General features: G+C 63.2%; 39 protein-coding genes, 1 tRNA gene and 1 pseudogene. 8 read left to right on the forward strand and 33 right to left on the reverse strand.

All coding sequences use genetic code 11. From position 1 onward, the window contains the following. The 4 genes and pseudogenes from NN5_RS13375 to NN5_RS13390 form a co-directional block, all read right to left on the reverse strand. The coding region (locus NN5_RS13375) for an AMP-binding protein (protein WP_169800989.1) at positions 1–625 on the reverse strand (625 nt) is incomplete at its 3' end. Positions 626–853: 228 nt separating this feature from the next. Further along, positions 854–3234: pseudogene (locus tag NN5_RS13380) on the reverse strand (TonB-dependent receptor). Positions 3235–3329: 95 nt separating this feature from the next. Continuing rightward, complete coding sequence (locus NN5_RS13385; protein WP_174523897.1) at positions 3330–4559, reverse strand: styrene monooxygenase/indole monooxygenase family protein; 1230 nt, start codon at positions 4557–4559, stop codon at positions 3330–3332. Positions 4560–4677: 118 nt separating this feature from the next. Continuing rightward, positions 4678–5706: an AraC family transcriptional regulator gene (locus NN5_RS13390; protein WP_067734606.1), complete on the reverse strand. Its 1029-nt coding sequence runs from the start codon at positions 5704–5706 to the stop codon at positions 4678–4680. Between the two features lie 192 nt (positions 5707–5898). Here NN5_RS13390 and NN5_RS13395 point away from each other — a divergent pair, with 192 nt between their 5' ends. Further along, positions 5899–6384, forward strand: a complete 486-nt coding sequence (locus NN5_RS13395) for a flavin reductase family protein (RefSeq protein WP_157081135.1) — start codon at positions 5899–5901, stop codon at positions 6382–6384. Positions 6385–6435: 51 nt separating this feature from the next. Here the strand turns inward: NN5_RS13395 and NN5_RS13400 are convergent, their stop codons facing one another. The 6 genes from NN5_RS13400 to NN5_RS13425 form a co-directional block, all read right to left on the reverse strand. After that, a complete protein-coding gene (locus tag NN5_RS13400) occupies positions 6436–7827 on the reverse strand; it encodes an amidase (RefSeq protein WP_067734607.1) in 1392 nt (463 codons plus the stop codon). A 2-nt stretch (positions 7828–7829) separates the two neighbouring features. Then, positions 7830–8369 (reverse strand): cupin domain-containing protein, encoded by a 540-nt coding sequence (locus NN5_RS13405; RefSeq protein WP_067734608.1) that lies wholly within the window; start codon positions 8367–8369, stop codon positions 7830–7832. Between the two features lies 1 nt (position 8370). After that, the gene (locus tag NN5_RS13410; RefSeq protein WP_067734638.1) at positions 8371–9480 is read right to left on the reverse strand and encodes an alcohol dehydrogenase catalytic domain-containing protein; all 1110 of its coding nucleotides are present in this window, start codon (positions 9478–9480) and stop codon (positions 8371–8373) included. Positions 9481–9854: 374 nt separating this feature from the next. Further along, positions 9855–10844: an MBL fold metallo-hydrolase gene (locus tag NN5_RS13415; RefSeq protein ID WP_067734609.1), complete on the reverse strand. Its 990-nt coding sequence runs from the start codon at positions 10842–10844 to the stop codon at positions 9855–9857. A gap of 163 nt (positions 10845–11007) precedes the next feature. Beyond that, positions 11008–11934: a helix-turn-helix domain-containing protein gene (locus NN5_RS13420; RefSeq protein WP_084384921.1), complete on the reverse strand. Its 927-nt coding sequence runs from the start codon at positions 11932–11934 to the stop codon at positions 11008–11010. Positions 11935–12186: 252 nt separating this feature from the next. Further along, on the reverse strand, positions 12187–14565 hold the full coding sequence (locus NN5_RS13425) for a TonB-dependent receptor (RefSeq protein ID WP_067734611.1): 2379 nt from the start codon (positions 14563–14565) through the stop codon (positions 12187–12189). Positions 14566–14732: 167 nt separating this feature from the next. On the opposite strand from NN5_RS13425, the gene NN5_RS13430 reads away from it, so the two are divergent. After that, positions 14733–15527, forward strand: coding sequence for a GDSL-type esterase/lipase family protein (locus tag NN5_RS13430; protein ID WP_084384922.1), 795 nt, complete (start codon positions 14733–14735; stop codon positions 15525–15527). Here the strand turns inward: NN5_RS13430 and gluP are convergent. From gluP to NN5_RS25185, 8 genes are all read right to left on the reverse strand, one after another. Then, positions 15498–16775, reverse strand: coding sequence for a glucose/galactose MFS transporter (gene gluP / locus NN5_RS13435; protein WP_067734613.1), 1278 nt, complete (start codon positions 16773–16775; stop codon positions 15498–15500). The two genes, NN5_RS13430 and gluP, sit on opposite strands and share 30 nt — an antisense overlap. After that, positions 16772–18196, reverse strand: coding sequence for a glycoside hydrolase family 30 protein (locus tag NN5_RS13440; RefSeq protein WP_067734614.1), 1425 nt, complete (start codon positions 18194–18196; stop codon positions 16772–16774). The genes gluP and NN5_RS13440 overlap by 4 nt, the downstream gene beginning before the upstream one ends. Positions 18197–18221: 25 nt before the next feature. Further along, positions 18222–19733 carry a tryptophan halogenase family protein gene (locus NN5_RS13445; RefSeq protein WP_067734615.1) on the reverse strand — a complete coding sequence of 504 codons (1512 nt, stop codon included), beginning with the start codon at positions 19731–19733 and terminating at the stop codon, positions 18222–18224. 38 nt (positions 19734–19771) lie between these two features. Then, complete coding sequence (locus NN5_RS13450) at positions 19772–21748, reverse strand: glycoside hydrolase family 3 protein (RefSeq protein ID WP_217998651.1); 1977 nt, start codon at positions 21746–21748, stop codon at positions 19772–19774. 165 nt (positions 21749–21913) lie between these two features. Beyond that, positions 21914–24703 carry a TonB-dependent receptor gene (locus NN5_RS13455; protein ID WP_217998653.1) on the reverse strand — a complete coding sequence of 930 codons (2790 nt, stop codon included), beginning with the start codon at positions 24701–24703 and terminating at the stop codon, positions 21914–21916. Positions 24704–24859: 156 nt separating this feature from the next. Beyond that, positions 24860–25894, reverse strand: a complete 1035-nt coding sequence (locus tag NN5_RS13460; RefSeq protein ID WP_067734617.1) for a LacI family DNA-binding transcriptional regulator — start codon at positions 25892–25894, stop codon at positions 24860–24862. Positions 25895–26198: 304 nt separating this feature from the next. Beyond that, complete coding sequence (locus NN5_RS13465) at positions 26199–28592, reverse strand: TonB-dependent receptor (protein ID WP_067734618.1); 2394 nt, start codon at positions 28590–28592, stop codon at positions 26199–26201. A gap of 82 nt (positions 28593–28674) precedes the next feature. After that, complete coding sequence (locus tag NN5_RS25185) at positions 28675–28848, reverse strand: YezD family protein (RefSeq protein WP_084384925.1); 174 nt, start codon at positions 28846–28848, stop codon at positions 28675–28677. Between the two features lie 294 nt (positions 28849–29142). Between NN5_RS25185 and NN5_RS13475 the strand changes: the two genes are divergently transcribed. Next, complete coding sequence (locus NN5_RS13475; RefSeq protein ID WP_084384926.1) at positions 29143–30228, forward strand: cytochrome-c peroxidase; 1086 nt, start codon at positions 29143–29145, stop codon at positions 30226–30228. Between the two features lie 252 nt (positions 30229–30480). Here NN5_RS13475 and NN5_RS13480 read toward each other — a convergent pair. From NN5_RS13480 to NN5_RS13490, 3 genes are all read right to left on the reverse strand, one after another. Then, positions 30481–30556, reverse strand: a tRNA-Val gene (locus NN5_RS13480). 192 nt (positions 30557–30748) lie between these two features. After that, positions 30749–31591, reverse strand: a complete 843-nt coding sequence (locus tag NN5_RS13485; RefSeq protein ID WP_067734620.1) for an arginyltransferase — start codon at positions 31589–31591, stop codon at positions 30749–30751. Between the two features lie 298 nt (positions 31592–31889). Then, positions 31890–33143, reverse strand: a complete 1254-nt coding sequence (locus NN5_RS13490) for a threonine ammonia-lyase (protein ID WP_067734621.1) — start codon at positions 33141–33143, stop codon at positions 31890–31892. Between the two features lie 116 nt (positions 33144–33259). Here NN5_RS13490 and NN5_RS13495 point away from each other — a divergent pair, with 116 nt between their 5' ends. Continuing rightward, positions 33260–34168 carry an NAD(P)-dependent oxidoreductase gene (locus tag NN5_RS13495; RefSeq protein ID WP_067734622.1) on the forward strand — a complete coding sequence of 303 codons (909 nt, stop codon included), beginning with the start codon at positions 33260–33262 and terminating at the stop codon, positions 34166–34168. A gap of 62 nt (positions 34169–34230) precedes the next feature. Next, the gene (locus tag NN5_RS13500; protein WP_067734641.1) at positions 34231–35907 is read left to right on the forward strand and encodes an amidohydrolase; all 1677 of its coding nucleotides are present in this window, start codon (positions 34231–34233) and stop codon (positions 35905–35907) included. Between the two features lie 177 nt (positions 35908–36084). Here NN5_RS13500 and tatC read toward each other — a convergent pair whose 3' ends face one another. From tatC to NN5_RS13555, 11 genes are all read right to left on the reverse strand, one after another. Next, a complete protein-coding gene (gene tatC, locus NN5_RS13505) occupies positions 36085–36891 on the reverse strand; it encodes a twin-arginine translocase subunit TatC (protein ID WP_067734623.1) in 807 nt (268 codons plus the stop codon). 10 nt (positions 36892–36901) lie between these two features. Next, complete coding sequence (gene tatB, locus NN5_RS13510) at positions 36902–37297, reverse strand: Sec-independent protein translocase protein TatB (protein ID WP_067734624.1); 396 nt, start codon at positions 37295–37297, stop codon at positions 36902–36904. Between the two features lie 36 nt (positions 37298–37333). Beyond that, a complete protein-coding gene (locus NN5_RS13515) occupies positions 37334–37576 on the reverse strand; it encodes a twin-arginine translocase TatA/TatE family subunit (RefSeq protein WP_067734625.1) in 243 nt (80 codons plus the stop codon). 70 nt (positions 37577–37646) lie between these two features. Continuing rightward, positions 37647–38378, reverse strand: coding sequence for an SMC-Scp complex subunit ScpB (scpB, locus tag NN5_RS13520; RefSeq protein WP_245656480.1), 732 nt, complete (start codon positions 38376–38378; stop codon positions 37647–37649). After that, on the reverse strand, positions 38375–39190 hold the full coding sequence (locus tag NN5_RS13525; RefSeq protein ID WP_067734626.1) for a segregation and condensation protein A: 816 nt from the start codon (positions 39188–39190) through the stop codon (positions 38375–38377). The genes scpB and NN5_RS13525 overlap by 4 nt, the downstream gene beginning before the upstream one ends. A 3-nt stretch (positions 39191–39193) precedes the next feature. Continuing rightward, positions 39194–40207 (reverse strand): beta-N-acetylhexosaminidase, encoded by a 1014-nt coding sequence (gene nagZ / locus NN5_RS13530; protein ID WP_067734627.1) that lies wholly within the window; start codon positions 40205–40207, stop codon positions 39194–39196. A gap of 100 nt (positions 40208–40307) precedes the next feature. Further along, complete coding sequence (locus tag NN5_RS13535; protein WP_084384927.1) at positions 40308–41303, reverse strand: SPOR domain-containing protein; 996 nt, start codon at positions 41301–41303, stop codon at positions 40308–40310. 2 nt (positions 41304–41305) lie between these two features. Then, the gene (gene argS / locus NN5_RS13540) at positions 41306–43051 is read right to left on the reverse strand and encodes an arginine--tRNA ligase (protein WP_067734628.1); all 1746 of its coding nucleotides are present in this window, start codon (positions 43049–43051) and stop codon (positions 41306–41308) included. A 49-nt stretch (positions 43052–43100) separates the two neighbouring features. Beyond that, positions 43101–43484 (reverse strand): c-type cytochrome, encoded by a 384-nt coding sequence (locus NN5_RS13545; RefSeq protein WP_067734629.1) that lies wholly within the window; start codon positions 43482–43484, stop codon positions 43101–43103. Then, positions 43469–44794 carry a hypothetical protein gene (locus NN5_RS13550; RefSeq protein ID WP_067734630.1) on the reverse strand — a complete coding sequence of 442 codons (1326 nt, stop codon included), beginning with the start codon at positions 44792–44794 and terminating at the stop codon, positions 43469–43471. Before NN5_RS13550 ends, NN5_RS13545 begins: the two co-directional genes overlap by 16 nt. Before the next feature lie 250 nt (positions 44795–45044). After that, positions 45045–46472, reverse strand: a complete 1428-nt coding sequence (locus NN5_RS13555; protein WP_067734631.1) for a methyl-accepting chemotaxis protein — start codon at positions 46470–46472, stop codon at positions 45045–45047. A 179-nt stretch (positions 46473–46651) separates the two neighbouring features. Between NN5_RS13555 and miaB the strand changes: the two genes are divergently transcribed. The 3 genes from miaB to NN5_RS13570 all read left to right on the forward strand — a co-directional run bounded on the left by miaB (position 46652) and on the right by NN5_RS13570 (position 49541). Continuing rightward, on the forward strand, positions 46652–47998 hold the full coding sequence (gene miaB / locus NN5_RS13560) for a tRNA (N6-isopentenyl adenosine(37)-C2)-methylthiotransferase MiaB (protein WP_067734632.1): 1347 nt from the start codon (positions 46652–46654) through the stop codon (positions 47996–47998). A gap of 160 nt (positions 47999–48158) precedes the next feature. Beyond that, complete coding sequence (locus tag NN5_RS13565) at positions 48159–49178, forward strand: PhoH family protein (protein ID WP_067734633.1); 1020 nt, start codon at positions 48159–48161, stop codon at positions 49176–49178. A gap of 102 nt (positions 49179–49280) precedes the next feature. Continuing rightward, positions 49281–49541: a hypothetical protein gene (locus NN5_RS13570; RefSeq protein WP_067734634.1), complete on the forward strand. Its 261-nt coding sequence runs from the start codon at positions 49281–49283 to the stop codon at positions 49539–49541. Between the two features lie 87 nt (positions 49542–49628). Here the strand turns inward: NN5_RS13570 and NN5_RS27310 are convergent. Next, on the reverse strand, positions 49629–50083 hold a 455-nt coding region (locus NN5_RS27310; protein WP_373280340.1), incomplete at its 5' end, for a GIY-YIG nuclease family protein.

Below are 50083 nucleotides of genomic sequence, written 5' to 3' on the forward strand. Positions count from 1 at the left end.
GCCCATGCGCGTGGAACAGCGGCAGCGTATGCAGGATCGTGTCGGCGTCCGAGAACTGCCAGGTATCGAAGAGCGCCGCGACATTGCTGGACAAGTTGCCATGCGTCAGCATCGCCCCTTTGGGCCGCCCCGTCGTGCCGGAAGTGAACAGGATCGCGGCAAGATCACTCGAACTCACTGGTTCGACCGTTAGATCGGGGGCGAGGCTCGCCGCCAGATCCGGCAGCGAGCCGCTGCCGTCACCTTCCAGCGTGACGCGCGCGACCGGTGCCTCGGCTTCGCCGGGGACGGCCGTCGCGGCGGCATGGACCAGCAGGGCCGGTTCGGCGTCCTCGATCAGCAACGCCACTTCAGCGGCGGTATAAGCGGCATTCATCGGCACGAAGATCGCACCCGAAGCCAGCACGGCTAGATAAGTGAAGACGAATGCAGGTGAGTTTTCGGTCTTCACCATCACCCGGTCGCCGCGTTTCACGCCCAGCTGCTCTAGCGCCGCACGGTAGCGGCCGACGATGGCGGGCAATTCGCCAAAAGTGCAAACCGGCTCGCCACGCCAGAACAAGGCCACCTTGTCTTCATGGCCGGCATGGCGCGCATAGAAAATGTCGATCAGGTTTTCAGACATGTGCCTCTCGCCTCGAAGCGTGAAAAAGGGAGCCGCCAGTGCGGCGATCATTGCGATCCTGGCATAATCAGCGGCGCGTGCAGGGGCAAAATCCGCCTCTCACATTATGCGAGTCCGCTGCGGGATCTCCGGCTTCGTCCCGCCATGCGCCGGGACAGGCCAATCTTCAAAAAAGGAGGCTGCCCCGATGGGACAGCCTCGTCAGGTGAGGGTAAACTTTCGTGTTTCTCAGAACTTGACCGAGGCCGTCACCGACCATTCGCGGCCACGATTGTACACGCCCTCGAAAGCCTGCAGCGCATCGACCAGAATACCGGAAAGCAGGTAGCGCTTGTCCCCGATGTTCTTGATGTTACCGCTCAGCCCGAATTTCTCGTCCGCGCTGCTCCACCCCAGACTGGCGTTGAACAGCGAATAGCCGTTCTGCGCGATTTCCGGCGTGTTGAACGTGTTGTTGTAGAACTTGCTGCGATAGGACCAGTCGACATGCGGGCGCAGAACCGATCCGCCCGGCAGCTCCCACTCATAAGTCGCTCCCGCCGAAGCCGTCCACTTCGACACGCGCTCGAACATATTGTCGGGATTGATGTAGGTCGTGGCCTGATCGATCTGCTTGTAGTGCGCAGAAATCAGGCCAAGGGTTCCCTCGATCAGCAGCCCATGGGCCGGGCGAAGCTGTCCCTCAAGCTCGAAACCCTTGATCGAGGCACTGCCCGCATTGCGGAATACCGGGGCCACGCTGGTGAAGACTTGCACCTGCATGTCCTTGTAATCGGTATAATACGCCGCTGCATTCAGCGTCAGCAGGCGATCGGGGGTCTGGAACTTCACACCGCCTTGTAGACATCGACCTTTTCCGGGGCGAAGCTGGGAATGGCAGCGACAGGATCGGTGATGTCCGTGGTCACGCCCGGAATGATCGGCGGGAACACCCGCTGGCTGAAACCGCCCGACTTGAAGCCCCGCGACCAGGTGACATAGGTCATCAGCGACGGACTGGCCTGCCAGGCCAGGTTCACCATCGGCGTCGGCTCACTGAAACGGACCTTTGCGGTGACATCGGGCAGGATCCGGGTGCCCGGATCGAAAATCGGCGAATTGAACGGCGCCCCCAGGAACGAGGCGAGATTCTCGATAATGTACTGGTCCGGATGGAACCACTTGGTGTCGCGTGTGTAACGCAGGCCGGCCGTCAGCTTCAGCGTATCGGTCAGCTTGAACGTGCCCTGCCCGAAAACCGCCAGGCTTTCGTTCTTGAAGTAGCCGCCCGACAGGAAATTCGAGATGGTGAACGTCAGCTCGTTGTTGTCGACGCCGCTTTCCCGGAAATAGTAGGCCCCCAGAATCCAGTCGAGCCGGTCGTCGAACGCCTTGCCGAGCAGTTGCAATTCCTGGCTGAATTGCTTCTGTTCGATGTGATCGTAGAACTGGGCGATTGCGGCCGGGCTGTCGTCGCCATCGCGCGCAAAGTCCCCCTTCATCCGGCGATAGGCAGTGATGCTTTTCACCGTCAGCGACGGACTGACCTCCACCGTGTGGGTCATCGCCACGCCCCAGATATCCGAATTGGAATAGGACGGCGCCGTGCCCGCATTGGTATCGCGGCCCAGCACGTAACGGTTGTCGTAACAGCCCGCCACGGCAAGGTTCAGCGGAGCGGCCGCGGTGGCGCAGGGCACCGGCCCGCCACCTGCCTGCACATTGGCGATGATATTCCAGATATCGGCCATCGGCGGCGTCGCGGGATCGGTGGTCTTGCCATAGTTGATACCAATGAGGCTCATCGCCGGACCATTCTCGCGCGCGGTGGTGCCGTCGGCGGAAAGGTCGATCGTCCATGCGCTCGAAGGCTTGATCCGTGCCGCGATCCGGCCGGCGAAGTGGTTCTGGTTGCCCAGCATCTGCCCGTCGCTGACACGTTTCACGTAACCGTCCTGCCCGGTGTAGGAAACCGACATGCGGACCGCGAAGGAATCGGAAAACGGTAGGTTGGCCGTGCCCTTGAAGACCGCGAGATTGTCCGTGCCGTAAGTGGCCGACCCGCTGGCGGAAACCTGCGTGAAGTCCGGCGCCTTGCTGGTTACCGAGATCGCGCCGCCGATCGTGTTGCGGCCGAACAGCGTGCCCTGCGGACCGCGCAGGACCTCGATCCGCTCCATGTCGACAAGATCGAGGATGGCGCCCACCGAACGCGCCACATAGACGCCGTCGACATAGACACCCACGCCCGGCTCGACGGTCGGGACGAAATCCTGCTGGCCGATACCGCGGATATAGATCGAGGCGCTGTTGCTGGCGCCCGAATAGGAGGGATTGTTCTGCAGCGTCAGGTTCGGCGTCAGGTCGGCCAGCCCCTCGGTGCTGCGGATGCCGCGCGCTTCCATCGAGCGCTCGGAAAAGGCGGTGATGGCAATCGGCGTTTCCTGCAGGGTTTCGACCCGCTTACGGGCCGTGACCGTGATCGTGCCGTCAAAGGCGGAATCGGCCTCGTCAGCCGACTGGGCTTCCTGGGCACAGGCGAGGCCGCCATGCGCCAGCGCCGTAAGCGAAACGAGGCTGGCAAAGAGCTTGCGCGTTCGGCGCACGCGCGAATCCTTGATTGAATGCATTGAACATACTCCCCGGGTGCAATGATATTGGGGCGCCCGCTGTCCGGGCCGCCGGATCGGGAAGCGGCCGTCCGCTTCCCGTGAAACAGACTGGTTCAGGCCGCCGCCGCGTGTGTCAGCAGGAAGGCCTCCGCCTCGGCGGGATCGTAGTACCAGGGCGAAATGGCCTTGGGATCGTTGAAGCTGTTGGCCATGAGCTGGGCGATCTCGCGATTGCCCTCGGCCGCCTTGAGAATGCGCAGCATATGCGGCGGCGGCGGTGTCAGCGTCATGTTGGTGTAGTCTACGACGTACCGCGCATAGTCCCAGTAAGTCTCGAACGTCGCGTTCATCCACGCCGCGTCGAAGGGACCGTCATGGGCCAGGATCGCGTCGAGATAGACTTTGGCGCACTTCGCCGCGTTGTTGGAGCCCTGCCCCGTGATCGGGTCGTTGACGCAGACCGTATCCGCAATGCCGAATGCCAGCTTCCCGCTGGGCAGCGCGGCAATGGGATGGCGCACCGTCGGCGTGATCCGCCCGCGCAGCACGGCCTTCTCGTCGGTCAGTTCCAGATGGCCTTCGATCCGCTCGGCTTCGATCGGGAAGTAGGCGCGAAGAAGTTCCTCACTCAGCTTCAGGTGCTCGGCCGGCGTGGTGACATCACCCCAGACATCCATCGGCCCGCCGGGAACCGCCTCGATCGTGAAAATCTCGCACGGGCCGTCGAGCGTAAGCCCGGGAAAGGAGACGAATTCGCCGATACCGGGATTGATGTTGATGCAGATCGCCGGGTTGCCGGGACGCGGGCTGAACCGATGGGCATAAGTCAGCGCCAGCATGCGCTGCGGCTGGGAAAAGGGCGAACGCGCCGGGTTGCGCTCGAACAGGCGGCCGATCTCTCCCTTGCCCGAGGCGACAACCAGCAGGTCGTGCGCGGCAGCCAGCCGTTCGAGCGTCTCGATGCCCGCATCCTCGATCAGGAGAGTGCCGCCGAGCTCCTCGAAGCGGTCCATCCAGCGCGGCATCTTGATGCGCTGGTCGACCGACTGGCCGGGCTCGTCCATATCGCCCTGCCAGAACAGGCCGACATTGCCGTCGCTGTCCGCCAGCCGCATCTGCGCGGCGCAGTACTGCGGAGCGGTGTCCTGCCAGTAGTCGATGCCCAGTTCGCGCTCGAACCCGAGCGCCATGCCGTACATGGACTGGCTCGACGTCACGAAGCCTGCGCCGATTTCGGCCCCCGTGCGGTTGGACACCAACGTCACGTCGTGACCGCCCATCAACAGGCCGATACCGAGATGAAGACCAGCCTGACCGGCGCCGATAATTGCGATGCTTGCCATTTCCCCCCTCGCTTTCTTGCGAATAGGGGCAGGATATGGAGTCAGATTTCCGTCACAATCCGATCACCGCAAGCACCATCCATTCTCGGCAAGGTGCGACGGTTCCAGCGCCCGTTTTCTAACGATGACGGCGCAGAGTTTCGCGCGGAGTCTCCCCGAACCGCTTGCGATAGGCGAGCGCGAAGCGGCCGAGATGTTCGAATCCCCAGTTCATGGCGACATCGGTGACACTGGTCAGATCGTTCGGCACCTGCAGTTCCTTGCGCACCAGGTCCAGCCGGATGTCGCGCAGCAACTGCATCGGCGACAGGCCAAGGGCCTGCCGGAACTGATGGTGCAAAGTCCGCAAGGGTATTCCGGCGACTTCCGCCAGACGCGTCATGTCGATCGGCTCATGCGCATGGGCCTGAAGGAATTCGCGCACGCGCCGGACCGGCACCGGATCGCTGGCAGAGACTCCGCGCGTAAGTTCCGCAGTCAGGTTGTGCGGCTGGAGAAACAGCAGTGCCGCCATGGCCGTGTTTTCGAAATGGCGCTCCAGCAGCGGATAGGCTCCGTCCGGGCTGCTGCCGGACGCCTGCGGCAATATGCCGATCATGGAGCGGACCTGCTGGACCAGCATTTCGCCAAGCGGCGAAGTCAGATCGAACCAGGAGGCAAGCTGCAAAGGACCAGCGAGAGGTCGCCCGATATGGGCTTCGGCAAAGCGCTCGAAAATGGCGCGTTCGAACCGCAATACGATCTTGCGGCAATCGCCGCTCCAGAACATTTCCAGGGGAATCAACGGATCCTGCACGGACCCCCGGCCCGGCTTGTATTCGCCCTGAACGCCGCCAAGCGTCAGGCCTGATTTACCCGCGACAGGAATCTGAATGAGATAGAAGTTCTCCAGCCGCCCGGCATCGATCATCACGTCGGCGCCATAGCTCATCTCGGTCAACGAAACGCCGCCGCAGCGCATTTCGGCAATCCGCGTGTCGAGCTTGCCCCGTGCGTTCACCAGGTCCAGCGAATGCTCGCAATACATGCGGCCAACGTAGCTGCGCACCTCATCGCGTTCGGTGGAAACGAAATGGCGGTTTGCAGCACCGGCAAGCGGTGGCGGCAGACTTACATGATAGGCCTGTTGTACCTCAAACATCGGCATGACCTCGCCGGGGGCTGGGCAGAGCGGCTGAGCGGTTTCCCAGCAGTAACCCTGTTTTTGCCTCCCTCGTCAACGCCCGGCCGGGCTTGCCGGATCGGGATACTCCCTGCCGTGAGCGGATTTCGTCCCGAGAATCTCACATCGTAGGAATGAGCCTCGAAAAGAGGCCCGCAAGAACCAGGGGAGAAACCCGTGATCGACGAATTCAAGCTCAGCATGCGCTCCCTTGCCGGAGCCGTGAACATCATCACTGCCGGCAGCGGAAGCGACGCCGCCGGCCTCACCGCCACTGCCGTCTGCTCGCTGTCGATGACGCCGCCACGGCTGCTCGTGGGCATCAACCGGGCGGGATCAACATTCACCGCACTGGCCGCGACGGACGAATTCTGCGTGAACCTGCTGGACACCGAAGCACGCGGCCTTGCGGAAATCTTCGCTGGCCGGACGGGACTGGCCGGGGAAAACAAGTTCGCGGACGCCGGGTGGATCTGCGAAGATGATCATCCTCCCCGCCTGGCCAGCGCGATGGCGGCGATCCGCTGCACCGTCCATTCCATGCAGATCGTCGGCACCCATGCCATCGTCGTGGGCGACGTCCAGTCAGTCTGGAACCGGGCGGAAGCCCGCCCGCTGATCTATCACAACCAGTGTTTCCAGACCCTTCAGGATCTGGCCTGACATTCAGCCAGCGGCGGCGGGGCCGCAAGGCATTTCACCCGCCGCTTCGCCTCACATTTGCGGATGGGCCCGGTGCCAGCCCGTCACCCGCTGGAAAGCGATACCGGCGCCCAGCAGCAAAGCCTCCCGCCCTCGCGCGGCCACCAGCTGCACACCGACCGGCGCCCCGCCGTCCGCCGGCTGGGCAGGCAAGCAGAGCGCGGGTTGCCCGCCCAGATTGAAAGGTGCGGTAAAGGCGATGAGCCGGGCATTCGCTTCAGGATCGGCCGCCAGTTCGCCCAGCCGCTCCAGTGTCGGGGCGGCATAGGGCTGCACCGGCATCAACAGGCAGTCGATCCCGGCCAGAACGCTATCGAGCGCGCCTGTCAGCGCCATCCGGTCGAGCAAGGCGCGCTGGTGATCCATGGCCGAGGTCGAACGCCCGATATCGAGCAGGCGGCTCAGGGCCGGACCATATTCGGCAGCCCGCGCGGGATAAGTCCTCTCGTGCGCTACCGCTGCTTCGGTTCCGGCAAGCAATTCCCAGTGCCGCGATGCCGCGCTCAGATCGGGCAGATCGATCTCGCAGACCTCGGCACCGAGGGCCCGCAGTGTCTCTGCCGCACCGTTTACCGCGCGAATGACGGCATCATCACAACCCTCGCTGTTCCAGCGCGGATCCATGCCAATGCGCAATCCCGCGATATCTTCAACAGAGCAGGCGAAGTCGGCTTCGCCCGGCCAGCTGGTCGGATCGGAGGGATCGTGGCCCGCGATCAGGGACTGGATCAGCGCAACGTCGCGTGCGCTGCGCGCGATCGGACCGATGTGATCGAGGCTCGCTGCCAGTTCGAAGGCGCCATACCGGCTCACCCGCCCCCAGCTGGGCTTCAATCCCGTCAGCCCGTTGGCGGCGCTGGGAAACCGGATCGAACCGCCGGTATCCGAACCGAGCGAGGCATAGGCCAGACCGGCAGCCACCGCCACGCCCGAACCACTCGATGACGCGCCCGGCCACAAGTCTGCCCCCCACGGATTGAGCGGAGGGGTAATGCTGGGATGGTGCAGGGCAAAAGCGCCTTCGGTCATCTGCGTCTTGCCGATATTGATCGCGCCCGCTTCGCGCAGGCGGCGCACAACGGTGGCGTCGTGGTCCGGCCTGACGCCGCGATGGATGGCCATGCCGGCGGCCGTGGGCATATCGGCGGTATCGAACATATCCTTGACCGCGACCGGCACCCCTTCCAGCGCCCGCCCTTCTCCCCTGGCAAACCGCTGGTCGGCCAGGCGGGCCTGATGCAGCGCCGCTTCCGGATCGAGCCACGCGAAGGCATGCAGCCTGCCATCCAGACGCTCGATCCGGGTCAGAGTGTGCTCCATCACCTCCACGGCCGAAACCGTCCGCGCGGCAAGCAGGGCCGACAGTTCCGACAGGCCCAGATAATGAAGGTCGGCCGGTGCCATCGCTATCGGCGCTCCCCGCCAACCATCACCGAGATCATCGTCGTCGGCTTGTCGGTACGGTTGCGCCAGGCATGGCGAGTGCCGTTCTGGATCACCACGTCGCCGGCCTTCAAGTGACGGATTTCGCCGTCATCCAGTTCCAGCCACAGCTCGCCCTCGATGATGATGTCGTAGTCGACGGTCGCAGTGATGTGCATGCCCGACCCGTCCGGATCGAACGAATCGGCAAGACCGGGCAGGAACTGCGCCTGCTCGGCCGCGGCCGCAGCACCATCGAAGTCAGGAGAAGTCATCACGCTGTCGGGCGGAAAGCTGACGACGATCAGGCACGAACCGTTCGGCCCCGGCAGCATCGAGGTGATCTCGGCGACGGGATCGGTGCCAGTGCCATCATAAGGCAGCTGCGGCACGTCGTGCGTCATCCACGCCAGCGTCGTGCGAAAGCCGGGCATGGAGACGAAATCGTGCGTATTCGCCACCGGCCCGTCCGAAACCACGTAGGAGCGCCCGTTCTTCTCGCCCGTTACAATCCGCCTTACCATGTCATTCTCCTTGGCCCGAAGGCATCACAACCACATTGACGAAGCCGCCTGCCCGCTTCTCGGCCAGGGCAAGAGCTTCATTCACTTCACCGAGCGGAAAGCGGTGATGCTCAAGCACGGAAAGATCGAGCGTGCCTGCAGCCGCCATCGCCGCCATCTCCTCGCCCTCGGCGACCGTGAACCACAGTGAGCCGATCAGGCTGACCTGCGCGCACATGAGCGCATGCATGTTAAGCTGCATCGGCGCGTTCATGCCGCCGACATCGACCAGCCGCCCGCCACGGCGAAGCGCAGTAATGGCATCGAGCATCGCCTGTCCCGGCGCGCCCGGCCCCAGCGTATCGAGCACGGCATCGACACCCACACCGCCCGTAAGGCGGTGGGCCCATTCACCGACCGGCTCATCGCCCGCGGACAGGACATGAATGCGGGCCGGATCGATCGCGCGGACCCGTTCGAGCAATTCACGGTTCCGCGCCACGCCGAGAATGGACGTGGCCCCCATCGCGCGGGCGAGCAGCACTGCCCCCAGGCCGAGCGTGCCGCTGGCGCCATTAACGAGCACGGTACGGCCGGGCCCCACGCCCGCCTTGCGCAACCCGGAATAGGCCGTGCCGAGATAGCCGAAGCGGGCAGCCGCCTCGAAACTCACCTGCTCCGGCAGTTTCACCAGCCCGCTGGCAGGCGCGGTCGCGTATTGCGAGAAGCCGCCATAGGGATAAAGCTTGTAGATCCGCTGCGATGCCGGGCCGAACCCGAAGTAGCCCTGAAACGTGTAGGCAGGGCAATTGATCGCATCGCCCGAGCGGCAGGCATGGCATGATCCGCACGACCGGCCCGGATTGATATAAACCCGGTCGCCCGGCACGATACCGGAAACCATCTCCCCGACGTCCTCGACAATGCCGGCGGCATCGAGACCGTAAATCGCCGGGAGTTCGGGAACCGTCAGATAGGCCCGTTCGCCATAATTGCTCATCACATTGCGCAGATTGGGAACGACACCCGCTGCCTTGACGGCCACCACGACATCGTTTTCGCGTGGTTTCGGACGGGCCAGCGTATCGACCTGGAAACGCCCACCTGCCTGGTGAACGCGCGCTGCATGCATCATCTCTTTCCTGCTCCCCATGCCGATGCCGTCCCGCAAAGGATCCGGCGAATGAAGGCTGATGGGGAATGGCTATGAGGAGGCCGCACTCGGCGTCAATTGACGGAAACCCGCCTTGGACCTGCAGTTCTCACTATGTGCAAGATGGAGGGGCACAGTGCCTGCGATGCTCAGAATAGGAGCTGTATACCTGAATGAGCGCCGTGCGCAGAATTGCCTGCAATATCGATCGCCGACGCTTCTGGTTACAGCGTGCGGCCGCACGCCGCCCTTTCGATGGACCCGATTTCCTGGTGAGCGACTGGATCAGGGCGACGGCTGATGGCCGCGCGAACCGCGCTCGCCAGCAAAGGCTGACCGACTGGCGCAAGACTTCAAAATGCCTCTCCATCTTTCGCAACGGTTACCGGCCCGTTGTAGAAGCGATGAATTTCCGCAACATAACCGCCGTCCGCTATGGCCTTGGCGTTTCCGCCACCAGCAATGTGAGTAGCCACGACTTCACCGACATGCGCACTCGCTGCCATCCGGCCGATCTCGGCCGTTGTCAGATGATGCGTCCGCAGATGCTCCTCCATCTTGTCCAGCTCGCTTGCCGGTATATCGGGATACCACAGGCGCATTTTGTTGACCGTATCCTCAATGTCTATGAGTTCGGTGACCAACAGGTCGGCCCCCTGCGCCAATCTCTCCACGCTGTCGCACGGGCCTGTGTCACCGGTATAGACGATCGACCTGCCGGGCAGGTCGAAACGGAAGGAAAGAGAGCGGAACTTCAAGTCGCCCGCACTGCCAGGCGGAAAGCTGCAGTGGCAGTTCCTGGCAACTTTTACGGTAAATCCGTCGAAATTCACGACAGAACCGTCGTTGACCTCGACAACCTTGATGCCGGCTGCAGGATCAAGGGGAACCTCGCCCGGGACTCCATAGCCTAGTTCCGCACTCGGCCGCATCGCGGCGATGAGATCATCCACGATGCCCTTGATGCCGGGTGGGCCGAAAATTGTCAGGGGCGTCATCGTTCGCACTTGCAGCCGAAGCCCCAGCACCGCGGACAAACCGCCGATGTGATCAAAATGAATGTGGCTTATCCAGATGCTGCGCAGCATCTGGAATTGTGCGCCGGCCGCGAACGCTTCGGTCGCGGCACCATCGCCCGCATCGATGAGATGAGCCTGCGTGCCATTCAGCAACAGATTGGCCGGCTGTGCCCTGTCGAGAGAAAGTCTCGGCCCTCCCATCGTCCCGAGCGTGATCCAGCGATAATGATTGCTGTTGCCGGCTTGATCCGCCCGCACCGCCGGCGTGGCGACAACGGAGCCATCCTGCCGGGCGGAAACACCGGACGACGTGGCGCCAAGCACTGCCAGTGCAACCGCAAAACCAGCCGTCTTTCGACGGACAAGCCCAGTCCGCTCACATTTCCCTGTCATCTCGCACCTTGCTCCGCTTCCGGTAGAGCAAAAATGCTACCTTCGGTGATTGCGAAATACTTGGATCATAACGAACCCCGGCGATCGGAACTGTTCAGGACGCGAAGCGGCCCAAGCGCGAAGGCGTAGTGCCAAAGCGCGCCTTGAACGAGCGATTGAACTGACTCAGATCGCTGAAGCCCACATCGAAGGCAATGTCGCTGATCTTGCGCCCGTCGGACTTCAAGACGGCTTCTTTCGCGCGGTCCAGACGGCGCATCCGGATATACGAGGATGGGGATTTAGTGATGTCGGCAAAGACCATTTGTATATACCGTGGCGTAACGCCCAGCCGGTCGGCGATGAATTGCGTACTCAAATCGGGATCGCAGAGCGTCTGATCGATCAGCCGGATCGCTTCCTCGCGCACGCGATCACGAGTATGCACCTGCCGTACATCCTGCGACAGATCGTCAAGCACCAGCAGCACCAGATTGGCCAGCATTTCGCCCAGGGTCAGTTCGTTTCCGCCCTGATGGTGGGTAAGACACGTGCGGGCAAAGGAATGCAGCAACGCGCCTACGCCCGTTCGAACCGTGCCCTTGGCCCCTACCCGATCCATGGCATTGGGGCATTGCGCAAGGACTTCGCTACTTGGCAAATAGATTACAGTAACGGCCTTGCCGTCTTCGCCGGTTTCCGCCCTGTAAGGGGAACTGAGATCCAGCAGGACAAATTCCTGCCGCCCCACCAACTGCTCTCTTGCGCCGAAACTGAAGCGGGCCGTGCTGGCTTCCTGTATCGAGAGCCCGATGCGAGACACAGCGCGGCTCCGGCGAAAGCCATCACGCGACGTCTGAACGACTGTGGACTGCCCCTTGATCGTTGCGACAGAAGCATGTCCAATCTGACAGCTGCGCATGGTCCCCACAAAATCCCGAGGCGCATCGATGTCGACAGCGGTTAGGCGCTCGCAAACCCGGTTGTTCCATTCAGCGAGCCGCCGCGATGGGCTAACTTCCCGCGTAGAGAAAACTTCCATCCTCGCCCCTGCAATTTATTTTATGCACTTGTACAATGCCAAGGCCGGAATGTCGAATCCTGCCAAAGCCGACAAGCCGACTTTGGCTCGGGAAACGAGCAGGTCATCACTGACCCTCTCCAGGCGAGATTTCCCGTGGAAATACGAACAGCGAAGGTCCGACGCTGGGATGGCGCAGGGCCCTGTCGTGGATTCAGACTGAAGCCGTCAGCCGTGGCCCGGCTGACGGCAACTCAATCAGAACGGCCAAAGTCAGAACTTAATCGACGCCTGCACCGCGACCGACCGTCCCATTTCCGGCAATGCCCAGATAGTCCCGGGGGACGTCCCGACATTATTGCGCACGGCAGACGTGATCTTGTCGGTCAGGTTCTTGCCGATAACCGCGAGTTCCCAGCGCCCATCGGCATCTCCATACCCCAGCCGCGCATCCAGCTTGGCATAGCCATCCTGCATGAACAGCGGGTCGTTGCTCGCCTGCTCGACAAAGCTGCTGCTGAAGCTGACGCTCGGATCGAAGGTGAGCACGTTTGGGCCCACTGGCAGCGAGATGTCGATTCCGGCCGAACCGCTCCAGTCCGGTGCGTAAGGACGCTTCTTGCCGGACAGGTCCTGCACGCACGACTTGTTGACCAGCGTCTGCGCAAGCGTGCACGGACCATCGGGAAAGCGCGTGTAGTAGGCGTCGATGTAGGACACGTCGGCATGGAACCGCACGGCGTCGCTCAACCTGAACTGCGTATTGAGTTCCACGCCCCGACTGCGCGCCTGGGCCGCGTTCTGGATGGACTGCAGCACCGCACCGCTGGTCAGCACGACATTGGTGGATTCCTGAAGATCGGAATAGTCGCTCCAGAACAGGTCCACGTTAAACGTCAGGCGACGATCGAAGAACTGGCCTTTCAACCCCACTTCGTAGGAGTCGACGTTTTCCGGGCCGAAGGCATTGGGAATGAAGCTGTCGGCGAAACCGCCGGCCTTGAAGCCCTTGGTATAAGAAGCATAGACCATCGCCCCGGGCGCGACATCATACTGCACGCTTACCGTAGGCATCAGTTTCCGGTCGGTCCGCTTCGGATTTGCAAAATCCGCCGGGTCCGCCGCAAGAACAGCGTTCAACGCAGCCTGCTGGGCCGGGCTGCCCGCGATAAAGTTGTCCGGCCCCAGATAAGCGCCCGGACCGGAACTACCCGTTTCGTTGAAACGATGCGCAGTCTTCTTGACGATCGAATAGCGAAGACCCATGTTGATGCGCAGCCTATCGGTGAGATTGTAAGTGGCTGAAGCGAAGAATGACAGGACATCGTCTTTCTGGTCGAACGTGCCGTGAATCCCCACCGGATCGGTCGCACTGTAAAGCGGCGCCACGGCGGCCCCCAGAGGGGCGAAATAGAACCCGTCATAGAGCTTTGTGTGCAACTCACCGTGCGAATAGTACGCGCCCAGCACATATGTGAAAGGCGTGCCGGAAGCCGAGGTCAGCCGGATTTCCTCGCTGTAGTTCGTATATCTTTCGGGCAGGTAATAGGGCAGCGCCGCCGGCTTCCCCGGGATCACCTCCACCGGGACGGGGAAGAGATTGCCCCGCAACTGGACGTTGTGATGGAAATAGGCGCTCTTGCTGGACAGCGTGGCTGCGCCGAAGTCGTAGCTGTTGGTCCACACCGCTTCGGACATATCGTAATCAAGCGAACCGGGATAAGTGGATGTCTCGGCGTTCAGCTTGTCGTCCACAGGGCCGCCATTCTGGGCCAGATAGCGTGCGCACAGCCCACCGAGAACACCCACGACCGGCGGGCAATACATCAGCTCTTCCAGATTGTCCTCGCTGTCGCGCATGCGCGCGCGATCGAATCTGAATTCGGATTTGAAGCTGTCGCCCGGCTCCCAGACAAGCGAAACACGCCCGATCCAGTCCCGCTGGTGCGGACCGTCGTTGCCGGTAAAACTGTTCTTGATATAGCCGTTCATGCCATAGGCGCGGCCGGAAACACGCCCGCTCAGCGTCGAGGTCAGAGGCACATCCACTCCCGCTTCCACGGCATACTGACCGAAGTTGCCATAGAGGGCCGACGCATTCACCGCGAAATCATGGCCCGGCTTGCGTGTGGTGATGTTGAACGCGCCGCCGATGGTGTTGTTGCCGAAGAAGGTGGTTTGCGGGCCTTTGAGGATTTCGACCCGATCGATGTCGAACAGCGATGCCCGCATCGACCGCGCACGGCCGCGATAGACACCGTCGACGAATGTGCCGACCGCCTGCTCGAAGCCGGGATTGATGCCTGAACCGACACCACGGATCGTGAGGATGTCCGCCGCCGGCGCGCCTGCGAGTTTCACACCGGCGACATGATTGCCCAGGCTGGTCAGGTCACCGATATTGGCCCGCGCCAGCGCTTCACCACTGGTAACCGTCACGGCGATGGGAACGTCTTGCAGGGATTGCTTGCGCCCTTGCGCGGTCACGACGATTTCACCCTGATACTGGCTGTCGGCGGACGGACCGTCTGCCTCGGTGCTCTTGCCGTCGCCGTCCGGGCTAGTCTGCGCGAGCGCCGGTGCGGCGAACGCCAGGACCGCAGCGCCGGCAAGCAGCGCGGACGCGGTCGAAATAGTTGAGCTGGTCTTCATTGGTGGATCCCCCCTCGCAATTTTATCTCTGGTCTCTGCTTGCTCTCATTCCCGCACCGCTGCCGCACCGTCTTGGGCGAAAGCGAACAGAGTATGAAAAATACGAAAGGCGTGGCGTGAAAGGGGGCAACGACCTAGGACCTGACACTGATCAATGCGTGCTGGAGATGGGAAGAGCTGTGCCGGGACGAACGGAAACCAGATACCGGAAAGCCGTGGGGAAAATGGCGGGGATCCTGGCCGCTGCGGCAGTGCTTGCCGCGTCGCCGGTGGCTGGCGCTGCTGCCGAAAACGGAGGCGCCTTCGATGGCGAAATGAATCTCTTCGCGATGGAAGACGAATCCGTTCCAAAGCCGCCCTGCAGCACCCTTTTCGTTGGCAGTTCCAGCATCCGCTTCTGGTTCGAAATCAACGAAGACATGCACATGCCGCTGATCAAACGCGGCTTCGGCGGCGCGACGATCCCTGATGTAAACCGGTATTTCAACCGGATCGTGACACCATATCGGCCCAGCAGGATCGTATTCTATGCCGGGGAAAACGATCTGGATGCAGGGCACTCTCCGGCTCAGGTGCTCGCAGATTTCAAGGCGTTCCTTGATCGCAAGAGCGCCTTGCTGGGTGATACGCCGGTGTTCTTCGTTTCCGTCAAACCCTCGCCATCGCGCTGGAAGGAAATCGAGGTTCAGCGCGCGTTCAATGCCTTGGTCGGCAATCTGGCAAAAACCCGCAGCGATCTCGTCTATATCGACGTGGCGACCCCCATGCTGCGCAGTGGCACGCCCGATCCGGCGATGTTCATCAGCGACCACTTGCATATGAAACGGGCGGGGTATGCGATCTGGAAGCAGGTAATCGGGCAGGCGTTGCAGGAGGCTGCCGTCCCGCTCGCCCCCGACTGCCGGCCGACAGAACCAGCCTTGCCCGCTGCCTCAGGCCAAAGTCAGTCCTTGCGCTGGTGACAGCGGGGCCTTGCGCTCGGCGCCCAGCGCGAACAGGAAGATGAAGCCGTAAGCAATGGCGGGAACCGCGAACGCGACCGACAGGCTCAGGGTGTCCGCGATCGCTCCAACCAGCAGGGGGAGCAACGCACCACCGACGATCGCCAGGCAGAGCAGGCCGGAGGTCGAGGACTGTGACGCGCCCGACCGTTCGAGCGTGATGGTGAAGATCGTCGGAAACATTATCGAATTGAACAAACCGATCGACAACGCAGCGCTGCCCGCCAGCGTCCCGCTGGAACCGAAGACCACGAGACACAGAAAGATCGCTATCAGCGCACAGCAGCCCAGCAACCGGGGCGCCGCGATACGCGTGAGCAGAAAGCTGCCCGCGATACGGCCCGCCAATGCTCCGCCCCAGTAGAAGGTCGCAAGATAGTTCCCCGCGGATTCCAGCGGCAGGTCAAAGATGTGCCGCTGGTGGAGAAAGTTGATCATGATGCTGCCAATCGAGACTTCCGCGCCGACGTAGAGCCCGATTGCTGCCGCACCCGCGACGGCCCAGCGCGATCGCAGGGCAGCCAGCGCCGACGCTTGTTGTGCGGGGGGCGACTGGTTTGCCGCTACGGTAATCCTTTTGCGCTGGGACAGGACGAACAGCGCGAGCAATCCGAGCAGCATCGCCATGATCGTGAAAGCATGGCTGACGGCCGACAGTGCCTCGGTGCGCTGCGCAGCACTATGGATTTTCCCGCCACCTGCCTTGAGCACGGCGTCCCCAAGCATGAGCCGGGAACCATACTGCACACCGACGACCACACCGAGCGAGTTGAAGGTTTGCGCGAAGCTCAGGCGGAAATGACTCGTCTCGGCCGGGCCCAGTGCCGCCGCCAGCGGGTTCGCCGCCACCTGCAAGGCGGTGATGCCCGCAGCGAGCACGAACAGAGATGCCAGGATCAGAACATAGTCGTTGAAATGCACGCTGGACCGGACGAGCAGGCACCCGGCGATCATCGTGCAGAGCGACATCACGATAGCGCCCACCGTGCCGAGCCGTTGTCCAAGCGAGGCCGCTGGCAGTGAAAACATGCCATAGGCCAGGAAGAAGACAAACTGCGTGAGCAGGGCTTCCGTGTAGTTGAGCTGGAACACAGCGCGCAGCGCAACGATCAAGGGGTCGTTGTTCGAAGTGATGAACCCCCAGGCGAAGAACAGCGTGGTGACGGAAATGAAGGCGCCGGTAATACCCAGTTGGCGAAGGCGCGTCATCGGTTGTTCTTTCCGGCTTGCTGCCACGTGTAGGTCACGACCTCTCCCACAGGCAGAACAGCATGAAATTCGCGCCCGCCCTCGCGGACGGTCAGCCCAGCCGGTTTGCCGCTCCGGTTGTGGACGAGCAGGATCAGGGTGCCGTCGGGATTGCGGAACGCCACATCGGCTATCGTATCGGTCTGGCTGCTGGCGATGCGGCGAGCCCCCGGACGGAGGAAGTGGCTGGCATGGGCAAGCACATAATATTCGACATTGCGAGTGATCGCGCCGCTCTTGCGGTCGATCGTCACCACTCCCCGGCAATCGCCGCATCCGCCAAGGTGCGGGCCATGGTTCTCGTCGAGCGCCAGGTTCCACAACAGCGTGCCGCGCGAGCCGCTGCGGCTTGCGGCAATGACGAGATTGTCGATCATCCAGCCCAGTGTTTCACCCCAGTGCGGCGCCCATTCGCCGCCCGAACATTCGGTGAAGAACACATCCTTTCCGGGATAGGCCGCGTGAACCGCCGCCATCGCAGAAGGATCGCCGGCATAGCAATGCCATGCAATCCCGCTGACGTAGCGCCGCGCGCGCGGATCAGACAGCACGGCGAGCGGGCTTTCCGGCTGATCCCAGTTATGATCCCAGTCGAGAATGCCGACAGGCGTCTTGCGCCGGGCCAGTTGCGGCCCCAGGAACTCGCCGATGAACCGCGCTCGATCGGCAGGATCAAAGCGCATGCCGGGATAGTTGTCCGGCTCGAAATGGGGCTCGTTCTGGACGGAGATCCAGCGCACCGGCACCCCCTGCGCCGCCATCGCATCAAGGTATCGGGTAAAATAGGCGGCAAAGGCCGGGTAGACTTCGGGACGCAAGTGCCCCCTAATCAGGCTGTCCGTGTCCTTCATCCAGGCCGGCGCGCTCCACGGCGTTGCCATCAGCGCAAGGTTCGGGTTCACTGCCTTGGCCGCCTTGAGCACCGGGATCTGCGCCTGCATCGGCTTTGCCATGGAAAAATGCGCCAGGCCGGGGTCGGTCCGGCCAGACGGCATGTCGTCCAGACTATAGTGTTCCCTCGAAAAGTCCGAGGCGCCGATGGGGACACGCACAAAGCTCAGCGCCAACCCGTCGCGGCCGAACAGTTCGGAGATCAGACGATCGCGTTCGGCCTTGGGCAGCGCGGTTTCCAGAAGCTGCGCCGAAGCATCGGTCATCGCGGCACCGAAGCCAACCATGACCTGTTCGCGCTTGTCCGGTTCGACCGTCACGGTCACACCGTCGACCGCGCCTGATGCCGGGCGCAGCCGCAAGTCATCCTCATGCGCGAGCTTGCGGCTGGCGTCAGCGCTGCTAGCCCATACCGAAACCGCCCGAGACGGGCTGCCTTGTGGTGTCGCACAGGCTGTCACGGCCGTAAGAGCCAGCGTCGCGGCGAGCATGGGTCTAAAGGCACAGAACATGGGTCTAAGCTGCCACAAGACCGGCCGGGCAGACTTTGGCGACATAGTCGGCGTGCGTGGGCATCACCGTCACACATTTGCCGACGACCGCCGCGATGTTGCCCAGGAACTGGATGACCTGCGCGTCGCTCTTGATATCGACCAGCGGATCGTAACCACGCGGGATATAGCCTTGCCCGAGGAAGACCTGAATCCAGCTTTCCTCCGCAAAAAGCTCTTCATCCTCGCGAAAAATTCGGCCGTTGGCCATCCACAAGTCAATCTTGCGGCGCAGCGTTTCGGGCACTTCCATGTCGCGGCAATACTGCCAGAACGGCGTGTCGTCGCGCTCGGTGGCCTTGTAGTGCAGGATGATGAAGTCGCGGATGCGTTCGTATTCGAAGTCGGTCTGGCGGTTGAACTCGTCGATTGTCGCCTGATCGAAACCGGCGTCGGGAAGCAGACGGATCATGCGGATAAGGCCGGACTGCACCAGATGCAGACTGGTCGATTCCAGCGGTTCGAGAAAGCCGCCGGCAAGACCCACGGCCACGCAGTTCTTGTGCCACAGCTTGTCACGCTTGCCCGCCTTGAAGCGGACCTTGAGCGGGTCTGCCAATTGCCGGCCATCAAGGTTGCTCAGAAGGATGCGCTCTGCCTCGTCATCGTCCATGTGGCGGCTGGAATAGACGTGGCCGTTGCCGGTGCGGTGCTGCAACGGGATGCGCCATTGCCAGCCCGCGCCATGCGCGGTCGAGCGGGTGTAGGGTGTGAAATTCCCGGAGCGTTCGCAAGGTACCGCCAGCGCGCGATCGCAAGGGAGCCAGTGCGACCAGTCCTGGAAACCAACCTTGAGTGCTTCGGCAATCAGCAACCCGCGAAAACCGGAGCAATCAATGAAAAGGTCGGCTGCGATCTGTTCGCCATCCTCCATCGTCACGCTATCGATGAAGCCGTCTTCCGCTCGCAGCGTGACATCGACGATCTGCCCTTCCCGGCGGCGCACGCCCCGCTCCTGCGCATAGGCGGACAGGAAGCGGGCGAAGAGCGCGGCGTCGAAGTGGAAGGCATGAGCGATTTGGCTCAGCGGACTGTCGCCCATGTCCTGCCGGGCCCGCATGAACTTGTTGGCAAGCGCAGCGGCAGTGTTGATCGAATAGTCGGCGAAGTCGCCGGTCCGGCCCAGCGCGCGCGCTTTGAGCCAATAGTGATGGCAGCGCAACCATTCCAGATCCTGCCCGATCACGCCAAAGCCGTGGATGTAGCTTTCGCCCTTCTTCCACCAGTCCACGAACTGGATGCCCAGCTTGAAGCTGGCCTGGGTGCGGACCATGAACTCGTTTTCATCAAGGCCGAGCAGTTCGTTATACTTCTTGATCGCCGGGATCGTCGCCTCACCCACGCCGATCGTGCCGATCTGTTCGGATTCGACCAGAACGATATCGTAGAGCCCCTGGAACAAGCGGGAAAGCAGCGCCGCCGCCATCCAGCCCGAAGAACCGCCGCCGGCAATCAGAATCCGCCGTATCTGCTTCATCGTCCATTCCCCTCCCGTCAAACCCACTCCTGCTCGCGTCAGGGGCAGCGGTCCAGTGCGGGCGCTTCGGCCAGCTTTCCCGTGTGCGGGGAAGTCGAGGCATATGAAAGGCCAAATCCTCTGGCAAACAGCTCTTCGTCGGGCTTGACGCCACCGCTCGGACACGGCGTGTTGGGCCAGGCAAAAGACAGCCGGGCCGTGAAGTCCGCGCCGCCGCGCGCCGCCATCAGATCGGCCAGCGAGCCAGCTTCGGAGCCGGGCAGGAACGCCGCGACGAAAGCGTCGGAACGGTTCATGAGGTCGGTCGCATAGAGTGTCCGGCCGGAGTAGAGAACAGTCACGACCGGGATGCCGTGGCCGGAAACACGGTCCAGCAGCACACGGTCCGCAGGGTAACGCACCGATTGCGAGAGCAGTGCGGGGTAACGCACGTCTCCCTTGATTTCCGCGTGCGGCTCCTCTCCCAGCACGGCGATCACCGCGTCAAAATGTCCCTGGCCGATCGCGGCGCCGTCTGGAGAATAGACCACGTTCTGCGCGCCATAGACGCGCCGGATACCGGTAAGCAGCGTTTCGCCCGTGGTGAAGTCCGCATTGGTATTTTCATCACCCTGCCAGGTAATCGACCAACCGCCCGCCTGCTGGGAAAAGCTGTCCGCAGCATCACCCACGACCAGCACGCGTTTGCCAGGTGCAAGCGGCAATGCTGCCGCATCGTTCTTGAGCAGCACAGCGCTTTTGCGCACGGCCTCCTGCGCCAGCGGACGGTCGGCAAGGGCAGCGGCATCGCCAAGATAGCGGCTTGCCGAGGCCGGCCGGTCGAACAATCCAGCCCGGAACTTGACGCGCAGGATCCTGCTCACGGCATCGTCGATGCGGGCCATGGAAATCGTCCCTGCGCGCACGTCCGCAACAGTGTTGGCAATGAAGGCTTTCCAGTCCTGCGGCACCATGACCATATCGACCCCGGCGTTGATCGCCTGAGGACAGTGATCGATAGTGCAGCCCGGCACTTGCTCGATCGCATTCCAATCGGAAACGACCAGCCCGTCGAAATGAAGGCGCTGCTTCAGAACGCCGGTCACCAGCGCCTTGTCGCCATGCATCTTGCCAAAGGGAACCGCGCCGTCCTCGGTCCAACTACTGTAGGAAACCATCACGGTTTCCACACCGGCATTGAGCGCAGTGTAATAGCCCGCGCCATGGACCATAGCGAGGTCACGCGCCGAAGCGTGATTATCGCCCTGATCGACGCCCTGGAAAGTGCCTCCATCCCCCACGAAATGCTTAGCGGTAGCCAGAACGTCGCCGTCCCCGGTCAGCGTGCCCTGCAACCCGCGTACCATGGCCGCCCCATCACGCGCGACTTCGGCCGGATCGCTCGAATAGCTTTCGTAAGCCCGGCCCCAGCGCTGGCTCTGGACGACCGCCAGCGTCGGCGCAAAGGCCCAGTCTATCCCAGTGGCGCGCACGGCCTTCGCCGTCGCCCGGCCAATGCGGAACACGAGGTCCGGATCGTGCGCGGCGCCAAGGCCGATGTTGTGCGGAAAGATCGTGGCGCCCACCACGTTGTTGTGGCCATGCACCGCGTCGGTACCCCAGAGCAGCGGCACCCGGTCTTTCATGTCAGTGGACAGGGCCGCCTGGGCGAAGCTTTTCGACAGACGCGCCCAATCGGCAACGCTGGCGTGCTTGTTCATGCCCGGCCAGCTGCCACCGCCGTTGAGAATGGAGCCGATGTAGTAGCGGCGCACCTCATCGGGCGTGATGTAGCGGATTTCGGGCTGGGTCATCTGCCCGATCTTCTGTTCAAGCGTCATCGACGCGACGATGGCGGCGATGCGCTTTTCGATGGCTGCGTCGGGCTGATCCGTGCTGGCCCGCTCAGGCCAGGCCGCGATCGCGCTGGCTTCGTTCGCGGTCCACGTCCCCGGCCGTTCGATGGTGCTGGCCGCCGTGCATGATGCAAGCACCAGCCCAAGCAGCGGCAGTGTCGGGAAGAGGGATCTGGCCATGAGCATGAAACTCTCGATTTTCTGAATGTCCGGCTTTCGCCATCCAGGGAGGGGGGAAGTCCCAGGTCGGCCGGTTTCGCTGGCGGGAGGAGAGAGTCGCAGCGAAACCGGCCTGGGGGGTATTCAAGGACGCGCCCCCCGCGCGATCGGGGGGCTTACGCGGGATCAGAAGCTGTAATTGACCCCAAGGAGCCACTGCCTTCCATATTTCTCATACGTTTCCAGCATACGGGTGCCGTTGACGGTGTAGCTGGTGCGGTAGGGCGAATTGAGCACGTTATTGACCTGCAACTGCACACCCAGGCCCTCCAGCGCCCCCTGTTTGAATGCATAGCCGATCTGCGCGTCGAGCTGCTTGTCGGCCAGAATTTCCGGGAAGCCGAGGTTGGTCCACAGCGAGACCACTTCACCCTTGAACGACGAGCGGTAGCGATAGCTCGCCCGGGCCTGGAAGCCGCCTTTCTCGTAATAGCCGGTGATGTTGTACACCCATTCCGAGAAACCCGGCAGGACGCCGACCTGTTCTGCAGCCGCCGACTTCAGCGAATAGCCGCTGTAGGCAACGCTGCCGCTCATACCGAACCCGTCGAGCGGGGGAACAAGCTTTCCAAGATCGAGCGCGCCCGCCACTTCGACGCCACGCACCCAGCCACCGGGTCCGTTCGCTGGCGCCGTCAGTTCGCCGATGGAGCTGATCGTCACGTTCGACGGGATTGCCGAAGCCGTGGCGGGAAGCGGGAAACCGGAGAAATCGGCCGGGATCACCTGGGTATAGATGTAATTGTCCAGCCACATGTAGAAGCCGTTGACGCTCACATAAGTCGCGCCGGGGCCATACCATTCGTAAGCGACATTGAGTTCCTTCGCGCGCCACGGCTCAAGGTTGGGATTGCCGCCCGTCGCCGACCAGGGATGAACTTCCTGGCCCGGCGTACAGCCCGGACTTCCTGCACAGATCGAACTGTTGAAGCTGGGCGTCATGTTCGCACGCATATCGTCCATGCGCGGCCGGGCCATGACCTGCGCCGCAGCCAGCCGCAGCCGACTGCCGCGACCCAGCTCATAGGTAAGGTTCAGGCTTGGCAGAATATCGGTATAGCTCTTGGACACATTGACGCTACCGATAGTGATCGGCGACACTAGGCCATTGATCCGAAGACCCTGCGATCCCTGCGCCTGATAGACGATCTGAACGCCGATGTTGCCCTTGAGCCTGCCCGAATCGATCGTCAGCTTGGCACGGCCGGTCAGGATGTCCTCCTTGATCTCCCACGACTTGTCGTAGTGGTTCGCGTCCTGAAGGATGACCTGATCATAATAACTGGACAGCGCGGCCGGAACGTTGAAGGCCAGCGTGCTCAACGAGCCGGCGAAGCTGAGATCGGTTGGATTCAGCAAGTATTGCGAATCGACGGGCACCTGGTCCCGATCGTTCTTGAGGAACAGGTCGACCTCGTCGACGGTCTTGGTCTTCTTGCGATGCGCGAAGTTGACCCCAACGTCCAACTTGCTGAAAAAACCGCCCAGATCGTGCGAAACCCCAAGGTCGACAGCGAAAAGGTCTTCCTTGATGTGCGGCGACTTCAGCAGGCCATCATGTCCCCAGCCGCCCCAGGGCGCGCGGTCGCCCAGGGTCACTTGGCTGGCGTCCGCATAATTGAGGCCGAACCCGGTGAACTGCGGAAAGTCGTTGGTCGGTACGGTATAATCGTACTCGTCCATGGTTCGCGTCTGATAGGGACCGACGCCATAACCCTGGTAGGTCTCGATGTAGGTTTCGTCGCGTTTGTTGCTCGAATAGCTGAGGTCGGCGATGAACCGGGTGCGATCGTCCATCTTGAATTCGCCATTCCAGCCGATGGCGAACAGTTCGTCCTTGCGCGTGTTGTAATCGTTGCGCAGGATCGGCACCGCATTGGCGAAATGGCCCGCCACGCCGAAATCGTTGCCACCGATGGTCTGCGTCTGCGTATCGCTGAACGTGCCGTCATCGGCCCACTGGTCAGAAAACCACATCGCGCCGCGGCTGACGGTCTTCTGGTTGAAGCGCGAATAATAGAGGTCCAGCGTCGAATGGATCGCGTCGCTGGGCTCCCATTCCAGCGTTGCCATCACGCCATGGCGCTTGTCGCGACTGCCGTTGGCCAGCACTTCCTGCCCCGAAAGCAGATAAGTGCTACCGCCGTAGTTGTCGTAGAACCAGTTCTTGGTGTGATCGACGTGGCTCGATGAATTGAGGTAGGCATAGCCGATCGCCCAGCCCAGCGTGCCGTCCTTGTTCTGGTCGATATAGCTGATCGTCGCGCGGCCACCCCACTTCGAGATGTCGTCGTTGCGGCCGCCGTCCTCATCATACTGGCCGCGAACGCTCATCGCGATCGTCCGCTTGCCATAGGCGAGGGGGCGGATCGTGCGCAGATCGACGGTGCCGGAAAGCCCCATGCCCGAAACGTCCGCGTCGGGCGACTTGTAGACCACGACCGAGCTCATCAGCTCCGAGGGGTATTGGTCGAACTCAACCGCGCGGTTGTAGCCCGAGCTTGCCTGCTGCCTGCCGTTCAGCAAAACAGTGCTGAAGTCCGGCGAAAAACCACGGACGGAGATGATCTGCGCACGTCCGCCTACGCGCTGCGCGGCAAGGCCGGGCAGGCGAGCGATCGATTCCGCAATCGAGACGTCCGGCAGCTTGCCGATTTCCTCAGCCGAGACCGCCTCGACGATACTGTCGTTGGTCTTCTTGAGGTTGATGGAATTGGCCAGGGAATAACGGTACCCCGTCACGACGATCGTGTCGTTAGCGGTACTGCCGGCAGCATCGCTGGCTGCGCCCGTGGCATCCTGAGCCGAAACCTGCTGCGGCATCATCGCGGCAAGAGCAATGACCGAGGCCGCTGTCGCGCCCAGATACTCCGCCTTGCGCCAGCATGCCGCGCGCGCGCCCTTCGAGATCCTCACTCTCATCATCCCCTCCGTTGTCGCGGTTCTTGCCGCTTTCTTTCCCTCGCGCCTTCAAAGAGCGCGGCGCCAAAATTGGAAGCGCTTCCAACAAATGCCCAAGAGTTATCGAGGCGTCAAGCCTCCCCGTATTCAAGCGTGGTGTTTGGGCCGGGATCAGGCCTGATCTGGCGACGTGGATTCCCGGACCACCAGGCGATGCCCCACGATTTCGCGATCAAGAGACGGGGCGGGCTCGTTGCCCGCTTCGACGAGACGCTCCACCGCGCGCTCCCCCATCCGGCGCAACGGCTGGTGAATGGTCGTAAGCGGCGGCCAGACGATTTCCGAAACCGGGGTATCGTCAAAGCCGGCAATTGCCAGGTCTTGCGGGATCGCCAGGTCTGCCTTGTGCGCAGCCAGCAGAGCGCCTGCCGCCATATCATCGTTGGCGCAAACCAGAGCGGTGATCCGCCCTGGCTGGGCGAGAATCCGTTGCGTGCATTCGAGCCCGGACCGAAACGTGAAGTTACCCCGTTCCACGTGGACCTGTTCAGGATCCAGACCGGCTTCCGTTAATGCCGCAAGGAAGCCGTCAAACCGGCTCTCGGCGGAAATGTGGCCCTGCAACCCCCGGATAAAACCGAAGGAACGATGTCCCAGGGTTATGAGATGGCGGCCGATATCGTACCCTGCCTGCTTGTCATCAATGCCAACGGTGCCGGCGATTTCCGCAGCCTCCGGACCTGCGGCAAGGCAAATCACGTTGCAGCCCAGTGCTGCCAGCGCACGCAGAAGATCCCCATCATCGGCAAAAGGCGGTGTGAGGATGATGCCGTCACACTGGTCGTTGGCGGCTGAGGCCAGGATTTCCGAAGCGGCCGCAGCGTCCTTCTGATTCACCACATGCACGAGCAGTTGGGCGCCCAGACGCGCGCAGGCCCGCGTCGCGCCCAGTTCAAGCGCGGAACTGAAGTAGGAATTGGGTTCGCTATCGAAGTCCGACGCATGGATGAGACCAATGCGCAGCCCCTTGCGCCCCGCCAGATTGCGGGCCTGAAGATTGACCCGGTAACCCAGCATGGAGACCGCCCGCATGACCTTGTTGCGCACTTCGTCCCGCACGTTCGGCTGGTTGTTTAGAACACGCGAAACGGTAGTACGCGCAACCCCCGCCAACGCCGCAACATCGTCAATAGTTGGCTTACCCACCGCTTGCGATCACTCTGTCCTGAAAGCCGGTTCCTTTTATGCGCGCCATAGTTGCAAGCCTTGCCACGCTTGGCAAGGTGGGTGGGCCTTGCCGATCACACACTGATGAAAGCGCTTCCAATGATGGGGCAGGCATTGCCGCCGGGGTAATGGGTCCCAATTCCGCAATGGTCGACGGCACTTGACGCCATCCCGCGGGCACCATCGACCAGTTGCGCGACAATGCGAGCCTCGATGAAGGGGAGCGCCGCCTGATGGTGTTATGCACCAGGTACAGGAAGAATGAACATCGCGCCGGCCTCGCTCAGATTTCGAACCGGGCAGTCATACCCCAGGTACGCGGATCGCCGGGCGAACCTGCTATGAGGCCCGTGTTGCCCGAGGCGATCTGAAGCTGCTCGAAATATTTCTCGTCGAAGGCGTTGCGTACCCAGCCATAGAGGCTGAACCTGCTGTCAGCCCGGAAACCGGCGCGGAAATTGTGCAGGTCATACCCTTCAATCCAGGTATATTGCGAAGGCGTGGCGTTCGAAGAAAAACGCGAACGATAGCTGCCGTCGTAACCGAAGAAGACTTCGCCCTCCTGCCCCAGGAACCTTGCCGGCACGCTGGCCTCTGCTCCGAACGAGAAGGACCACCTCGATATGCCGGGCAACACCTCGCCCGATATATCGCAGTTGGCCGGGCTGCTGCTGCCCGAGAGCTCGGGCGGGCAAGGCGCGTCGATGAACTTGCGATAGGAGCCATCGGTATAGGCTCCGTTGAGATAGGCGTTGAAGCGTTCATCGGGACGGACCGAGAAATCCCCTTCCACGCCTTGCGTGCGGACGGCCCTGGCGTTGGCAAGATAGCCGCGCAGTACACCGTACTGGCTGTTGTTCACATTAGCCTGGTAATTGGCGATATCCGTGCGAAAGGCGGCAAGGTTGAGGGTCGCACGGCGCCCCCAGAACTGGGTCTTGATGCCCGCCTCGTAGTGGTTGACCGATTCCGGTTTGACCGTCTCGGCCGCCGAGATAGCACGGTAGGTGCTGTCGGTCGGCACACCGTTGAGGTTGATCCCGCCCGATTTGAAGCTTCTTGCATAAGTCGCATAGACAAGCACGTCCGGCGCGGCCTTGAAGCTGGTGGTGAGATCGTAACTGAAGTTCCAGTCACTGAACCGGGGCGCAATCTCCTGCGGCGCATAGATTGCGAGCTGGGCGCTCTGAACGGCAGTGTAGGTATTGGTGTCATTGAGGAGCAGCTCGGCACCGCTGCCGTCAAACACCCGGCGCTGGTAGTATCCCTCTTTCTCGTCGTAGTTCAACCGAACACCAGGCTGGATCGTCCACTCAGGCGTGACTTTCCAACTGAGCTGGCCGAACAGGGCTGCACTCGTATTCTTGAGATAGACGGTGTTCCGGGCAGTCAGGCCATCAAGCACGCCGGTATCGTAAAGCGAACTGGTGGGAGCGATGTTCCATCTGGTCGAGGCACTGCCCTGCTGCTCAGTGCCCTGCGTGTCGATGTGCTGGTGGAAGGCGAAAGCGCCGACCACGAAGTCGACCGTCCTGCCGCTGTAGTTATAGCGCAGTTCCTGCGTGTACTGATCCTGCTGCGAGGGATTCTGCGATCGGGTGACGATCGGCAGGCCCGTGAAGTCGCGATCGTTCGACGGGTCCCAGTCCCAGAACCGCCACGCAGTGATGGAAGTCAGCTCACCTGGGCCCAGATCCCACTTCACGCGCAGCGAAGCGCCGCCGATCTTGTTGCGGGCCTTCAACTCCCCGTCGAGATCCGTCAGGCGATCGAACGGATCAGTGCTGGCGGGGGCGTAGCCCTGCGCCGCGGCGAGCGCGGCGAACTGCCGGTTGGCGGCACGCTGTGTGGTCGCCGTACGTACGTAAACGGTACCGCAGCAACTGGGGGCCTGTTCGCTGTAGTCGCCGGCGAGGACCACTTCCAGCCGGCCGGCCGGCTTCCACAGCAATTGGCCGCGCAAGCCCAGATTGTCCTGGCTCTGGATCCACTGGCTGGTGCTGATGTTGTAGATCGTGCCCCGACGACTGGTAGAGGATACCGCGATCCGTGCGGCAACAGTATCTGACAGCGGGCCGGAGACGGCCGCCTTGGCCTGTTTGAAGCTGTAGTTGCCAATCGACACCTCGGCCTTGCCTTCGAAGTCGAAGGTGGGCTGGTTGGTGGTGATGTTGATCGCGCCCGCCGTCGTGTTCTTGCCGTAGAGCGTACCCTGCGGTCCCCGCAGCACTTCGATTTGCGCCACATCGAGGAAATCGAATGTGGCCGAGGCTACGCGCGAATTGTAGACGTCATCGACATAGATGCCGACGCCCTGTTCGATGCCGTCGTTGGTCAGACCGAACGGAACGCCGATGCCACGAATGTTGACGGCCGTGTTCCTCGGATTTGACGAGTAGAACTGAAGCGTGGGCGTCAGTTGCTGCAGGCGCCCCACATTGAACGAGCCGGTGGCATCGACATGGTCACCCCCGATGACCGCGATCGCGACCGGGACGTCCTGGCTCGATTCGTTGCGACGGCGGGCAGTGACAACGATATCCTCACCGGAATCCGAGGCTCCGGTTCCGGCTGAGGTCTGCTCTTCGCCGTTTTCGAGATCGTCCGCGAGTGCGGGACTGCTGGCAAGGGTGGTCGTGGCGAGCAAGGCGCCCGCAAGTCGTGATATTCTGAGCATGATGCATCCCTGTATGGAGGAATGCGTCCGGTGGTCCGGTCAGCATCAGGTCGTGCAGGCTCTCGTCCTGCGCTGTATGAAACTAGGTAAAACGTCGCTTTTCAGTAACTTCCATCTGGACAAGCTTGCCCTCGTGAACAGTCAGCTGGATCGCGCCAAAGCGCATTGTGGTCAGCGCCTCATGGATGAGATGGAGGGGATCGGCTTCGGCGCATCTTCGTTTGCGACCGGAGCGATCGTCTGTTCCGTCAGTCATGGAATTCCCCGTCGGTGCATGACAAGCCAAGTCTCGCCGTGCGCCCCACTCATATTCTCTACTATTTTAGTTGGCAATTGATTTGCGATGAAGTTTTTGTTTTCTGCGGCAAAGAACCCCCGCCGACAGGACAAGACGGGAATGCCTGGAATGCCGGCGGCCATGACAGATCGGGAAGCAGCCTGCTCCGGCACCTTCGCTTCTATAATTTATGTCCCTTCAGCCCGGTTTCGTCAGGAACTCGTCAGGGACGAGGCCTAGTCCCTTCTTCCGCACAATCAGCGGGAAGTTACGATGACCAAGATCGCCTTAATCTTCGCATCCATGGCAGCCCTCTCGCTTGCCGGCTGTCAATCCTCCAGTCCCGAGCAATCCGAGCAAAAGCAGGACGCCCTGGCCGCGACCAGCGATCCGCTGATCCTCTCCGCGCGCGAACAGTTCGCGGCGTTGCCCGACGGGCCGGGGACAATCACCGGCGTCAAGGCAACCCCTGACCTCACCGCGCTCGGCACCGCGCTCTATTTCGACCCCCGGCTTTCCGCCAGCCATTCGCTCTCCTGCGCGGGGTGTCACAATATGGGTCTGGGCGGCGCGGATGCGCGCCCGACTTCGCTTGGCCATCGCTGGCAGCATGGCAGCCGCAACGCGCCGACCGTGCTGAATGCCGTCTACAATATGACCCAGTTCTGGGACGGGCGCGCCGAGGACCTCGCCGAGCAGGCAGGCGGCCCCGTTTCCAATCCGGTCGAGATGGCCATGCCGGCCGATCAGGTCATGCCGACGCTCAAGAGTATTCCCGGCTATGCCAAGATGTTCGCCAGCGCCTTCCCCGGCGACAAGGATCCGATCCGGATGGAAAACGTCCAGACGGCTATCGCGGTCTATGAAGCTACGCTTGTCACGCCCAATGCCCCCTTCGATCGCTTCCTCAAGGGAGACGCCAAGGCCTTGAACGAAGCGCAGCGGCGCGGCCTCCAAGCCTTCATGGATAACGGCTGCTCCGCTTGCCATAACGGCGTCAACATGGGCGGTTCGATGTATGCCAAGTTCGGCGCCGTCTCGCCGCCGCCCGCCGATCTCCTGCCCGCAGACGACCTCGGCCGCTTCGCCATCACCAAGGACGAGGCCGACCGCTATGCCTTCAAGGTTCCGACCTTGCGCAACATCGCGCTCACGGCGCCCTACTTCCACACGGGCAAGGTCTGGAGCCTCGATGAGGCCGTGACGGTCATGGCAAAGAGCCAGCTTGGCCAGACGCTGCCGCAGCAGGACGTGTCCGACATCGTCGCCTTCCTCCAGGCCCTCACCGGCGATCAACCCAAGGCCATCGTTCCTGTCCTTCCGCCGGTCGATGGAACATCCGCGCGGCCGGTCGACTGATCCGGCCGGGCCTTCGGGGGCGGGTATTCCCCTCCTCGCCCCCGATTTGCCTCAAGCGCCCGGACCACCAACGCGCGAACCTGGGACGCCCGGCGATGCAACGCTGGCCTGGGGTCTGAAGATGGAGCACGAGCGGTTGCTCGACTGGCTCTTTTCCAAACGATCGCGCTGTCTAAGCAGCGATCTGGTGAAGTCGGAGGGGGTCCTCCACGGAAGAGGACTCTAAAAACCGCGCTTTTCCGCGGTCTGGAATGGTGGGCGGTGAGGGGCTCGAACCCCCGACCCTCTCGGTGTAAACGAGATGCTCTACCAACTGAGCTAACCGCCCGGCACGCCGGAAACCGGGCATTTAGGGCAATTCTCGGCCACGTCAACCAAGACGTTCGCGGATCAGAGAGCGCTCAAATGGAATAGATCGAAACTGAAAGTTCCGACATAGTCCCGGTCAGGATCAGCACATCGCAACTCCTCACAGCCACCGCGCCGAAACCCAGCCCCAAAAAGCGCGAGCGCGCGGCCGTCAGACCTTGGCGATAGAGGGCATACCATCCTTGCCGCCGGTCTGCCCGGCTTCCGTGCGGCTGCGCGGATTGGCTACGGCGGCGGCGATCAGCCGGTCCTGTTCCTTGGCGTCGAGGCGTTCCCAGCCGGTACGGCCCAGCTTTTCCATCGGCCGGTAGCGCACCTTGTACTGCATACGCGGCGAACCTTCGACCCAGTAGCCGAGATAGACATAAGGCAGCCCCATGTCCTGCGCGCGGCGAATGTGATCGAGGATGATGTAGTTGCCCAGCCCGGCCCGCTCTTCATGGTACGGATCGTAGAAGCTGTAGATCATCGAGAGACCGTCGCACTGCTTGTCGGTCAGGCAGGCGCCGATCAGGCGGCCCGGCGTCACGCCATCGGCGGACGGCTCGCGATACTCGACGATATAGCTGGTGACGGGCGTATGCTCGACCATGTCGGCAAAGTCCGTCTCGTCCATCGTCGTCATCCCGCCTTCGGGATGGCGCACCGAAAGGTAGAGCTGGAGCAGTTCGAACTGCTCGTTGGTCGACCAGGGGCGGCAGACGGTGGCAATGATATCGGCATTGGCCTTGAGCGCGCGCTTTTGCGAGCCGGAAGGCCTGAACTCCTCCGCCGCCACGCGCACCGAGACGCAGGCCGTGCAATCGAGGCAGGACGGACGGTAGGCGACGGTCTGGCTGCGACGGAAACCGATCCGGCCCAGCGCATCGTTGAGCGAATCCGCGTGCGGCCCTTTGAGTTCGGTGAACACCTTGCGCTCGTTGCGCCCCGGCAGATAGGGGCACGGCGCAGGGCTGGTCACGAAAAACCGGGGAAAGCGAACCTGGGCCGTCACGGGTGTGAAACTTCCTATTGCTCTTGCGATACCGACACTGTGTGATCCCAAATATGCACGCCGCCCCCAAACGTTCAAAGTCTTTTAACTAAGAAATGCGGCCAAGGCAGGGCGAAAATGCGTCCGCGGTGATGCAATCGGTTGCCAGCGTGCCAAATCGGAGCAGCGTCGCCGGATATCCTTTCACGGGAGATCAGCACCAAAACCCGCGCGTGAACGCCCGTTGCCCGGCGGACACGCCGGACAGCGGGTGTTCGAGAAGAAAGGGCGCCCCTGCCCCGCACGCGGGGCAGGCCGGTCAGTCGGTTTCGACCTGCTTCACTTCGTAGCCCTCGCGGCGCAGGGCCGCGACAAGGGCATCGAGCTGCTCGCGATCGCGCGCCTCGCACTCGATCTCGGTCACGAGGCCCTTGGCGGGCAAGTGCGTGAAGATGCGCTGGTGGAACACCTCGATGATGTTCACATTGTGCTCGTGAAACACCTTGGCGACCTTGAACAGGGCGCCGGCACGGTCCTGCAGGCCAATCTTGAGGCGCGCCAGCCGGCCCGCCCGCGCCAGATCACGCAGCAGCACATTGGCCAGCAGGCGCGTATCGATATTGCCGCCCGACAGGACAATGCCGACCTTGCGGCCCTTGAACAGATCGCGGTTGTCCATCACCGCCGCCAGACCGCAGGCGCCCGCGCCCTCGACCAGCGTCTTTTCGATCTGCAGCAGCAGCGCGAGCGCGCTTTCGATCTTCGCCTCGCTGACCAGCAGGAAGTCATCGAGCGTTTCGCGCAGCACTTTCGACGTGAACAGGCCCGGCGAGAAGACGGCGATGCCTTCGGCCAGGGTATCCCCGCCGATCGGCAGGTTGGTGCCCTTCAGCAGGTTGTACATCGAAGGATAGAGCTGCGCCTCGACCCCGACGAGCTTGATATCGGGATTGATCGCGCGCGCCACCGTGCCCATGCCCGAGGCCAGCCCGCCACCGCCGATCGGCAGGACGAGCGTGTCGAGATCCGGCACGTCCTCCAGCATTTCCAGCGCCACGGTGCCCTGCCCGGCCGCCACATGCGGATCGTCGAACGGGTGGACGAAAGTAAGGCCCAGTTCGGTCTCAAGCTTGCGCGCATGGGCATAGGCTTCATCGAAGCTTTCGCCTTCGAGCACGACCTTGCCGCCCACGCTTTCGGTCTGCATGACCTTCACCAGCGGGGTGGTCTTGGGCATCACGATCGTCACCGGCACGCCGAGACGGGTGCCGTGATAGCTGAGACCCTGTGCATGGTTGCCGGCCGAGGCCGCGATCACGCCGCGCGCCTTGCGTTCCTCGTCAAGCTGGAGAAGGGCATTGAGCGCGCCGCGTTCCTTGTAAGCGGCCGTAAACTGCAGATTTTCAAACTTGAGCCAGATATCCGCCCCGGTGATCGCGCTCAGCGTAGTGCTGTGCAGCGTGGGCGTCCTGACGACGGCACCCGTAATTCGCTCCGCCGCCGCGCGTACGTCGGCTGCGGTCAGCAGGGCTTCTTCAGCCCCGGGAGCGATATCGAGTGCAAGTTTGTTCATAGGCTCGCGCGCCTACCGGAATCCAAGGGAAATGGAAAGCAAACTTGGGGCAGAAGGCTGACGAAAGCCCACTTCTTGCTGTTTGCATTCGCGCAAAACCGTCTAGAAGTCGGCTCATGAGTCAGAGCAAGAGCGAACCCCGCAAGGTCTCCTTCATCGGCCTGGGCGTGATGGGCGGCGCAATCGCGCGGCACATCGCGAAAGCCGGCCACGAACTGACAATCTACAACCGCTCGCCCGAGCGCGCGCAGAAATGGGCCGACGACAACCCAGGCCTCGCCCACCGCATCGCCGCCAATCCGGCCCACGCGGCGCAGGATGCCGATGTCGTCATCACTTGCGTGGGCAACGACGATGATCTCGCCGATGTCGTGCTCGGCCCCAACGGCGTGTTCCGCATGTTGAAGAGGGGCGGGGTGTTCATCGACCACACCACCGTCTCAGCCCGGATCGCGCGGCAGATATCGGTCGAGGCGCGCGACTTGCAGGTCCACTGCGTCGACGCGCCGATGACCGGCTCGCAGATCGGCGCCGAGAACGGCACGCTCACGCTGATGTGCGGCGGCCGCACCGATGCGATCGAGGCCGCTCGCCCGGTGATGGAAGCCTATTCGCAGCGAATCGTCCATGTCGGCAAGCCCGGCTCGGGCCAGATCGCCAAGATGGCCAACCAGATCTGCATCGCCGGCAATGTGGCCGCGCTCGCCGAAGCGGTGCGCTTCGCGCAGGCCTCGCACCTCGACATGGATAAAGTCTACGAGGCGATCTCGGGCGGCGCAGCGCAGTCCTGGCAGATGGACAACCGCTGGAAGTCGATGGACGAGGACCGCTTCGACTTCGGCTTCGCGATAGACTGGATGCGCAAGGACCTCGGCCTCAGCCTCGATGAAGGGCGCGGGCTGGGCGTTTCGCTGCCGGTGGCGGCGCTGATCGACCAGTTCTTCGCCGAAATCCAGGCCATGGGCGGCGGCCGCCTCGATACCAGCGCGATCATCAAGCGGCTGCCGAAGAAGGGCAAGAAGTGACGCCCGGAACCCGGGCAGCCCTGGCTGCCGCGCTGGCTTGCTCGCTCGCCGCCACCCCGGCGCTGGCCAGGAAGAAAAAGGCCCCCGAAGCCGAGCCGCCCGTCGCCGGCACGCTGATCGACAATGTCGATGGGCTGACGCCCGACGGCAAAGGCGGTATCGAGCACTTCACCGGCTTTCTGATCACGCCCGACGGGCACATTGGCCAAGTCTATCACAGCGGCGACAAGCGCCCGCAGCGGGTGGACTACAAGCTCGACGGGCAGGGCCGCGTGGTCGTGCCGGGCATGATCGATGCGCATGGCCACGTCATGCCGACAGGCTTTGCGAAAATGACGCTCGACCTGTCGGCCACCCGGTCGCTTGACGAGGCCCTCTCGCGCATCGCGGCCTGGACCGCGGCACATCCCGACGCCCCGTGGATTCTCGGGACCGGCTGGAACCAGATGCTGTGGGGTCTCGGACGGATGCCCACCGCGGCGGAACTCGACGCCGTGACCGGCGGCAAGCCCGCCTGGCTCACCCGCGTCGACGGCCATGCCGGCTGGGCCAACTCGGCAGCGCTGGAAGCGGCCGGGATTACGGCGGCAACGCCTGATCCGGCGGGCGGCGAAATCCTGCGCGTGACCGGCGGCCGGAAACCCGCAGGCGTATTCATCGACGCCGCCACCGCGCTTGTCGGTGACAAAGTACCCAAACCCCGCCCGGAGGACCGCGATACCGCCCTGGGCGAAGCGCAACTGGCGTTTCTGGCGCAAGGCGTGACCGCCATCGCCGACATGGGCACTTCGATCGAGGACTGGCAGGCCTTCCGCCGCGCGGCCGACCTTGGCCACTTGCGCATCCGCATCGTCGCCTACGCTGCAGGTATCGATAACATGCGCCTGATCGGCGGCCCCGGCCCGACGCCATGGCTCTATCAGGACCGGCTCAAGATGAACGGCCTCAAGCTGTTCCTCGACGGAGCGCTGGGTTCGCGCGGCGCCTGGCTCAAGCAGCCCTATGCCGACGATGCCAAGACCACCGGCCTCCCGCAGATGAACCGGACGCAGCTCGGCAACCTCATGAGCCGGGCCGCGATCGACAATTTTCAGGTCGCCGTCCACGCCATCGGCGACAAGGCCAACGCGACCGTGCTCGATGCGATCGACGAGCTGTCCGAGACCTACAAGGGCGACCGGCGCTGGCGCATCGAACATGCCCAGATCGTCGATCCGGCCGACATCGCGCGTTTCGGCGAGCATGGCGTGATCGCCTCGATGCAGCCGCAGCACGAAGCCTCCGACCGGCTGATGGCCGAAGCCCGGCTGGGGCCGGACCGGCTTGCCGGTGCCTATGCGTGGAAGTCGCTGGCCGCGGCCGGGGCGACGCTGGCGTTCGGCTCGGACACCCCGGTGGAACCCGCCCTGCCCTTCGAAGGCATTGCCGTCGCCATCACCCGGCAGGGTGATGACGGCCAGCCCTTCCTCGGCTGGCAGCCGCAGGAAATCCTCAGCCGCGAAGCCGCGATCAATGCCTATACCACCGGCGCGGCCTATGCGATGTTCGCGGAAGACAAGCTGGGCCGCATCGCCAAGGGCTATGACGCGGACTTCCTGTTCGTGGATGCCGACCCGATGCTGGCAACGCCCGAACAGATCCGCAAGACCAAGGTTCTGGAAACCTGGATCGGCGGCCAGCGCGCCTGGGCGGCGCAGGACGAAAACGCGAAAGAAGAAAAGCCGAGCGAAGCGCCATAAGGCGCTTTCGCCTTATACCCTGACTCGTTGATCAGAACTCATGTCCCGTTCTTTCGTCATTGCGAGCCCGAAGAGTGAAGCAATCCAGGGGCGGTTTGCACCGGCTCTCTGGATTGCCGCGTCGGCTTCGCCTCCTCGCAATGACGAAGGAACGGGGCAGAAACAGCGAGCTTTGGATTACTCCGCGATCACCTTGGCGGCGGCTTTTTCCTCGGCCGCCTTCGCCTGGGCGTCACGCTTTTCGGTGAACCACATGACGATCAGCGTGCCTTCGAACAGCGCGATCAGCGGAACGGCCAGCAGCAGCTGCGAAATCACGTCCGGCGGCGTCGCGATAGCCGCGATGATGAAGATCGCGACAATGGCATAGCGCCGTCCGCCCGCCACTTGCGCGCGCGTGACGATGCCCGCCCGATTGAGCAGCATCAGCAGCACCGGCAGCAGGAAGCTGATCCCGAAGGCGAGAATGAACTGCATCACCAGCGCCAGATAGTCTCCGGTGCCGGGCAGCGCCTCCAGCTTGAGGCCGCCCTTGTCGCCCTGGAAGCCCAGGAAGAAGTGGAAGGCCGTGGGCATGACCACGTAATAGGCCAGCGCCGCGCCCATCGTGAACAGGATCGGGGTCGCGATCAGGAACGGCAGGAATGCCTTCTTTTCCTTGGCGTAGAGCCCCGGCGCCACGAAAGCCCAGATCTGGTTGGCAATCACCGGGAAGCTGACGAAGAAGGCCGCGAACAGCGCCACTTTCACTTCGACGAAGAACGCCTCGTAGAGCTTGGTGTAAATCAGCTTGCCCTGCCCGGCGGGAAACGCCTCGGTCAGCGGGCGGACCAGAAAGGCGAAGATGTCGCTGGAAAAATAAAAGCACACGCCGAAAGCCACGGCAAACGCCAGAAAGGCCCGCAGGAGCCGCGTGCGCAGCTCGATCAGGTGCTCGATCAGCGGCGCCTGGGTTTCGTCGATATCGGGAATTTGGAAAGCCATGCGGGACCGATCAGGGCGGAGGCGGCGGCAGGTTCAGCTCCGCCTGCCGTGTATCATCGGGAGAACCGGTGTCGGTCGCGGAAGTGTTGGCATCCGGCGAAGAGATGTCAGCCGCTTCGGCGGCCGGCGCCGGGGCGAGCGGCGCCTGCATCTCCTCAGCGGTGGGGAGCTGCGGGGCGGCCTTCATGATCGCCTCGTTCTGCTCGCGCCACTTCTTCTCCATTTCCTCCAGCTCGGCCTCGCGCACCATGGCGTCGATACCCGCACGGAAATGGCCGGAGATCTTGCGCATCTTGCCGATCCAGCGGCCAGCCGTGCGCATCGCCAGCGGCATGTCCTTGGGGCCGATGACGACGACCGCCACAATGACGACCATCAGGAGTTCGGATGCGCCGATGTCAAACATCGCCGGTGTGCGACCTTATCCGCTTACGAGTCAGGTTCAGGCCTGCTCGTTCTTGGTTTCGGTCGCGCTCGGGCTGGCATCGCCCTGCTGCGAGGTGATCTGCGCTGCCGGCTTGGAGGCCTTCTCGGAGGTCTTCTTTTCCTCCTCGTTCATGCCGTCCTTGAAGCTCTTGATGCCCTTGCCGAAGTCACCCATGATTTCCGAAACGCGGCCGCGTCCGAACAGCACGAGCACGATCACCAGAACGATCAGCCAGTGCCAGATCGAGAAGCTACCCATATTCCCTACTCCAAATTGGTTGCGCCGGCCCAAACCGATTCAGCTCGATTCAGCGCGCTACCCGGCTCATCTAGGAGCTTTCCCCCGAACTTGCCAGTCCGTCATCGTAAAGACCCGGACCTGTCGCGGCACTGTCATCGTTGTGCTCGTCCTGCGGATTTCCTAGGCTCAACGCGGCCTCGATCATCTCGTCATCCACCGGATCGAGCAGACCGGCCGCACGCAATTCATCGATGCCCGGCAATTCCTTCAACGACTTGAGACCAAAGTGGGCGAGAAAATCAGGCGTCGTCGCGTAGATGACAGGACGGCCCGGCACCTCGCGCCGTCCGGCAACCCGCACCCAGCCCGCCTCCATCAGCACATCGAGCGTGCCCTTGGCCGTCTGCACCCCGCGAATCGCCTCGATCTCGGCGCGGCTGACCGGCTCGTGATAAGCGACGATGGCCAGCACTTCGGTGGCCGCGCGCGACAGGCGGCGCGGCTCTTCCTTTTCCCGGCGCAGCAAGTGCGCAAGATCGAGCGCGGTCTCGAAATGCCAGCGCTTGCCCCGCTCGACGAGGCGGATACCCCGCTGTTGGTAATGGCGCTGCAATTCGGCCAGCGCCGGGCGCACGTCCGCCTGCCCCAGATGCACGGCGATCTGCTCGACCGTCATCGGCTGTTCGGCCGCGAACAGGGTCGCCTCGACGGCACGAACGAGATCATCGGGGGCTTCGACAAGCTCAGCCTGAGCGCATTGTTGGCCGGCGCCTTCCGCCGCTCGTCCTGAGCCTGTCGAAGGACGGTAGTCCGCAGTCATCGCTTCACCGCCTTCAGGCGCAGCGGCCCAAACGTCTCCTCCTGCGCCAGCTCCGCCTTGCCGGTGCGCGCCAGCTCCAGCGCAGCCACGAAGCTGGACGCGAGCGCCGACTTGCGCAGTTGCGGGTTGGCCCAGCTATCGTGCGCGGGCGGCAGGAAATCGCGCAGGTCCATCCAGTCCAGCGCGACGCCCAGCATCGAGGAAACCCGCTGGATCGCACTGTCGAGCGTCATCACCATGCGTTCGCGGACCATGTGGACCACCGGCTCGCTGCGGATCTTCACATCCCCGTAAGCCCGGACCAGATCGAACCATTCGCATTGCCACAAGTGCTTGCGGTCGACCCGCAATCCCTCCGGCGCCCCGCGCACGAAGACGTCCCGCCCCAGCCGGTCGCGCCCCATCAGCCGCGCGGCCGCTTCGCGCATCGCGCCCAGACGCTGCAGGCGCAATTGCAGGCGCAGCGCCAGTTCCTCAGGACTCGGGTCCTCCTGCTCGTCCTTGGGCAGCAGCAGCGCGGACTTGAGGTAGGCCAGCCACGCCGCCATCACCAGATAGTCCGCCGCCAGTTCCAGCCGCAGCGCCTCGGCCTGGTCGATGTAAGTCAGGTACTGGTCGACCAGTTCGAGGATCGAAATCCTGCGCAAGTCCACCTTCTGCCGCCGCGCCAGATCGAGCAGCAGATCGAGCGGGCCTTCCCAGCCGTCGATCTCCAGATAGAGCGCTTCCTTGCGGGCCTCGGCCGCCGCGGCGCCGTCCCATTCGGCCCCGGCGGCATCCAGTGGTTCGGGGATGTCGCCGGGCAAGTCCATCGCTCAGGCCACCGCTTGCGCGAGCAGGGCATCGCGCCGGGCGGCCAGTGCGGCCTGATCGCCCGAGCCGCTACCCTCTCCCGCCGCCGTGAGCGCACGCTGGAGGCGCTGCGCAGTCTCATCCCGCATCACCGGCGCGGCTTTGGCGATACCGACCATGTCGTCCATCTTCGCCCAGCAGTTGAGCGCAAGATCGCAGCCCGCCGTCAGCGCCTGCGCCGCCAGCTCGGGCACCGAACCCGAAAGCGCCTGCATATCGAGATCGTCGGTCAGCAGCAGGCCGGAAAAGCCGATGCGCCCCCGGATCACTTCGCCGACCACGAAGGGCGACAGGGTTCCCGGCAGCTCGGCATCCCAGGCGGTGTAACGGACGTGCGCCGTCATCCCCACCGGCGCATCGGCCAGCGCACGGAAAGGCTGGAGATCGAGTTCCAGTTCCTCTTCGCTGGCCGTGACGGTCGGCAGTTCCTTGTGACTGTCGGCCATGGCGCGGCCGTGGCCGGGCATGTGCTTGATGCAACCGGCAACACCAGCCCGCGCCAGCCCCGCCAGCGCGGCGCGGCCCAGCGCGGCCACGCGCATCGGCTCATAGCCGAATGCGCGATCACCGATCACATCGTGCGCGCCGGGCTGGCGCAAGTCGAGCGAGGGATAGCAGTCGGCGGTGATGCCCACTTCGGCCAGGTCCAGCCCCAGCGCCTCGGCATTGGCGCGCGCCGCCTCGATCGCAGAGGCCGGGGCCACTTCATAGAGCCGGTCGAATGCCTCGCCCGCGGGGTAAGCCGGCCAGACCGGCGGCTTCATCCGGGCCACGCGCCCGCCTTCCTGATCGATGCAGATATAGAGATGCTCGCGCCCGTGGATCGCCTTGAGTTCGTCCGTCAGGGCGCGAAGCTGCTCGCGGCTTTCGACGTTGCGGCCGAACACGATATATCCGGCCGGATCGGCGTCGCGGAAGAAGGCGCGCTCATCGTCTGTCAGCGTGAGGCCGGAGAGGCCGAAAATCGCGGGTATCATCGCGATTTGGTCGCAGAAACCCGCGGGAGTCGCAAGAAACCCCAGGGCATGGGATGTGCAAAACCCGGCGGGACTGCAGATGCAGCCCGCCCGGGCGGGATCAGTTCTTGACCTGGCAGCTCAGCCCGGCGTCTTTCATGCCGTTGCACAGGGCCTTGGCCGCCGCGAGATTGCCCGGCACCGCCTGCAGGCGATAGACCGTGCCGATGTCGGCCTGCCCCTGCAGCACGCGGTGGGACACCTCGCCCAGCGCCGGATACTGCGACTTGAGCGCGTTCCAGCCGGCCTCGGCCGATTCCCGGGTCGAATAGGCACCGACCTGCACGCCCACCCCGCCCGCAGGCGCGGCGGCGGCCGAAGGCTTGGCTTCGGGCTTGCCCACGGATTCGAAGCCCGGCTTGGCAACGTCGCCCTTGTCTCCAGCGGCGTCCCCGGCCTTGTCCTCGATCTGGGGCGGACGGGACTGCCCTTCGGCGACGGCGAAACTGGTATCGCCGGTTCCGGCCACCACTTCCCCGCCGGGATTTTCCGGCTTGGTCTTGTAAGGCTCTTTCGGGGCGGCAATCACGCCGCCATCTGCCACGAGCGGCTGATCGCGCTTATCCCGCATGACCCAGTACAGGCCGCCGACGATCACGCCGATCGCCACCAGGCCAAGCACGACGAGCATCAGCCCCTGGCCGATCCCCGATCCGCCCTGATCCTCGAATTCCTCGTCGTCGCCTTCCAGCCAGGGCAGGCGCACGCCGTCATCGCCGAGTTCAAGCTGTGGCGGCTGTTCGAAATCCGTGCCGGATTCGGCAGACGAATCGAATGAAGACGGTTCCGCCGCAACAGGCTCCGGCTCGAACGGCGGCGGTGCGAATTGCGGCGCGTCGAACGGCGTCACCTCGGGCTGGGCCGCCTCGAACGGAGGCGGCGAGAACGGAGGCGCATCGGACTGGGGTGCATCAAACTGGGGTGCATCGAACTGGGGCGGGTTGAATGGCGGCGGATCAAACTGTGGCGCGCCGAACGGCTGTTCGCCCGAGCCATTCTGCCCGCCGAAATTGGGATCACCGTTGAGGTCCTCCCGACCCGTGTCCGAGATCGCCATAATTACATTTCCTCCACAGCCTCGACCCCGAGCAGTGCCAGCCCGTTGCGGACAAGCTGCCCGATTTGCACGGCCAGGAAAAGCCGCGCGCCCGTCTGGTTAGCGTCAGCATGGTTAATAAACCGCTTCTCAACGCGGTCGTTGCCCAGATTCCAGTAGCCGTGGAAGGCCGCCGCAAGGTCATGGAGGAAGAAGGCGATGCGGTGCGGCTCGCGCGCGGCGGCGGCGGCCTCGACGATGCGCGGGAACTGCGCACCCAGCTTCACCAGCTCCAGCTCCTCTTCGCCGAGTAGTTCCAGATGGTCCGCCGAGGGCGCGAAGCCTTCCGCCGCCGCCTTGCGCAGCGTCGAGCAGACGCGGGCATGGGCGTACTGGACATAGAACACCGGATTGTCCTTCGAGGCTTCGACCACCTTGTCGAAATCGAAGTCCATCTGCGCATCGGGCTTGCGGGTGAGCATGGTGAAACGCACCACGTCCTTGCCGACCATCTCGACGACATCGGCCAGCGTCACGAACGTGCCCGCGCGCTTGCTCATCTTGAACGGCTGGCCGCCCTTGAGGAGCTGGACCATCTGCACCAGCTTCACTTCGAACGGCGTCGGCTCGCCATTCGCGCCGGTCATCGCGGCAACGGCGGCCTTGATGCGCTTGACGGTGCCCGCATGGTCCGCGCCCCAGATATCGACCAGCGCGTCGGCTTCCTGCGCCTTCTGGTAGTGATAGGCGAGGTCGGCGCCGAAATAGGTCCAGGTGCCGTCGCTCTTCTTGATCGGGCGGTCCTGATCGTCGCCGAACTGGGTGGACTTGAACAGCGGCAGTTCCACTGGCTCCCAGTCCTCGGGCATCTTGCCCTTGGGCGCTTCGAGCACGCCGTCATAGACCAGCCCCTTGGAGCGCAGCCAGGCCTCGGCCTCGTCCGGCTTGCCCGAAGCCTGCAGTTCGGCTTCGGACGAGAACACTTCATGCTCGATGCCGAGCCGTGCAAGGTCAGCCCGGATCATGTCCATCATCGCGGCGACCGCCTTTTCGCGGAACAGCACGAGCCATTCCGATTCGGGCGCCTTGGCATAGGTATCGCCGAATTCCTTGGCCAGCGCCTGCCCGACCGGGACCAGATAGTCGCCCGGATAGAGCCCTTCGGGAATGGCACCCACGTTCTGGCCGAGGGCTTCGCGGTAGCGAATGTGCACCGAACGGGCGAGCACCTGCACCTGCGCGCCCGCGTCGTTGACGTAGTATTCCTTGACCACCTTGTGCCCGGCGAATTCGAGCAGCGTCGCCAGCGCATCGCCGACGACCGCGCCGCGGCAGTGGCCCATGTGCATCGGGCCGGTGGGATTGGCCGAGACATATTCGACATTCACGGTCTTGCCGCCGCCCATCGTGGAGCGGCCATAGTCTCCGCCCAGCGCGGCAATCGCGCGCAGTTCGGCCAGCCAGGCAGCGGGGGCAAGCCGCAGGTTGATGAAGCCCGGCCCGGCGATCTCGGCCGACGTCACTTCATCCAGCTTCGACAGTTCGGCGACCAGCGCTTCAGCGAGATCGCGTGGTTTCATGCCCGCAGGCTTGGCCAGCACCATCGCCGCATTGGTCGCCAGATCGCCATGCGAGGGATCGCGCGGCGGCTCGACCGTGATCGCGCTTCGCTTCAGCCCGCCCGGCAGCGTGCCTGCTGCTTCCAGCGCATCGAGCGCGGCGGAAAGATGGCCTGCAAAGGCGGCGTAAAGGGTCTGGTTCTCGTTCATAGTGGCGCGCGGATAGCCGAAGTGCGCCGAAAGGGGAACAGGTCCAGACTTACTTCAGCGTTTCCAGATAGGAGAGGACAGCATCCAGCCTGGTGGAATCATGCAAGCCCGGGAAAGGCATCTTGTTGCCCGGCACCACTTTCTGGGGATTGGCCAGATAGAGCTTCAGCTCGTCGGGCGTCCAGATCAGACCCGAGTGCTTCATCGCCGCCGAGTAGGCATAACCCTGCTGCGAGCCTGCCTTTCTGCCGACCACGCCGAACAGATCCGGCCCCACAGCCGCCTGCGCCTTGCCTGCAGTGCGATGGCAAATCGAACATTGCGCCTGAAAGGCCTGCGCACCGGCGGACATGCTCCCGGCGAAGGCCGGCCCCGCGCTGGCAAGGACAGCCGCAAAGGCAATCCGGGGAAAAACTTTCAGAACGCAAGCCATGTGTAGAGCCTCAACGCGTTGTTGTCGGATGCATTGGAACCGGAGCCATCATAGTTGTGCCGCGCTCCGTCGAATTTGCCATAGGCGGTGTACTGCAAGCCCAATCGCATGTTCGCACGCGGCCCCAGTGGCGAGTTGCCGGAACCCCATGGCGTGTAATCGACTTCGGCCATCACCCCATCGCTGTCAGGCTTGCCGTCGCCTTCGTAGAGACCGGTATTCCGGGTCCCGGAAGTGGCAAAGGCCCCCAAGGTCGCGTCAATTCCATTGTGCCACGCATAGCCGATATCGCCGCGCCATTCGCTGAGGTGATCGTGCGCACAATCCGGCGTGATACCATCACCCACGAGCGCCAACGCACAGCTTGCCTGCAAATTGCTCGTTTCATGGACATAACGAAGCTGCGTCGAGATCGTATCGCCCGACGCCAAAGCCTTTTGCCAGGAGGCGTCGAAGCCAAGATCAGTGTAGCGGTCGCGCAGGCCGCTGCTCCGGTCGCGTCCGGGATTGATCCCGGCCTCCAGCGCGAAGGCGCCGACCGCCAGCGTTCCTCCGCCAGCCTGCCTCTGCAGGGCAAGGCGCCCGTAAGGGGCGAGGCCGCGGATATCGCCCGGATCGCCGGGATCGGCTCCCAGCCAGTTGAGCGTCCCGGCTGACGGACTGGTATAGGCGCCGGCCTCGACGTAGAACTTCTGCCCGACCCAGGCATAAGCGCTCAGCCCCAGCGTATTCTGTGCCAGCGCACCATCGATCAGCGGCGCAGCAGCAGGCGTTCCGGAAACCGCCGTGTCGGTATAGGGGAAACCCCACGCAGGCGTGGTATTCCACACATCCTGAACCGTCGGCGAATTGTTGAGCGTCAGACCGTAAACCGCATCGGCACCGAACAGCTTGCCTCGCGTCACCGCCCTGACGTCAAGGTTATCCCAGGACCAGGCCTTCGCAACGCCATCGTAGGTGATCTGCGCGAAGCCGCCCAGGTGATTGCCGATGCCACCGGCCACGAACAGGCTGCCCTGATCGAAGGTCAGATTGTCGTTCCGGTCGAGACCGTCCGGGGGCGGGACCTGATCTTTCCGGGTATGCGTCACGGAAGCGACAGCCATGGCCGAGAAGGGCAGATTGAACGCGTTCGAACGCATCGTATAGCCGTCGAGCTTGAATTCGCGCCCGAACGGCGTGAGCTGCGGCCCGAAGCCTCCGACATGGCAGGCCTGACATGCCAGCCCGGTCTGTTCGGCAAAAGCCGGCACAGCCTCCGCGCGGCGGACCGGAACCAGCAGCAGCACAAGCCCCAGGGCAAAAGGCATCGCGAGAGGAACAAGCGTGCGCGGCGGAGGCAGCGCTTTCGTGCAACACGAGAACGATGGGACGGCTCTCGATGACGATCGCTTCATGACCACCTCCTTGTCACTTCGCATTTGTCTGCCGCTTCGGCCCGACCGTTCTTCATGCGAGAGTTCTGAGGCGGCCGTGTGAGACGCCGCCGCCGGCCGGCGTCCTCATCCGTGAACAGCGATTTGTTCGAACGTCCTGTCCGAAGGGCCCGTCCCCCCCCCATCACGCCGAAAAGGCGCAGCGCAACCCGCCCCAGTGGCGGCCCTTGACCGTAATCGGGCAGGAGACGTGCTTCATCAGCACGAAGTTCCCGCCGCCCATGTCGCGGCGGTAGATCTGTAACAGGAAAGGATCGCGGTTGCGCGCCGCGGCCATGCCCACCCGGTCGTCGAAGATGCGGCGATTGCGCGCATGGGCCGCGTTCCATACCGGATCAGGACCCTGCGGCTGGGAGAACTGGCGGTTGTGCGTGGCGATATAGCCGTTGCGATCGCAGGAACAGGCAAAGACGATGCGGGGATCGAAACCGGCCAGCCGCTCCTGAAACGCCGGCAGCACCCTGTCGGTAAAAGCGGTGTGGCGGGCCAGGTGCTGGACCGGATCGGTGTTGGCAATCACCCGGTACTGATCGTCGAACAAGTCCGCAAAATCGATATCGCCGCGTTCGACAGCCGCTTCGAATGCCTCGGAAATCCCCGCGGCGGTCTGGCATGTGGCATCGATGATCGCACTGTCCCCGGTCGCGATGCCGGCCCGCGTGACCGACCACAGCAGGCCCTCGGCCAGCCCGTTCACTTCATTGAGACCACTGGTGGCCTCGCCAACTTCGGAGGCGGTGGAAATCAGCCCGTCGCTGACATGGTTGATATGCGAAATGAGTCTCGCGAAATCATCCTCGTGACGCTGGGTCACGGTAACAACCTCATCCGATTTTTCGCGGATGTCGTGGAGGTTCGATGCGGCCTGCCCCGTCATATCGATGATCGCACTGGCATCCTCGCTGACGCCGCCGGCCAGCGCGATGTTTTCCTGCCCTTGCGCGATCAGCTGCTTTGCGGCCGCATTCACCTGGCCCAGCACGCGGTCGATCTCTTCGGTTGCCCCCTGCGTCTTGTTGGCCAGCATCCGCACTTCGTGCGCGACCACGGCAAAGCCCTTGCCCGCATCCCCGGCGCGCGCGGCCTCGATCGAGGCATTGAGCGCCAGCAGGTTGGTCTGCATCGCGATCGAACTGATGTCGCTGGAGATGCGTGCCGCCTGCGAAAGCGACGACTGCAGATCCACCAGCAGCTGCGAAGCCGCGCCGACGGCCCCGGCCAGCTGCTGGATCTTGGTCAGCGAGGCGGTGATCTTGGCGCTGGTGTTGTCCAGATCCTGTTCGGCTTTGACGATCGTGCCACCGATGCGCTGCATGGTTCGGTTGAGTTCGACGGTTTCGCGCGTGAACAGGTCCGTGAGCTGCTTCAGTTCGTGCGCGGCCTCGCATCCTTCGGCGCTGTCCTGCTCGATATGCTCGGCATTGCCGACGATGTCACTGAGCCGGATCGCGAGATGCCCGATGTCGCGATAGATATCCGCGGCGACCTGCGTCCATTCGCGATTCGCCCGATTGTCGTTTTCATGCGGCCCCGCCGCAAACACAGTTGCCATCCTCGTTTCCCGACAAGGCCGCCCCGACGCAGGGATCGCCCGATTAATGGGCAACATGGCACATCATCGTTTACCTTTTCCGGCAGAGTCCATGCGTGGACATCCGGAGGCCGCTTTCGCCTGCCCGCCCCTGTCCTCAGCCCCTGTCCAAGCCCGCGCAATTGCGCTAACGGGCCGCGATGCGTCCTACCCAGATTCCCAAGACCTACCGGGTCAAGAGCTTCGGCTGCCAGATGAACGTCTATGACGGCGATCGCATGGCCGAACTGCTGGCCGAACAGGGCATCCAGCCCGCCGCCGAAGGCGAGGATGCCGATCTCGTCGTACTCAACACCTGCCACATCCGCGAAAAGGCCGCCGAGAAAGTCTATTCCGACATCGGCCGAATCGTGAAGGATTGGGGCCGCGAGGATGGCTCGTCGCCGCTCATCGCGGTCGCCGGCTGCGTCGCGCAGGCGGAGGGCGAGGAGATCATGGCGCGCGCGCCCGCGGTGAAGATGGTTGTCGGCCCGCAGGCCTATCACCGCCTGCCCGAAATGCTGCGCGATGCCGCGGCCGGCAAGCGCGTGACCGATACCGACATGCCGGCCGAGACCAAGTTCGGCGCGCTGCCCAAGCGCCGCCGTTCGGGCCCGACCGCGTTCCTCACCGTGCAGGAAGGTTGCGACAAGTTCTGCACTTATTGCGTGGTGCCCTATACGCGCGGCGCCGAAGTCTCCCGCCCGAACGCCGACCTGATCGACGAGGCGAAGCGGCTGGTCGAAAGCGGCGCCCGCGAGATCACGCTGCTCGGCCAGAACGTCAATGCCTGGACCGGGGAGAACGCGAAAGGCCAGCCGATCGGCCTCGACGGGCTGATCCGCGAGCTGGCCGAAATCCCGGACCTCGCGCGCATCCGCTATACCACCAGCCACCCCAACGACATGACCGAAGGGCTGGTCGCCGCCCATGGCGAGATCGGAAAGCTGATGCCTTTCCTTCACTTGCCGGTGCAGGCGGGCAATGACCGTGTGCTCAAGGCGATGAACCGCAGCCACACGGTTGAAAGCTATCTGCGCATTCTGGAGCAGGTCCGCGCTGTACGGCCCGACATCGCGCTCTCGGGCGACTTCATCGTCGGCTTCCCCGGCGAGACCGACGCCGAGTTCGAGGATACGCTGAAACTGGTCGACGCCGTGGGCTATGCCCAGTGCTTCAGCTTCAAGTATTCACCGCGCCCCGGCACCCCCGCCGCGACGATGGACGATCAGATTCCGCTTGCCGTGATGGACGAGCGCCTGCAGCGCTTGCAGACCACGCTCAACCGCGATCAGTATGCCTTCAACAAGGCCAGCATTGGCAAGACTTGCGACGTACTGGTGGAGCGCAAGGGCAAGCACCCCGGCCAGTGGCTGGGCAAGTCGCCCTGGCTGCAATCGGTGCATTTCACCGGCGAAGCGCAAGTGGGCGATCTCGTCACGGTGGAACTGACCGAGGCGGGGCCGAACTCGATTGCGGCCAGGCTGCTGGATACCGTGACGGCCTGAGAATCTGTTTGGAAATGCGCTGAAGGCGCATTTCACGGCACCGGCCCCGCTCTGCCGCTAGACAACTTATCCACCGCGCTGCATTACAGCATGACTTGCGCGCGGAAATTGCCGTCCTATCTTTCGAATCAGGAACAATTCCTTCGTTCGAAAGGAGCACATGGCCCGAAAAGCAGCCCGTGCCGATAATACGGCGCAGTTCCGCCCCGAGACCCATCGCCGGGCGCGTGTTGATGTCGAGTTCGATGAACCGACGCTGCTGGGGGCCTTGTTCGGCCAGTTCGATGCCAATCTCGTCCAGGTGGAAAACCGGCTCGGCGTCTATATTTCCGCACGCGGCAACAAGATCCAGGTGGAAGGGCCCGAAGATGCCGTCGCCCGCACCCGCGATACGCTGAAAGGCATGTATCACCGGCTGGAAATGGGGCAGGATCTGGACTCCGGAGCCATTGAATCGCTGATCGCCATGTCCTCCGAACCCACCCTTGAAGGCATCATTTCCGGCGATGCGGGCGCGCCGCCGATCATGATCCGCACGCGCAAGAAAACGATCGTGCCGCGCTCGGCCACGCAGATCGAATATATGCGCGCGCTGTCGAAGGCAGACGTGATCTTCGCGCTCGGCCCGGCGGGCACCGGCAAGACCTATCTGGCCGTGGCGCAGGCCGTCAGCCAGCTGATGACCGGCTCGGTCCAGCGCCTGATCCTCTCGCGCCCCGCCGTGGAAGCAGGCGAGAAGCTGGGCTTCCTGCCCGGCGACATGAAGGACAAGGTCGATCCCTACCTGCGCCCGCTCTATGATGCGCTCTACGACTGTATGCCGCCCGAACAGGTGGAACGCCGCCTGGCCTCGGGCGAGATCGAGATCGCCCCAATCGCCTTCATGCGCGGCCGCACGCTGGCCGATGCCTTCGTCATCCTCGACGAAGCGCAGAACACCACGCGCGAGCAGATGAAGATGTTCCTCACCCGCTTCGGCCAGAACAGCCGCATGGTGATCTGCGGCGACCCGCGTCAGGTCGACATCCCCGGCGGCGACCGCATGAGCGGTCTTGCCGACGCCGTGCAGCGGCTGGAAGGCGTGGACGACATCGCCGTCACCCGCTTCACCGCGGCCGACGTGGTGCGCCACCCGATCGTCGGGCGGATCGTCGAGGCTTATGAGGGCAAGGCGGAGTAGCTCTCGCATAAAAGACCGGGAAACCGGCGGTTTCCCGGCGTGCATTCGCCATCTTGCTCTTTCATGCTTTGAATCCAAGTCATGGCACGATAGGCGCGTCTTATGATGAACATTCCCTGGGATCAGCCCGCGACGCTGATCGATCTGGACGGCAAGACACCGATCATCGGCACGATCTTCGACTGCGTCACGCATTTCTCGCTGTTCAAGCCCTTCGCCAAGGCACAGGCGCGCGTGCTGTTGACCCGGCCGGCTTTTCGCCCGGGCAAGAAGACCCGGACCTGGGTTCTCAACCCGGACGAAATCGAAATGCTCGTCCAGAAATGGTCCGCTGAAATCGAGGAAGCGCTGCAACCCGACTGACGGCGTGGCATCCGGGGCGCGGGGGCCATGAAGTCCAAAAACTTCACCGTCGCCCCCGCGAAGGCGGGGGCCCCGCTTCCTGGCGTCTTAGACAACGCCTCCGAGACGCTCGAACATATCCTCCCAATCCGGGTTCGCCGTCTCGATCAGCCGGATTTTCCAATCGCGGCGCCATTTCTTGATCGCCTTTTCCCGGCGGATCGCATCTTCGATCTCATCATAGCGCTCGGCGTAAACAAGGCGGGTAAAGCCATACTTTCGCGCAAACTGTGAGCCAGTGCCTTCACGATGCTGCCAGATGCGGCGTTGCAGATGGGCAGTGACGCCAGTGTAGATGCCGCCGCGATAGCGGTCGCTCGTCATGTACAACCAGCCGCCTTTGGTCACTGCTCTGTCCTTGAGAGAAGCGGGCCCCCCGCCTTCGCGGGGGCGACGGAGCTGGTTTGGGTAATACCGCGCCTTCAAGCCAATTAAATCCGCGTCATCCCCGCGAATGCGGGGATGTGGACTCACGTTTGAAGTGCAACGGTTGACTGGAAGCA

Origin of the sequence: Novosphingobium naphthalenivorans NBRC 102051 (assembly GCF_001590985.1) — a bacterium.
GTDB classification, from domain to species: domain Bacteria; phylum Pseudomonadota; class Alphaproteobacteria; order Sphingomonadales; family Sphingomonadaceae; genus Novosphingobium; species Novosphingobium naphthalenivorans.

Bases quoted from the DNA above. Each gene is read 5' to 3' on its own strand.
- nagZ (WP_067734627.1), bottom strand. From the start codon at position 40,207: ATGATACCCGCGATTTTCGGCCTCTCCGGCCTCACGCTGACAGACGAT.
- NN5_RS13400 (WP_067734607.1), bottom strand. From the start codon at position 7,827: ATGGCACCGGCCGACCTTCATTATCTGGGCCTGTCGGAACTGTCGGCC.
- NN5_RS13495 (WP_067734622.1), top strand. From the start codon at position 33,260: ATGAGTCAGAGCAAGAGCGAACCCCGCAAGGTCTCCTTCATCGGCCTG.
- NN5_RS13440 (WP_067734614.1), bottom strand. From the start codon at position 18,196: ATGCTCGCCGCGACGCTGGCTCTTACGGCCGTGACAGCCTGTGCGACA.
- NN5_RS13405 (WP_067734608.1), bottom strand. From the start codon at position 8,369: ATGGTAAGGCGGATTGTAACGGGCGAGAAGAACGGGCGCTCCTACGTG.
- NN5_RS13535 (WP_084384927.1), bottom strand. From the start codon at position 41,303: ATGGCGATCTCGGACACGGGTCGGGAGGACCTCAACGGTGATCCCAAT.
- gluP (WP_067734613.1), bottom strand. From the start codon at position 16,775: ATGACGCGCCTTCGCCAACTGGGTATTACCGGCGCCTTCATTTCCGTC.
- NN5_RS13550 (WP_067734630.1), bottom strand. From the start codon at position 44,794: ATGCCTTTTGCCCTGGGGCTTGTGCTGCTGCTGGTTCCGGTCCGCCGC.
- tatB (WP_067734624.1), bottom strand. From the start codon at position 37,297: ATGTTTGACATCGGCGCATCCGAACTCCTGATGGTCGTCATTGTGGCG.
- NN5_RS13545 (WP_067734629.1), bottom strand. From the start codon at position 43,484: ATGGCTTGCGTTCTGAAAGTTTTTCCCCGGATTGCCTTTGCGGCTGTC.
- tatC (WP_067734623.1), bottom strand. From the start codon at position 36,891: ATGGCTTTCCAAATTCCCGATATCGACGAAACCCAGGCGCCGCTGATC.
- NN5_RS13475 (WP_084384926.1), top strand. From the start codon at position 29,143: ATGACCAAGATCGCCTTAATCTTCGCATCCATGGCAGCCCTCTCGCTT.
- NN5_RS13570 (WP_067734634.1), top strand. From the start codon at position 49,281: ATGATGAACATTCCCTGGGATCAGCCCGCGACGCTGATCGATCTGGAC.
- NN5_RS13410 (WP_067734638.1), bottom strand. From the start codon at position 9,480: ATGCATGCAGCGCGCGTTCACCAGGCAGGTGGGCGTTTCCAGGTCGAT.
- NN5_RS13430 (WP_084384922.1), top strand. From the start codon at position 14,733: ATGGGAAGAGCTGTGCCGGGACGAACGGAAACCAGATACCGGAAAGCC.
- NN5_RS13565 (WP_067734633.1), top strand. From the start codon at position 48,159: ATGGCCCGAAAAGCAGCCCGTGCCGATAATACGGCGCAGTTCCGCCCC.
- NN5_RS13555 (WP_067734631.1), bottom strand. From the start codon at position 46,472: ATGGCAACTGTGTTTGCGGCGGGGCCGCATGAAAACGACAATCGGGCG.
- NN5_RS13390 (WP_067734606.1), bottom strand. From the start codon at position 5,706: ATGCCGATGTTTGAGGTACAACAGGCCTATCATGTAAGTCTGCCGCCA.
- argS (WP_067734628.1), bottom strand. From the start codon at position 43,051: ATGAACGAGAACCAGACCCTTTACGCCGCCTTTGCAGGCCATCTTTCC.
- NN5_RS13525 (WP_067734626.1), bottom strand. From the start codon at position 39,190: ATGGACTTGCCCGGCGACATCCCCGAACCACTGGATGCCGCCGGGGCC.
- NN5_RS13515 (WP_067734625.1), bottom strand. From the start codon at position 37,576: ATGGGTAGCTTCTCGATCTGGCACTGGCTGATCGTTCTGGTGATCGTG.
- miaB (WP_067734632.1), top strand. From the start codon at position 46,652: ATGCGTCCTACCCAGATTCCCAAGACCTACCGGGTCAAGAGCTTCGGC.
- NN5_RS13445 (WP_067734615.1), bottom strand. From the start codon at position 19,733: ATGAAGCAGATACGGCGGATTCTGATTGCCGGCGGCGGTTCTTCGGGC.
- NN5_RS13490 (WP_067734621.1), bottom strand. From the start codon at position 33,143: ATGAACAAACTTGCACTCGATATCGCTCCCGGGGCTGAAGAAGCCCTG.
- NN5_RS13465 (WP_067734618.1), bottom strand. From the start codon at position 28,592: ATGCTCAGAATATCACGACTTGCGGGCGCCTTGCTCGCCACGACCACC.
- NN5_RS13425 (WP_067734611.1), bottom strand. From the start codon at position 14,565: ATGAAGACCAGCTCAACTATTTCGACCGCGTCCGCGCTGCTTGCCGGC.
- NN5_RS13385 (WP_174523897.1), bottom strand. From the start codon at position 4,559: ATGGCAAGCATCGCAATTATCGGCGCCGGTCAGGCTGGTCTTCATCTC.
- NN5_RS25185 (WP_084384925.1), bottom strand. From the start codon at position 28,848: ATGACTGACGGAACAGACGATCGCTCCGGTCGCAAACGAAGATGCGCC.
- NN5_RS13420 (WP_084384921.1), bottom strand. From the start codon at position 11,934: ATGGAAGTTTTCTCTACGCGGGAAGTTAGCCCATCGCGGCGGCTCGCT.
- NN5_RS13450 (WP_217998651.1), bottom strand. From the start codon at position 21,748: ATGGCCAGATCCCTCTTCCCGACACTGCCGCTGCTTGGGCTGGTGCTT.
- scpB (WP_245656480.1), bottom strand. From the start codon at position 38,378: ATGACTGCGGACTACCGTCCTTCGACAGGCTCAGGACGAGCGGCGGAA.